General features: G+C 70.3%; 51 protein-coding genes, 1 tRNA gene and 3 pseudogenes (1 of these 55 only partly in view). 24 read left to right on the top strand and 31 right to left on the bottom strand.

Features of this window, described 5'->3' with window-relative positions; all coding sequences use genetic code 11:
* Positions 1 to 343 (top strand): annotated as a pseudogene (locus H613_RS31550) (hypothetical protein); the annotation flags it as partial.
* Between the two features lie 111 nt (positions 344 to 454).
* Here the strand turns inward: H613_RS31550 and folE are convergent.
* The 3 genes and pseudogenes from folE to H613_RS32730 form a co-directional block, all read right to left on the bottom strand.
* Positions 455 to 1093, bottom strand: coding sequence for a GTP cyclohydrolase I FolE (gene folE / locus H613_RS0121850; protein ID WP_026925447.1), 639 nt, complete (start codon positions 1091 to 1093; stop codon positions 455 to 457).
* Between the two features lie 124 nt (positions 1094 to 1217).
* Positions 1218 to 3764 carry an AAA family ATPase gene (locus H613_RS32925; protein WP_439330256.1) on the bottom strand — a complete coding sequence of 849 codons (2547 nt, stop codon included), beginning with the start codon at positions 3762 to 3764 and terminating at the stop codon, positions 1218 to 1220.
* Between the two features lie 6 nt (positions 3765 to 3770).
* Positions 3771 to 4550, bottom strand: a pseudogene (locus H613_RS32730) (ATP-dependent metallopeptidase FtsH/Yme1/Tma family protein); the annotation flags it as partial.
* Between the two features lie 230 nt (positions 4551 to 4780).
* Between H613_RS32730 and hpt the strand changes: the two are divergent.
* Entirely contained in the window at positions 4781 to 5419 is a 639-nt protein-coding gene (gene hpt / locus H613_RS0121860) for a hypoxanthine phosphoribosyltransferase (protein ID WP_084546852.1), read from the top strand.
* Positions 5420 to 5431: 12 nt separating this feature from the next.
* Here the strand turns inward: hpt and tilS are convergent, their stop codons facing one another.
* The 3 genes from tilS to dacB all read right to left on the bottom strand — a co-directional run bounded on the left by tilS (position 5432) and on the right by dacB (position 9265).
* On the bottom strand, positions 5432 to 6403 hold the full coding sequence (gene tilS, locus H613_RS0121865) for a tRNA lysidine(34) synthetase TilS (protein ID WP_026925449.1): 972 nt from the start codon (positions 6401 to 6403) through the stop codon (positions 5432 to 5434).
* The gene (locus H613_RS0121870; RefSeq protein ID WP_084546853.1) at positions 6396 to 7496 is read right to left on the bottom strand and encodes a zinc-dependent metalloprotease; all 1101 of its coding nucleotides are present in this window, start codon (positions 7494 to 7496) and stop codon (positions 6396 to 6398) included. The genes tilS and H613_RS0121870 overlap by 8 nt, the downstream gene beginning before the upstream one ends.
* Before the next feature lie 344 nt (positions 7497 to 7840).
* Complete coding sequence (dacB, locus tag H613_RS28360) at positions 7841 to 9265, bottom strand: D-alanyl-D-alanine carboxypeptidase/D-alanyl-D-alanine endopeptidase (RefSeq protein WP_084546854.1); 1425 nt, start codon at positions 9263 to 9265, stop codon at positions 7841 to 7843.
* A 56-nt stretch (positions 9266 to 9321) separates the two neighbouring features.
* On the opposite strand from dacB, the gene H613_RS0121880 reads away from it, so the two are divergent.
* Entirely contained in the window at positions 9322 to 9816 is a 495-nt protein-coding gene (locus H613_RS0121880) for an inorganic diphosphatase (RefSeq protein ID WP_026925451.1), read from the top strand.
* Between the two features lie 50 nt (positions 9817 to 9866).
* On the opposite strand, the gene H613_RS0121885 is transcribed toward H613_RS0121880, so the two are convergent.
* A complete protein-coding gene (locus tag H613_RS0121885) occupies positions 9867 to 10604 on the bottom strand; it encodes a YaaA family protein (protein ID WP_051393678.1) in 738 nt (245 codons plus the stop codon).
* Between the two features lie 286 nt (positions 10605 to 10890).
* Here H613_RS0121885 and H613_RS0121890 point away from each other — a divergent pair.
* Positions 10891 to 10963 (top strand) — tRNA-Lys (locus tag H613_RS0121890).
* A 189-nt stretch (positions 10964 to 11152) separates the two neighbouring features.
* Here the strand turns inward: H613_RS0121890 and H613_RS0121900 are convergent.
* Both H613_RS0121900 and H613_RS28365 read right to left on the bottom strand, forming a co-directional pair.
* Positions 11153 to 11449, bottom strand: coding sequence for a hypothetical protein (locus H613_RS0121900; RefSeq protein WP_026925453.1), 297 nt, complete (start codon positions 11447 to 11449; stop codon positions 11153 to 11155).
* 182 nt (positions 11450 to 11631) lie between these two features.
* Positions 11632 to 12768 (bottom strand): amidohydrolase, encoded by a 1137-nt coding sequence (locus H613_RS28365; RefSeq protein ID WP_035738911.1) that lies wholly within the window; start codon positions 12766 to 12768, stop codon positions 11632 to 11634.
* Between the two features lie 128 nt (positions 12769 to 12896).
* On the opposite strand from H613_RS28365, the gene H613_RS0121910 reads away from it, so the two are divergent.
* Positions 12897 to 14051 carry an RNA-guided endonuclease InsQ/TnpB family protein gene (locus tag H613_RS0121910; protein ID WP_026925454.1) on the top strand — a complete coding sequence of 385 codons (1155 nt, stop codon included), beginning with the start codon at positions 12897 to 12899 and terminating at the stop codon, positions 14049 to 14051.
* A gap of 226 nt (positions 14052 to 14277) precedes the next feature.
* On the opposite strand, the gene H613_RS0121915 is transcribed toward H613_RS0121910, so the two are convergent.
* Both H613_RS0121915 and acs read right to left on the bottom strand, forming a co-directional pair.
* On the bottom strand, positions 14278 to 15198 hold the full coding sequence (locus H613_RS0121915) for an alpha/beta fold hydrolase (RefSeq protein WP_026925455.1): 921 nt from the start codon (positions 15196 to 15198) through the stop codon (positions 14278 to 14280).
* 85 nt (positions 15199 to 15283) lie between these two features.
* A complete protein-coding gene (acs, locus tag H613_RS0121920; protein ID WP_026925456.1) occupies positions 15284 to 17242 on the bottom strand; it encodes an acetate--CoA ligase in 1959 nt (652 codons plus the stop codon).
* 376 nt (positions 17243 to 17618) lie between these two features.
* Between acs and H613_RS0121925 the strand changes: the two genes are divergently transcribed.
* Complete coding sequence (locus H613_RS0121925; protein WP_026925457.1) at positions 17619 to 18374, top strand: Fic family protein; 756 nt, start codon at positions 17619 to 17621, stop codon at positions 18372 to 18374.
* A 144-nt stretch (positions 18375 to 18518) separates the two neighbouring features.
* Here H613_RS0121925 and H613_RS0121930 read toward each other — a convergent pair whose 3' ends face one another.
* The 3 genes from H613_RS0121930 to mqnE are packed head-to-tail and all read right to left on the bottom strand — an operon-like array spanning position 18519 to position 20349.
* Positions 18519 to 18761, bottom strand: a complete 243-nt coding sequence (locus H613_RS0121930) for a DUF4229 domain-containing protein (RefSeq protein WP_026925458.1) — start codon at positions 18759 to 18761, stop codon at positions 18519 to 18521.
* Entirely contained in the window at positions 18758 to 19174 is a 417-nt protein-coding gene (locus H613_RS29595; protein WP_051393679.1) for a hypothetical protein, read from the bottom strand. The genes H613_RS0121930 and H613_RS29595 overlap by 4 nt, the downstream gene beginning before the upstream one ends.
* The gene (gene mqnE / locus H613_RS0121940; protein ID WP_026925459.1) at positions 19174 to 20349 is read right to left on the bottom strand and encodes an aminofutalosine synthase MqnE; all 1176 of its coding nucleotides are present in this window, start codon (positions 20347 to 20349) and stop codon (positions 19174 to 19176) included. Before mqnE ends, H613_RS29595 begins: the two co-directional genes overlap by 1 nt.
* A gap of 203 nt (positions 20350 to 20552) precedes the next feature.
* Between mqnE and H613_RS29600 the strand changes: the two genes are divergently transcribed.
* Positions 20553 to 22055, top strand: a complete 1503-nt coding sequence (locus H613_RS29600) for a C40 family peptidase (protein ID WP_169732040.1) — start codon at positions 20553 to 20555, stop codon at positions 22053 to 22055.
* Between the two features lie 198 nt (positions 22056 to 22253).
* On the opposite strand, the gene H613_RS31180 is transcribed toward H613_RS29600, so the two are convergent.
* Entirely contained in the window at positions 22254 to 22496 is a 243-nt protein-coding gene (locus H613_RS31180) for a hypothetical protein (protein WP_156926196.1), read from the bottom strand.
* Between the two features lie 136 nt (positions 22497 to 22632).
* Here H613_RS31180 and H613_RS0121955 point away from each other — a divergent pair, with 136 nt between their 5' ends.
* From H613_RS0121955 to mqnC, 5 genes are all read left to right on the top strand, one after another.
* Positions 22633 to 24096 (top strand): hypothetical protein, encoded by a 1464-nt coding sequence (locus tag H613_RS0121955; protein WP_156926197.1) that lies wholly within the window; start codon positions 22633 to 22635, stop codon positions 24094 to 24096.
* 140 nt (positions 24097 to 24236) lie between these two features.
* Positions 24237 to 24536, top strand: coding sequence for an HPr family phosphocarrier protein (locus tag H613_RS28380; RefSeq protein ID WP_084546855.1), 300 nt, complete (start codon positions 24237 to 24239; stop codon positions 24534 to 24536).
* A 73-nt stretch (positions 24537 to 24609) separates the two neighbouring features.
* Complete coding sequence (locus tag H613_RS0121965) at positions 24610 to 25473, top strand: MqnA/MqnD/SBP family protein (RefSeq protein WP_026925463.1); 864 nt, start codon at positions 24610 to 24612, stop codon at positions 25471 to 25473.
* Positions 25470 to 26240 (top strand): FAD-binding oxidoreductase, encoded by a 771-nt coding sequence (locus H613_RS28385; protein ID WP_035739018.1) that lies wholly within the window; start codon positions 25470 to 25472, stop codon positions 26238 to 26240. Before H613_RS0121965 ends, H613_RS28385 begins: the two co-directional genes overlap by 4 nt.
* A 459-nt stretch (positions 26241 to 26699) precedes the next feature.
* Positions 26700 to 27845 carry a cyclic dehypoxanthinyl futalosine synthase gene (gene mqnC, locus H613_RS28390; RefSeq protein ID WP_035738914.1) on the top strand — a complete coding sequence of 382 codons (1146 nt, stop codon included), beginning with the start codon at positions 26700 to 26702 and terminating at the stop codon, positions 27843 to 27845.
* Positions 27846 to 28006: 161 nt separating this feature from the next.
* Here mqnC and H613_RS29605 read toward each other — a convergent pair whose 3' ends face one another.
* The 5 genes from H613_RS29605 to H613_RS29610 form a co-directional block, all read right to left on the bottom strand.
* Entirely contained in the window at positions 28007 to 28558 is a 552-nt protein-coding gene (locus H613_RS29605) for a hypothetical protein (protein WP_051393681.1), read from the bottom strand.
* Between the two features lie 66 nt (positions 28559 to 28624).
* Entirely contained in the window at positions 28625 to 29836 is a 1212-nt protein-coding gene (locus H613_RS28400) for a trypsin-like serine peptidase (protein WP_051393682.1), read from the bottom strand.
* 123 nt (positions 29837 to 29959) lie between these two features.
* Positions 29960 to 31783, bottom strand: coding sequence for a potassium channel family protein (locus H613_RS0121990; protein WP_084546856.1), 1824 nt, complete (start codon positions 31781 to 31783; stop codon positions 29960 to 29962).
* Positions 31784 to 31873: 90 nt separating this feature from the next.
* Positions 31874 to 32893, bottom strand: coding sequence for a GNAT family N-acetyltransferase (locus H613_RS0121995; protein ID WP_035738915.1), 1020 nt, complete (start codon positions 32891 to 32893; stop codon positions 31874 to 31876).
* A 240-nt stretch (positions 32894 to 33133) separates the two neighbouring features.
* On the bottom strand, positions 33134 to 33979 hold the full coding sequence (locus H613_RS29610; protein WP_051393683.1) for a lytic transglycosylase domain-containing protein: 846 nt from the start codon (positions 33977 to 33979) through the stop codon (positions 33134 to 33136).
* 734 nt (positions 33980 to 34713) lie between these two features.
* Between H613_RS29610 and H613_RS29615 the strand changes: the two genes are divergently transcribed.
* The 7 genes from H613_RS29615 to ccsB all read left to right on the top strand — a co-directional run bounded on the left by H613_RS29615 (position 34714) and on the right by ccsB (position 42355).
* Positions 34714 to 36255 (top strand): adenylate/guanylate cyclase domain-containing protein, encoded by a 1542-nt coding sequence (locus H613_RS29615; protein ID WP_026925466.1) that lies wholly within the window; start codon positions 34714 to 34716, stop codon positions 36253 to 36255.
* 159 nt (positions 36256 to 36414) lie between these two features.
* The gene (gene hemL / locus H613_RS0122010) at positions 36415 to 37734 is read left to right on the top strand and encodes a glutamate-1-semialdehyde 2,1-aminomutase (protein ID WP_026925467.1); all 1320 of its coding nucleotides are present in this window, start codon (positions 36415 to 36417) and stop codon (positions 37732 to 37734) included.
* Positions 37731 to 38384 (top strand): histidine phosphatase family protein, encoded by a 654-nt coding sequence (locus H613_RS0122015; RefSeq protein ID WP_026925468.1) that lies wholly within the window; start codon positions 37731 to 37733, stop codon positions 38382 to 38384. The genes hemL and H613_RS0122015 overlap by 4 nt, the downstream gene beginning before the upstream one ends.
* A 2-nt stretch (positions 38385 to 38386) precedes the next feature.
* Entirely contained in the window at positions 38387 to 38974 is a 588-nt protein-coding gene (locus tag H613_RS0122020) for a TlpA family protein disulfide reductase (RefSeq protein WP_035738917.1), read from the top strand.
* Positions 38971 to 39738: a cytochrome c biogenesis CcdA family protein gene (locus H613_RS0122025; protein WP_026925469.1), complete on the top strand. Its 768-nt coding sequence runs from the start codon at positions 38971 to 38973 to the stop codon at positions 39736 to 39738. Before H613_RS0122020 ends, H613_RS0122025 begins: the two co-directional genes overlap by 4 nt.
* Positions 39739 to 39788: 50 nt before the next feature.
* Positions 39789 to 41372, top strand: coding sequence for a cytochrome c biogenesis protein ResB (gene resB, locus H613_RS28415; protein WP_051393684.1), 1584 nt, complete (start codon positions 39789 to 39791; stop codon positions 41370 to 41372).
* Positions 41369 to 42355, top strand: coding sequence for a c-type cytochrome biogenesis protein CcsB (gene ccsB, locus H613_RS0122035; RefSeq protein ID WP_026925470.1), 987 nt, complete (start codon positions 41369 to 41371; stop codon positions 42353 to 42355). The genes resB and ccsB overlap by 4 nt, the downstream gene beginning before the upstream one ends.
* Positions 42356 to 42446: 91 nt before the next feature.
* Here ccsB and H613_RS28420 read toward each other — a convergent pair whose 3' ends face one another.
* Positions 42447 to 43400: an MHYT domain-containing protein gene (locus H613_RS28420; RefSeq protein WP_051393685.1), complete on the bottom strand. Its 954-nt coding sequence runs from the start codon at positions 43398 to 43400 to the stop codon at positions 42447 to 42449.
* 971 nt (positions 43401 to 44371) lie between these two features.
* Between H613_RS28420 and H613_RS32480 the strand changes: the two genes are divergently transcribed.
* The 4 genes from H613_RS32480 (at position 44372) to H613_RS0122060 (ending at position 49093) form a co-directional block, all read left to right on the top strand.
* Positions 44372 to 47425, top strand: a complete 3054-nt coding sequence (locus tag H613_RS32480) for a sensor histidine kinase (RefSeq protein ID WP_169732041.1) — start codon at positions 44372 to 44374, stop codon at positions 47423 to 47425.
* A 42-nt stretch (positions 47426 to 47467) separates the two neighbouring features.
* The gene (locus H613_RS0122050; protein WP_026925472.1) at positions 47468 to 47866 is read left to right on the top strand and encodes a roadblock/LC7 domain-containing protein; all 399 of its coding nucleotides are present in this window, start codon (positions 47468 to 47470) and stop codon (positions 47864 to 47866) included.
* 252 nt (positions 47867 to 48118) lie between these two features.
* On the top strand, positions 48119 to 48499 hold the full coding sequence (locus H613_RS0122055) for a DUF742 domain-containing protein (protein ID WP_026925473.1): 381 nt from the start codon (positions 48119 to 48121) through the stop codon (positions 48497 to 48499).
* Between the two features lie 6 nt (positions 48500 to 48505).
* Positions 48506 to 49093, top strand: a complete 588-nt coding sequence (locus tag H613_RS0122060) for an ATP/GTP-binding protein (RefSeq protein WP_035738919.1) — start codon at positions 48506 to 48508, stop codon at positions 49091 to 49093.
* A 140-nt stretch (positions 49094 to 49233) separates the two neighbouring features.
* On the opposite strand, the gene H613_RS0122065 is transcribed toward H613_RS0122060, so the two are convergent.
* The 10 genes and pseudogenes from H613_RS0122065 to H613_RS28425 all read right to left on the bottom strand — a co-directional run bounded on the left by H613_RS0122065 (position 49234) and on the right by H613_RS28425 (position 55916).
* Positions 49234 to 49659, bottom strand: coding sequence for a roadblock/LC7 domain-containing protein (locus tag H613_RS0122065; protein WP_026925475.1), 426 nt, complete (start codon positions 49657 to 49659; stop codon positions 49234 to 49236).
* On the bottom strand, positions 49656 to 51209 hold the full coding sequence (locus H613_RS31185) for a hypothetical protein (RefSeq protein WP_026925476.1): 1554 nt from the start codon (positions 51207 to 51209) through the stop codon (positions 49656 to 49658). Before H613_RS31185 ends, H613_RS0122065 begins: the two co-directional genes overlap by 4 nt.
* Positions 51210 to 51455: 246 nt before the next feature.
* A complete protein-coding gene (locus H613_RS0122075) occupies positions 51456 to 52274 on the bottom strand; it encodes a SatS C-terminal domain-containing protein (RefSeq protein WP_026925477.1) in 819 nt (272 codons plus the stop codon).
* Between the two features lie 215 nt (positions 52275 to 52489).
* Complete coding sequence (locus H613_RS0122080; RefSeq protein WP_026925478.1) at positions 52490 to 52786, bottom strand: hypothetical protein; 297 nt, start codon at positions 52784 to 52786, stop codon at positions 52490 to 52492.
* Positions 52783 to 53064 carry a hypothetical protein gene (locus H613_RS0122085; protein WP_156926200.1) on the bottom strand — a complete coding sequence of 94 codons (282 nt, stop codon included), beginning with the start codon at positions 53062 to 53064 and terminating at the stop codon, positions 52783 to 52785. Before H613_RS0122085 ends, H613_RS0122080 begins: the two co-directional genes overlap by 4 nt.
* A complete protein-coding gene (locus tag H613_RS0122090) occupies positions 53061 to 53312 on the bottom strand; it encodes a hypothetical protein (protein ID WP_026924399.1) in 252 nt (83 codons plus the stop codon). The genes H613_RS0122085 and H613_RS0122090 overlap by 4 nt, the downstream gene beginning before the upstream one ends.
* A 295-nt stretch (positions 53313 to 53607) precedes the next feature.
* A complete protein-coding gene (locus tag H613_RS0122095; protein ID WP_026925480.1) occupies positions 53608 to 54150 on the bottom strand; it encodes a sugar O-acetyltransferase in 543 nt (180 codons plus the stop codon).
* A gap of 136 nt (positions 54151 to 54286) precedes the next feature.
* Positions 54287 to 54535, bottom strand: a pseudogene (locus H613_RS0122100) (class I SAM-dependent methyltransferase); the annotation flags it as partial.
* Between the two features lie 9 nt (positions 54536 to 54544).
* Positions 54545 to 54682 carry a hypothetical protein gene (locus H613_RS31555; protein WP_169732042.1) on the bottom strand — a complete coding sequence of 46 codons (138 nt, stop codon included), beginning with the start codon at positions 54680 to 54682 and terminating at the stop codon, positions 54545 to 54547.
* A gap of 40 nt (positions 54683 to 54722) precedes the next feature.
* Entirely contained in the window at positions 54723 to 55916 is a 1194-nt protein-coding gene (locus H613_RS28425; RefSeq protein ID WP_084546862.1) for a serine hydrolase domain-containing protein, read from the bottom strand.
* A gap of 325 nt (positions 55917 to 56241) precedes the next feature.
* On the opposite strand from H613_RS28425, the gene H613_RS31190 reads away from it, so the two are divergent.
* On the top strand, positions 56242 to 56630 hold the 5' portion of the coding sequence (locus H613_RS31190) for a hypothetical protein (RefSeq protein WP_156926201.1). The gene runs 19 nt beyond the window's last position; 389 of the gene's 408 nt are visible here — the first part of the coding sequence; its start codon is at positions 56242 to 56244; the stop codon falls past the right edge of the window.

Below are 56630 nucleotides of genomic sequence, written 5' to 3' on the forward strand. Positions count from 1 at the left end.
CGACCAGATCGCCTCGGACACCTCCGGCGACGGCGTCGTCGACCAGGTCAGCTCCGACACCAACGCCGACGGCTACATCGACTCGGTCGCCTCCGACACCGACGGCGACGGCTACACCGACACCTACATCGCCGACACCAACGCCGACGGCTTCGTCGACGAGGTCAGCATCGACTCGGACGGCGACGGCTACGCCAACACCGTCATGACCGACACCAACGGCGACGGCTACCTCGACCAGGTCGAGACCACGCCCGAGACCTACAACCCGAACCCCGGCTCCGAGGACGCCCCCGCGGGCACCGAGGGCAACTTCCAGTCCTCCACCGGCGAGGTCCTCTAGCACCGCGCGCCCGGTGGTCGGGCGCGACGAGCCCTGGGATTCGCGGAAGCACCGAGAAGGCGAAGGCCGGATGCGCCGAGCATCCGGCCTTTCGTCACGCTCAGGGAGCCCTCAGCCGGTGCCGCGCATCAGCGCCATCGCCTCGGCCCTCGTCCTGGCGTCGGACTGGAGGATGCCCCGCACCGCGGAGGTGACCGTCGTCGATCCCTGCTTGCGGATGCCCCGCATCGACATGCACGTGTGCTCGCACTCGACGACGACGATGACGCCGCTGGCCTCCAGCGACTCGTACAGCTGGTCGGCGATCTGGCTCGTCAGCCGCTCCTGCACCTGCGGGCGCCTGGAGTAGACCTCGACCAGCCGCGCCAGCTTCGACAGCCCGGCCACCCGGCCCGCCGAGCCGGGGATGTAACCCACGTGCGCGACCCCGGTGAACGGCAGCAGGTGGTGTTCGCAGAACGACTGCACCTCGATGTCCCGCACCAGGACCAGCTCGTTGTGGTCCTCGTCGAACCCGGTCTTCAGCACTTCGCCGGGGTCCACCCGGAGCCCGGCGAACAGCTCGGCGTACGCGCGCGCCACGCGCCGCGGCGTCTCCTTGAGGCCTTCCCGGTCGGGGTCCTCGCCGACCGCGAGGAGGATCTCGCGGACGGCGGCCTCGATGCGAGGCAGGTCCACCGCGTCCTCGACGGGACTGCCGTTGATGCGGCCGTCGAGCAGACGGGCGGCCAGAGTGTCGAGTTCAGCCATCGCACAAGCCTACGATGCCGACTCGGACTGCTTCGGTTCCATGGGACACGAGCCTACGAGCCGGGACCGACATCCGGGAGCGCCTGTGAGGACCGCCCCACGCCGGCAGTGGCCTTCCTCACGCTCAAGAGGAGGGCTGCTCGATTTCCCCGGTCGGGTCGATGACGGTCTGCGGCCGGGAGCCGTTCGGCGACGACACCGGCGGCTTGCCCGAGGGCCTGCGGCTCGACGTCCCGTTGAACGGCGACATCGGCGGGCGCTTCTCCACGCGCTCGGCGATCCGCGACAGGTCCTCCTGCGTGAGCGTCTCCTTCTCGAGCAGCTCCACGACCATCCGGTCCAACACGTCCCGGTACTCGGTGAGGATCGTGTACGCCTCGTCGTGGGCGATCTCGATCAGGGCCCTGACCTCGGAGTCGATCGTCGCGGCGATCTCGTCGGAGTAGTCCCTCGCGTGGCCGTACTCCTTGCCCAGGAACGGCTCCGAATCGGCCGAGCCGTACTTGACCGCGCCGAGCTTGGCGGACATGCCGTACTCGGTGACCATCGCGCGGGCCACCTTCGTGGCCTTCTCGATGTCGTTCTGCGCGCCCGTGGTCGGGTCGTGGTAGACCAGCTCCTCGGCGGCGCGCCCGCCCAGGGCGTACGCGAGGGTGTCGATCATCTCCGAGCGCGACTGCGAGTACTTGTCCTCGGTCGGCAGCACCAGCGTGTGCCCGAGGCTGCGCCCGCGCGGCAGGATCGTCAGCTTGTGCACCGGGGCCGCGTGCGGCAGCGCCCACGCCACCAGGGCGTGCCCGCCCTCGTGGTAGGCGGTCATCTTCTTCTCCTCCTCGCCCATGACCCGGCCCTTGCGCTCGGGCCCGGCGATGACGCGGTCGATGGCCTCCTCGAGCGCGTTGTTCGAGATGGCCTTCTCGCCCCGGCGGGCGGTCAGGAGCGCGGCCTCGTTGATGACGTTCTCGAGGTCGGCGCCGGAGAAGCCGGGCGTGCGGCGGGCGATCGTCTCGAACTCGACGTCGGGGACGAACGGCTTGCCCTTGGCGTGCACCGACAGGATCGCGGTGCGCCCGTCCTTGTCGGGGGCGTCGACGGGGATCTGGCGGTCGAAGCGGCCCGGGCGCAGCAGCGCCGGGTCGAGGATGTCGGGGCGGTTCGTCGCGGCGATGAGGATGACGCCGCCGCGCGTGTCGAAGCCGTCCATCTCGACCAGGAGCTGGTTGAGCGTCTGCTCGCGCTCGTCGTGGCCGCCGCCCATGCCCGCGCCCCTGTGGCGCCCGACGGCGTCGATCTCGTCGACGAACACGATCGCCGGGGCGTTCTCCTTGGCCTGCGTGAACAGGTCCCGCACGCGGCTGTTGTGCAGCAGCAGCGGCTTCTCACCGCCGAAGAACGCCTCGTTGTCACAGCCGCACAGGTCGTAGACGAAACCGTCGTAGTCTTTGCGGGCGATCTTGGTGATGCGCGGACGCTTCTTCTGCGTCGAGCCGTTTCCGGTGTACGGGTTGGCGGTGGAACCGATCTTGAGGCGCCAGTAGGTCGTCTCTGGGAGCGGCCGCTCCTTGATGACGCGACCGGCCTCGTGCGTGCCCGAGCGGGTGGAGACCGGGATGCCGTGCATCGAGCACAGCCAGGCGAGTTCCCTGATGAGCTGAGCGCTCACCGAGGTGATCTCGATCGTGCCGGTGGGCGACTCCCAGCCATCGCCGGCCCGGTAGCCGTCGAAGTAGGCGAGGAAGTGCTCGCGCGGCAGCGTCCACAGCAGCTCGGGCACGTGCTTGCCGCCGCTGCCGTTGCCGCAGTGCCGTTCGAAGAACCGCCCGACACGGGCGGAGTAGACCTTTACCCGGGTGGAGTTGTCCTTGGTCGGTTCGAGGACGGGCTCGACGCCGAACGCCTCGCGCAGCAGGGCGGCGCAGTCGGCGATCAGGTCGTGTTCGTGCGAGCCGAAGGTGAAGTCCACCGAGCCGTTGGCCCGGCCCTCAGCGGTGTAGTAGCCCCACAGCTTGGCAAGGCCGAGCGTGAGTTCGACCTCGTCGGGGACCTCGGTGGTCGCGAGCCGGTCGGAGACCTCCCGGGGCAGGTGCTTGCCGGACTGCCAGTTGGAGACCGTCATCTGACTGACACCGGTCTCCGCGGCGATCGCCGCTTGGCTGGAGGCCCCGGCCTTGGCCATCGCGAGCGAGTACTTCCATTCGGTCTCGAAGTCGACCTCGTCGAGGGGCAGGACCAGCGCCTCGTCGATCTCGCCGAACTCGTGGGCGCGCACGTGGTGCTCGGTGCCCTCGCCCGGCACGTACTGTCCGCGGGTCTTGTAAGGCAGGTCCACGAGCACGTCGCCGACCTTGAGCTCGCGGGCCTCGACGGCCTTGACACCGCCGCGGCGGCGCACGAACACCGAGTGGTCGCCGGTGGTGCGGATCGTGCCGCCGAGGTACTCGATCTCGTAGATCTCGTCGACCTTGTGGCGGTAGACCGCACCGACGTCGGACCATTTCGAACGGGCGAAACCGGTGGTCTTGCCTCGGAAGGCGCTGGTCTTGGGCTCGTAGCCGAGCGTCTCGACTCCGGCCACATGCTTCACATGGCCCTCGGCGTCACCCTCGTAGTACTGGTCGACGTACTCGCCGATCGGCACCAGGCGCGTACCGGCGTCGTCCCGGATCAGCACGGGAGTGTCCCCGGTGACCGAGGCGCCGACACCGACGAACATCTCCACGAAGTCGGAGCCGGAGATGGAGTAGAACGGCACCCCGGCCTCGCCCGCGACGGCGCGGGCCAGCAGCGTCTTGCCGGTGCCGGGAGGGCCGAACAGCAGGACGCCCTTGGGGATCTTGGCGCCGAGCTCCTGGTACTTCTTGGGGTCTTCGAGGAAGTCCTTGATCTCGCGGAGCTCCTCGACGGCCTCGTCGGAGCCGGCCACGTCGTCGAATGTGGTCTTCGGGGTGTCCTTGGAGACCATCTTGGCCTTGGACTTGCCGAAGTTGAGGACGCGCGAGCCGCCGCCCTGCATCTGTGACATGAAGAACAGCAGCAGCAGGACGATGAGGACGATCGGGAGGAGGCTCAGCAGGACCGACACGAACATCGAGGTCTCGTTGACCTCGGTGTCGAAGTCGACATTGCCCTCTTCGAGGCTCTGCGCCACCGTCTCGGTCATCCCGGCGGGGACGTAGGCCTCCTTCATGCTGCCGTCGTCCAGCTCGACCTGGATCAGCTGCTCCTTGTCGAGGATGTTCGCCTCTTTGACCTCACCGGCGCTGATGTGGTCGAGGACCTCGGAAGTGGTGGCCTCGTCGTAGTCGGAGCCGCCGGAGAAGAACGTGCCGATCAGGACGGCGATCACTGCGATGAGCAGGATCCAGACCAACGGCCTCCGGAAAAACCGCTTCCGCTCAGGTGTGGGCTTCCCGGCGTCGACCACTCGCTTCCTCCTGCGTTCGTCGCGATCTCGCATCTGTGACGCCGCTCGCCAGGGCTCTGGCTCGCAACGCCGCCGGACCCGGCAGATGTGTGGATGAAACCGCCGCCGAGCCGCTGATAATTCGAAAGTACACGGCACGGGCCTGAATCGGTCGTTCAGCTACCCTGGGCCGCCGCTCATTGTGATCGTAATTCCTACCACGCTCGGGTTGACCTCGCCCACCCAAGCCAGCGGCGTCGCGCGTCGGGTGGCACCCTTGAGGCATGACGTCGGAGCTAGCCAGCCCAGCATCAGTGCCGTCCCCAGCAGCGCAGGACGCCGTGTTCGACCCGGACTCGTGGTACGCCGAGGAGATCGAGCGCACCATCATCACCGAAGGCGAGATCCGCGCCAAGGTCGGCGAACTGGCCGATCAGGTCTCGCGCGACTTCGCCGACAGCGCCTCGGAAACCGGCGACGAGCTGCTGCTCGTGGGCGTGTTCAAGGGCGCGGTCATGTTCATGGCCGACTTCGCCAGGGCGCTCACCGTCCCGGTGAAGATGGAGTTCATGGCCCTGTCGTCCTACGGGAACTCGGCGAGCTCCTCGGGCACGGTGCGGATCCTCAAGGACATCGACTCGGACGTGACCGGCAAGCACATCGTCGTCGTCGAGGACATCATCGACTCGGGCCTGACGCTGTCGTGGCTGCTCAAGTACCTCGAAGGGCTGAACCCCGCCTCGGTGCGGGTGGTGGCCATGCTCCGCAAGCCGGGCATGCAGCGCGCCGACATACCGGTCTCCTACCTGGGCTTCGACATCCCCAACGAGTTCGTCGTCGGCTACGGCCTCGACTACGCCGAGCGCTACCGCGAGCTGCCGTTCATCGGCGTGCTCAAGCCGTCGGTCTACCAGAAGCCGTAGCCCCACCCCTGGTCAGCTGGGTCGCTCGGCGGTGATCGCGCCGCGGTGGCGGCGGACGGCGACGCCGCCGGGCAGGAACGTCGGCCCCTGGCCGTGCCATGCCGTGACGAGCGCCTCCAGGGCGTCGAGGTGGCGGTGGTTGAGATCGGCGCCGTTCACTCCCAGCTGAAAAATCCATGCCCGCACGACGCGCTGGCGGATCGGCGCGGGCAGTGCCGCGAGCCGCTCGACGCTGAGCGACCCGTCCTCGACGCAGCCGCCGTACGCCCCCTCGGCCTCGGCGTCGAGCAAGTCCGTGTCGGCGGCCACGAGCGCGGCGGTGCGCGCCAGGTTCGCCACGATGTCGTCCCCGAGCGTCCCGGTCAGGACCCCCATGGCCTGCCGCAGCGCCGAGCGGCGGAACCGCGGGTCGGTGTTGTGCGGGTCGTCCCACGGCTTGAGGCCGCGCGCCTCGCACGCCGCGCGCGTGTCGTCCCTGGCGATGTCGAGCAGCGGCCTCCGGTAGCGCCCGCGCACGGCCCGCATCCCGGCGATGCCCCGCGGCCCGGCCCCGCGCGTGAGCGCGAGCAGGACCGTCTCGGCCTGGTCGTCGCGGGTGTGGCCGAGCAGGACCGCGCGGGCCCCGTGCCGCTCGGCCGCCCAGTCCAGTGCCGCGTATCGCGCCTCCCGGGCCGCCGCCTCCGGCCCGCCCGAGCCCAGGACCCGCACCGTCGCCGCCTCGGACGGGTCGAGGCCGATGCCGAGGCCCCATGCGGCGACGTCGGCGGCGCGTTCGGCCGAGCCGTCCTGGAGGCCGTGGTCGACGCTGATGAGCCCGGCGCGCAGGCCCGCGCGCGGGGCGCAGAAGGCGAGTGTGTCGGCCAAGGCCAGCGAGTCGGGGCCGCCGGAGCAGGCGGCGAGCACGAGCGAGCCGCGGGGGAGGTCGGCCAGGGCGTCGCGGACGGCGACGCGCAGGCGCGCGACCGGGTCCGGCAGCCTAGCCATGCCCGATGGTCGCGGTCGGGGCGTCCAGGACGCGCGCGATCCACGTCTCGGGGTGCTCGATCTCGGCTTCGGTGGGGAGGTGCTGCGGGCTGTCCCAGACGCGGCTGAACCCGGTCACGCCGTGTTCGGCGACGACGTGGTCGACGAAGCGCCGCCCGGCCGCGTACTGCCGCATCTTGGCGTCCAGGCCCAGCAGCTGGCGCAGGAACCGCTGGAGCGTGCCGGGGTGGGCCCGGCGGCGGTCGAAGCGGCGGCGCAGCAGCGCCACGTGCTCGATGTGGCCGCGGCCGACGCCGTCCATGACGGACTCGGCGTGGCCTTCGAGGAGCGTCATGAGCGCCTGGATGCCCGCGATCGCCTCGCGCTGCTCGGGGCTGGTCATGGCCTCCATGACGTCCACTCCGGCCATGTCGTCCTCGCTCGCGGGCTCGTCGCGGGCGGCACTCAGGGCCCGCCGCACGGCCCGCCCGAACTGGGAGGCGGAGGACTCCTCGGGTTCGGCGGCGTCGAAGAAGGTGCGGATGAGGCCGTGGAAGTGGTCCCGCATCCACGGCACGGCGGTGAACTGCATGAGGTGCGCGGATTCGTGGACGGCGATCCACAGCCGGAACTCGCGCGAGGGCAGGCGCAGGCGCCGTTCGACCTCGACGATGTTGGGGGCGACGAACAGGAGGCGGCCGGAGTCGGTGGAGAACGTCTCGAACTGGCCGAGGACGCGGGAGGACAGAAACGCGAGGACGGCTCCGGCCTGGACGCCGGTGACCTTCGCGGCGGCGCCCATCTGACGCGCGGGGTCGGCGTCGGTCTCGGCGGCGCCGAGCTGGTGCAGCAGGCGCCGCAGTCCGGCGATGTTGACGTGGCTCCAGCGGACGCGGTCGACGACGTCGATCGGCGCTTCGACGGCGGGGGTGAGTCCGGTGTAGTCGGCGACGAGCTCGGTGGCGGTGCGCGCGTGGCGGTGGAGGTCGGCGACGACGTCGAGGGCGCCTTCGGGGCTCATGCGGGGGCCGCCGCGGATGAAGGCGCGTGAGCACGAGGCCGCGGTGCGCCAGTCGATGGACGGCAGCATCGGATTGCTCACGGGCGGTGCCATCGGTCCAGCCTAGCCAGAGTGCAGTCGGCTCGCCACTCTCATCGGCGAACCGCCCGATCCGGTCGTTCTGGCCGAACGCGCGGCGGCGGATGACCGCTCCCTGAACTCATGGACCATCGCGACGATCAGACGCGCGGCAGGTTCTGAACGCGGCCAATCCCGGAAGGATTGACCGCGTTCCCTGACCTGCCCCGCAGAACGCTCGACTTGCGCCTCGACACCCGCGCCGAATACGCGAGCACGGTCGCCACCTCCGGCGCCAACCGCACCGTGACCGTCCCGACCGAAGGCTGCGCCACCGTCAACGACACCTGGCGCCAGATGTGCCGCCGCGCCCGGCCCGCTCAGCATCCGCACAGCGAGACCGCGGTGGTCACCTCGTCCATCGCGTCCTTCACGCCCCCGCTCGAACCCCCGTTGCTGATGATCGAGAACACGACCAGCCGCCCGTCGTCGGTCATCACCGTCCCGGTCAGCGACGACACGCCCGTCAGCGTCCCGGTCTTCGCCCGCACCGAGCCCTCGCCCTCCGCGGCCGTCGTGAAGTGGTCCTCCAGCGACCCCGACCAGCCCGCCACCGGCAGCGCCTCGAACAGCGAACTGGCGGGCGTGGACACCGCCGCCGTCAGCATCTGCGTGAACGCGTTCGCCGTGATCCGGTCCGCGGGCGACATCCCCGAGCCGTCGTTGAGGACCAGCCCCGTCGTGTCCACCCCCAGCGACTCCAGCGTCGCCATGTGGGCCTTCCCGATCGCGGCCCACGTCATCTCGCCCTCCACGGCCAGCGCCGTCTGGAACGCCACCGCGTCCGCCAGCTCGTTGTCCGAGGTCAGGATGAAGAAGTCCACCAGCGAGGCGAGCGGCTCCGAGTAGACCGCCGCCAGCTCCTCCGCGCCGTCCGCGGCCACCCCTTCGGTGACCGTGTCGGCCCCGAGCAGGTCCGCGAACACCGTCGCGGCCGCCATCGCCGGGTCCTCGTGGTGCGGCGTGTAGTGCGTCGAGGCGTCGATCCGGCCCCCGTCGATCATCAGCGGCGCGGCCGGAGCGGTGTAGAGGTCCAGGTCCGACATCGGCACGGCTGGGGCGTTGACCGTGTCGGCGAACAGGCTCGTGTCCAGGTAGACCGTGCTCGGCGCGTCGCCGCCGCGGGCCTCCAGGACCGCCTCGGCCAGCTCGGTCAGGCTCGCGCCCTTCCCGTAGTAGCCCTCCCCGTCGACGGTCAGGGCCACGTCGCCGCCGCCCACGAGCACCACCGAGTCCTCGTCGGGGCCCTCGACCACCGTCGTCGGGATGCGGTACTCCGCGCCCAGGTGCGTCAGCGCCGAGACGGCCGTCACCGTCTTCATCGACGAGGCGGGCGTCAACGGCTTCGCGCCGTCCTGCTCGAAGAGGACCTCGCCGGTGAACGCGTCGGCGAACACCGCCGACAGGTCCGAGGCGAACCGCGGATCGGCCAAAAGCTCGGGCAGCACCGAGGTCAGGTCCGGGACCGGGGCGTCCCGGTCAGCGGCGGCCAGGACCTCGGCGGGCTCGTCCGGCGGGTAGGCCTCCGGTGGCGTGAACGTCCCCGTCCGCGGCACCGCCACCGCGCTGATCTGCCACACCAGCCCCGCCGCGGCGGCCACTATGACTATTGCGGCGAAGATCCCGAAGCCCCGCACCAGTGCGGTCCTGCGGCGTTTGCGCCGGGCATCTGCGGGTGAACCCTCAGGTCGTCCCTGTGGTGTAGCACTCGCGACCTCGGGGTCGGCGTTGTCACTGCGGGCCATGCACAGAGACTAGGCCATCAAGAGCACCCGAATAACGCCTGGAGGAGAGTCGGCCGATGGAGTTCGACGTGACGGTGGAGATCCCGAAAGGGAGCGCCAACAAGTACGAAATCGACCACAAGACCGGACGGATCCGCCTGGACCGGACATTGTTCACCGCGACGGTCTACCCGGCCGACTACGGCTTCATCGACGACACGCTCGGGCAGGACGGCGACCCGCTGGACGCCCTGGTGATGGTCGAGCCGACCTTCCCCGGCTGCGTCATCCGCGCCCGGGCGATCGGCATGTTCCGCATGCGGGACGAGAAGGGCGTGGACGACAAGGTCCTGTGCGTCCCGGCTGAGGACCCGCGCAAGGACAAGTTCAAGGACATCACCGACGTGCCCGAGTTCGACCGCCTGGAGATCCAGCACTTCTTCACGGTCTACAAGGACTTGGAGCCTGGCAAGAGCGTCGAGGGCGCCACCTGGACCGGCCGCGCCGAGGCCGAGGAGGAGGTCCGCCGCTCGTTCGAGCGAGCCAAGGACGCCGGGTACTACGACCACTAGACGACACGCCGGACGGCCTGGGCGCATGCTCAGGCCGTTTCGTGTACCTCCTAAACGCCGACGACGTCCAGCAGCCACGGCTTGGACCGCGTCGCGGGCTCGGACAGCTCGACCTTCCAGCCGTGCGAGGCGAGGAAGTCGCCCAGCTCGGCCGGGGTGGTCGGCTGCGCGCTGCTGGCGAGCAGCGCGTGGGCGACCTCGCCTCTGGTCGCCTTGGCCATGTGGGTGACGACGCTGCGCCTGCCCGCCTCGTCCTCTTTGAACACGCGGACCGAGACGCCGCGGCCCTTCGGGCCCCACACCTGCGTGTAGGCGCCCGAGCGCATGTCGACGATGAGCTCGTCGCGCGCGCCGAGGACCTCGGCGACGGCGGGCCGCCAGGCCTTCGCGAGCCGGTCGACGCCGGGCAGCTGCGCCGACATGGGCATCCGGTACGGCGGGACGCGGTCGGAGGGCCGCAGCAGGCCCCACAGCGGCGAGGCGATGAGCACCTGGTTCCCGTCGGGCAGGTCGCCGAGGCCGAGGCGCTCGTAGAGGACGCCGGTGTAGAGCTCCCAGGCGGCGAGGGTGGGGGCGGTGCGCAGCTCGCGGTTCTGCTTGACGCAGTGCCTTTGGCGCGCAGTGAGCTTGAGGGCCTCGGCGGCGGTGTCCTCATCGGCGCAGAGCTCGATGAGGCGGTCGACGAGGAGTTCGCGGGTGGGATTCAGCGCCGGCGAGGAGAGTCGCCCGAGGTCGAGGGCGGGTCCGTCGCCTTGACGGGCCTTCCCTTCCGACGGCGGCAGCAGCATAAGCACAGCAGGCGAGTCTACCGGCTCGGGCTCCCGGGTTCACAGCGACGCGCGAATGGTCTATAGTACATGTGTTCGATCAAGCGGGAGCGGGTTCAAATCCCACCGAGGACCACGTGTGACGCGAATCGAATAGGCGCGGCGGCGGCACCTCCGCAGCACGCCGCCGCGCCGCCCACGTTCCACCCTCAGCATGCCACCGGCTCCCGACAACCGCGTGCCCCACGCCATCCCCGCCCCGCCTCACACGCCGGGCACACCCTGATACGGTATTCTCGCCGCGGAAGGGCCTCTAGCTCAATTGGCAGAGCTACGGACTTTTAATCCGCAGGTTCCGGGTTCGAGTCCCGGGGGGCCCACAGCTCTTACCAAGCAGAACAGGCCACAAGGGAGACCCTTGCGGCCCTTGAGCTTCTTGACTCCGCTGGGACGCGGGTCGGCTTCGAGCTTCACGAGCGCGATGGTGATGCGCCGCTGCATGGGCTTGTCGAGTTTGCTGAACTGCTTCTCGGCGTCGGAGTCGAGGGTGACGCGGTAGTGCTGCTCGCTCACGCGGTGGCCTTGCCGTATTCCTGGGCGTCGATCTCGGCCAGGACCTGCATCAATGGCTTGCCCGGACGGTCGCCGTTCGCCGCATGGGATTCCTCGGCGCGTTCGGCGAAGTATTCGTCCTCATGCCGTTCGAGCATCTCGACCTCATCGACCGGGACGATGCCGGCGACGCGCCTGCCGTCGACGACGACGGCGGTTCGGGCCCCCTCGTCGATGGCCGCTCGGATGGCGGCCTGAAGCTCGGCGGGCAGCGCTTCAAGCTCGATTTCGATCGTGTCCATCTCGTAGGCCATGACACGGGTTGTACGCGCAGCACCACGGCCCCACCATGTCGTTGACCTGGGGCGGACCCGCGCGTGTCCGAACTTTCCCTAAAGGCTCGAGGGCGCGCAAGCGCGCCTGGCGGACCCCGCTCGGGCGTCGAGCCGCCCGAGCTCGATGACAGCCGGGAGCCGTTTCGGCTCCCGGCTGCTTCTCAGACGGGGCGGCCGTCGATGTAGGCCTGTTCGACCTTGGAGTAGAAGTCGAGCGGGTCGCCGGACCAGACGCAGAAGTCGGCGTCCTTGCCCGCTTCGAGGGAGCCGATCCGGTCGTCGACGCCCATGATCTTCGCCGGGTTGATCGTCACGGCCCGCAGCGCCGTGTCCCTGTCCAGGCCCTCCTTGACGCACAGCATCGCCTGGACGATCAGGTGCTCGATCGGCACCACCGGGTGGTCGGTGGCGATCGCCAGCGTCACGCCCGCCTCGGCGAGCGTCACTGCGTTGGCCGGGAAGCGGTTCACCGTCTCGACCTTGCTGCGGCTGCACAGCAGCGGCCCGAAGATCACCGGCACGCCGCGCTCGGCGATCACGTCCGCCAGCAGGTGCGCCTCGGTGCCGTGGTCGAGCACCAGGTCGTAGCCGAACTCCTCGGCCACGCGCAGCGCCGTGGCGATGTCGTCGGCCCGGTGGCAGTGCTGGCGCCACGGGATCTCCCGGTTGAGCACCTTCGTGAGCGTCTCGAGCGTGAGGTTCCGGTCGGGGCTCTCGGCACCCCGGTAGTTCTCGGCCTCGACGAACGCCTGCCGCAGCACCCCCGCGGTGCCCAGGCGCGTCGACGGGGTCTTCTTCTGCTCGCCGTAGACCCGCTTCGGGTTCTCGCCGAGCGCGGACTTCACCCCGGCGGGGGAGCGCAGCACCATCTCGTCGACGTAGCGTCCCACGGTCTTGACCGCGACGGTCTCGCCGCCGATGACGTTGCCCGAGCCGGGGTTGATGCACACGGCGAGCACGCCGCCCTGGAGCGCCTCGGCGAAGCCGGGCTCGGCGGGGTTGATGCCGTCCAGCGCCCGCACGTACGCGGTGTTGGGGTCGGTCATCTCGTTGGTGTCGTTCCCCGCCCAGCCCTCGGCGACCTCGTGGACGCCGAGGTGGGTGTGGGCGTCGACCAGCCCGGGGACGATCCACTTGCCCGCGGCGTCGGTGACGGCGACGCCGTCCGGCACCGGCAGGTCGGGTCCGCCGACGGCGCTGATGCGGCCGTTCTCGACGACGATGGTGCCGTGCTCGATGGGTCCCGCGGTGACGGGCAGGATGGTCGCACCGCGCAGGGCGAATGAGGCCTGAGTCATCGGTCTCTCCACGTGGAGACCTCGTCCTTCGAGGTGGGGATGAGTCGCGCGTGGTTGTCTGCTGGTGGTCCCACGAAGCGGGATTGGGAGCCGGTCGAGTGTCGTACTCGGCCGGTACGGTCGCTGGCGTGCATCTTCGGTATTCCTTTCGGGTCTATCCGACCCGCCCTCAGCGGCAATCGCTGGCGCGGACGTTCGGGTGTGTTCGGACGGTCTACAACGACGCCGTGGCCGCGCGCAAGGCCGCGCACGAGACTGGAGCGAAGTACCCTTCTGCTGTCGCGCTCGCCAAGTCCCTGATCACCGACGCGAAGCGCACCCCGGGGCGGGCCTGGCTCGGCGAGGTGTCGGTGGTGCCGCTGCAGCAGGCCCTGCGGCACTGCGACCGGGCGTACCGGAACTTCTTCGACTCGCTCAAAGGCAAGCGGACCGGGCCGCGTATAGGTCCACCCCGGTTCAAGCGCCGCTCGGGCACGCAGACGGCCGAGTACACCCGGCGTGGGTTCCGCCTCAAGGAGGACGGGCGCCTGTACGTGGCGAAAGTCGGCGACCTCAAGGTGACCTGGTCGAGGGAACTGCCCGCCGAGCCGTCCTCGGTGACGGTCGTCAAGACCGTGACCGGGAAGTACTACGCCTCGTTCGTCATCGCGGTCGAGGACGATGCCGACCTGCTCGAGCCGCTCGACGACCCCGACGCGGAGACCGGGATCGACCTGGGTCTCAAGTCGTTCGCGGTGCTGCGCGGGGGCAAGGTGATCGAGTCGCCGAAGTTCTTCCGCCAGATGGAACGCAAGCTGAAGAAGGCCCAGCGCGCCCTGTCGCGCAAACGGAAAGGATCGAACAACCGGGCCAAGGCCCGCATCCGGGTCGGGAAGATCCACGAAAAGATCAAGCACACCCGATCCGACTGGGTGAACCAGCAGGTCGCGATGATCGTTGCCGAGAACCAAGGCATCTATGTCGAAGACCTCAACGTTCGCGGGCTCAGTCGCGGCCGGGCCGCCAAGAGCGTCCAGGATGCCGCGTTCGGGATATTCCTGTCCCGGCTCGAATCCAAAGCCGCCAGGGCCGGGCGCACCTTCGTCCGGGTGGACCGGTACTTTCCCTCCACCCGGCTGTGCTCGGCGTGCGGGGCGCTCACCGGGCCCAAGGGGCTGGACGGCCTGTCCATCCGTCAATGGGTGTGCGGGTGCGGGACGCGCCATGACCGGGATGCGAACGCCGAGATCAATATCAGGCGCGAAGGCAAGCGCCTGGTGGCCGCGGGACACGCGGACACCTGAAACGCCTGCGGAGAGCCGGTAAGACCGGGGAGACCCGGCACGGCCCGTCGAACCAGGAACCCACCCGTAGACGGCCCGCCCAATGCGGCCCGCAAGCCGGGAATCCCCCGCCTTCAAGCGGGTGAAGGATGTCAAGGAATCGCCTTCCGGTAGTCGGTCCGCCCCATCCTGCCCTGCCAACCGGCCGACCGGCTAGCGGCCCCCGAGTGTTCGTGGACGGGCCCACTCAGTCCGCCCAGCGGATGATCTCCTTCGTGACCGTCTCGGCCGCCTCCTGCTGCGGGAAGTGCCCGATGTCGTCCATCAGCTTCCACTCGTAGCGGCCGTGGATGTACCGGCCCGAGCCCTGCGCGGTGCGCGGCAGCACGCAGGTGTCCATCGCGCCGTGCAGTTGCAGCGTCGGCACCGGCGTCGGCCGCTGGAGCAGCTTCACGAACCGCCGCCCTGCCAGGCCCATCGCCGTGCGGAACGGCCACCGGAACGCCTCCAGCGCGCAGAACGCCGCCTGCGGGATCTGGATGACGTCCCGGCACGCCCGCACGTATGCCTGGAAGTCGTTCGTCCCGCGCCACCGCGGCCCCGACCACCAGTACATGAGGTCGGCGACCTTCCGCGCGTCCCACGCGGTCAGCTTGTGCTCGTAGCGCGGCATCTGGAAGGCGAACAGGTGCTTGGACGCCGACAGCTGCCCCTTGGGGTCGACCGCGAGCGCCGCCCGCTGGCGCAGCGGATGCGCCGCGCCGACGACGACGAGGGAGCGGAACTGCTGCGGGTGGAACGCGGCGGCGGCGAAGCCGAGGATGCCGCCGAGGTCGTGGCCCACGACGGTCGCGTCCCGCTCGCCGAGCGCCCGGACGAGCCCGACGACGTCGGCGGCCATCGTGTAGGCGTCGTAGCCGCGCGGCGGCTTGTCCGAGGCGCCGTAGCCGCGCAGGTCGGCGGCCACGACGCGGAAGCCCGCGTCGGCGAGCGCCGGGATCTGGTGGCGCCAGGCCCACCAGAACTCGGGGAAGCCGTGCAGCAGGAGAATCAGGGGGCCCTCTCCGGCCTCGGCGATGTGGAATCGCGAGCCGTTGGCGTCGATGTGCCGGTGGGTCCACGGTCCCTGTTTGATCGCGGCGCTGTCGGCGAAGTTCCTGCGGTTCACGCCCAAAGCGTACGAGGTCGCGAACCGCGGCGGCGACGCCGGACGGCGGTGCGGCCCGTGCCGCGCCGCCGTCCGATGCGGATCGTCAGTCCTCCGAGCGGGCCTGGAGCCCCTCTTTGATGCGCGCCATGACGGAGCTGTCCTGGAGCGTCGTCACGTCGCCGAGCTTGCGGTCCTCGGCGATGTCGCGCAGGAGCCGCCGCATGATCTTGCCCGAGCGGGTCTTCGGCAGCTCCGAGACCACCATGACCTGCCGCGGCTTCGCGATCGGGCCCAGCGTGCTCGCGACGTGGCCGCGCAGTTCGGCCAGGTGCTCGGGGCTCGACTCGGTGGCCCCGCGCAGGATCACGAACGCGACGATGCCCTGCCCGGTGAGCGGGTCCGTCGCGCCCACGACCGCGGCCTCGGCCACCGTGTCGTGGCTGACCAGCGCCGACTCGACCTCCGTGGTCGAGATGTTGTGGCCCGAGACGAGCATGACGTCGTCGACGCGGCCCAGCAGCCAGATGTCGCCGTCGTCGTCGCGCTTGGCGCCGTCCCCGGCGAAGTACATGTTCGCGAAGCGCGACCAGTACGTGTCGAGGAACCGCTGGTCGTCGCCCCAGATGGTGCGCAGCATCGACGGCCACGGCTCGCGGATCGTGAGGAACCCGCCGCCGCCGTTCGGCACCGACTCGCCCTCGTCGTCGACCACGTCCACGCTGATGCCCGGCAGCGGCCGCTGCGCCGAGCCCGGCTTGGTCGCCGTGACGCCCGGCAGCGGCGAGACCATGATCGCGCCGGTCTCGGTCTGCCACCACGTGTCCACGACGGGGCACTTGTCGTGGCCGATGTGCTCGCGGTACCACATCCACGCCTCGGGGTTGATCGGCTCGCCGACGCTGCCGAGCACGCGCAGGCTCGACAGGTCGAACCGGTCGGGGATGTCGTCGCCCCACTTCATGTACGTGCGGATCGCCGTCGGCGCGGTGTAGAGGATCGAGACCCCGTACTTCTCGACGATCTCCCAGATCCGTCCCTTGTGCGGCGTGTCCGGCGTGCCCTCGTACATCACCTGCGTCGCCCCGTTCGCCATGGGCCCGTAGACGACGTAGGAGTGCCCGGTGACCCAGCCGATGTCGGCGGCGCACCAGTACACGTCGGTCTCCGGCTTGAGGTCGAACACGGCGTGGTGCGTGTACGCCGTCTGCGTCAGGTAGCCGCCGGAGGTGTGCAGGATGCCCTTCGGGCGGCCGGTGGTGCCCGAGGTGTAGAGGATGAACAGCGGGTGCTCGGCGTCGAACGAGCGCGCCTCGTGCTCGTTCGAGGCGGTGTCGACGGTCTCGTGCCACCACAGGTCGCGGTCGTGCCACTCCACGTCCTCGCCGGTGCGGCGCACGACCAGGACCTTCTCGATCGACGGGCACCGCTCGGCGGCGGCGTCCACGGTGGGCTTGAGCGCGCTGGCCTTGCCCTTGCGGAACCCGCCGTCGGCGGTGATGACCACCTTCGCCCCGGCGTCCTCGATGCGGCTCGACAGCGCGTCCACGCTGAAGCCGCCGAAGACCACCGAGTGCGGCGCGCCGATGCGCGCGCACGCCAGCATCGCCACGGCCGCCTGGGGGATCATCGGCATGTAGATCACGACCCGGTCGCCCGCCTCGACGCCGAGGTCGGTCAGCGCGTTCGCGGCGCGCTTGACCTCGTCGAGCATCTCGGCGTAGGTGACGGTGCGGGTGTCCCCGGGCTCGCCTTCGAAGTGGATCGCCACCCGATCGCCCAGGCCCGCCTCGACGTGGCGGTCGAGGCAGTTGACGGCGACGTTGAGCTCGCCGCCGGTGAACCATTTCGCGAACGGGGGATTCGACCAGTCGAGGGTCTGGTCCCACTCCTTCGTCCAGTCCAGGCGCCGGGCCTGGGTCTCCCAGAAAGCGAGCCGATCGGCGGCGGCCTCGTCGTAGGCGGACTCCGTGACGTTCGCCGATCGGGTGAATTCCGGGGAGGGCGGGAACGTGCGGTCCTCCGACAGGAGGTTGGCGAGCGTCTCTTGCGGGGTTTCTGTCACGGGTATTCGCTCCTTACAGCGCGTTACTGTGAGGCAGGTCTATTGCCCGTTACACTACCGCGAAACATGACTTTGACAACCGGTGACGTTCCGGACATCGATGAGCGGGAGGCGAGCGGTCGGCGAGCGGCCGCGTCCCCGCATTCCCATGGCGCTCCTGCTCGGAGCCGCATTCGCGGCCTCGGAACACCCCTGCGCCGCCCTTCGCCCACCGGGGCCCGAGTGACGCGTGGTGCCCGTTCGCTCACCGGATGACGGGATCGGCCACCTGATCGAGGCGAGCGCATCGGCGGCCGAGTCTGTACCATTTGTCACTGCCCTCCCTCCCGCCCGGTGGGGCGTATCCGCTTCACCTCCAACCGGTAAGGTTCCGCCCGTGGATCCTCTAGCGCCTCTCCTCGAACTCTCCGAGGTTGCCGACGCCCTTGAGAACGCCAGAGCCAACGTCGACCGCATGCTCTGGCACGAGGCCCTCCGCAGCGGCGACGCCCACGTCGCCGCCGAGGTGGCCTTGCACGAGGCGTCCGCGACGCTGGCGCTCGAGGGCTACGACTGCGACGTCGAGCGCCTGCGGGCCGGTGACTTCACCGACCCGATCGTGTCCGGCGCCCTGCGCGTCGTCGAGGCGCTCCCCGGGCTGGTGGACGTGTGGGCCATCTCGCCCCGCTACGTCCTGGCGAAGCTCCACCTGCTCGCCTCCCGCGACTTCCCGGACTCCGGGCACGACTTCGAGCCCGGCCGCATCGAGGTCGACAAGGACGGCTCGGCCCGCATCGACGCGATGTGCGCGCTGGTCGCCAGCCCCACCAAGGAGATCCCGGCGGCGCTGACCGCCGCGGTGGTCCACGGCGAACTCGTCGCCGTCCAGCCGTTCCCGGTGGCCAACAACATCGTCGCCCGCGGCGCGGCCCGGCTCGCCCTGGCCAGCAAGGGGCTCGACTCGAAGCTGCTCGTCACGGTGAGCGCCGGGCACCTCGACCGGCACCCCGAGTACGTCGGTGCGCAGCGCGCCTGGTCCACCGGCACCCCCGACGGGGTCCGGGCCTGGCTCAAGCACTACGGCAAGGCGCTTGAGGCGGGCGCGGCCGAGACGCTCCAGATCTGCACCGAGCTGATGCGCAGCATCGAGTGAGCGATAAAGCCTGAGCGTCCGGGGGCTGAACCCCCGGAGGTCCGGCGACGCAGTGAGCGGGCACACCGCTTGCCGTCGCGCAGCGGCGTCTGGTTCTGGCGGTGGCGGGCGAGGGGCGGGCCCCGCCCCTTCACCGGCTGAGCCCTAAGCCTCGCCCTTGAGCTCGGCGCGCAGCCGGTCCTTCTCCTCGCGGCGCTGCTTCGCCCGGTCGTCGATGTGGTCGACCATCCCGTGGCGCAGGTTCTTGAGCATGAACGTCGACAGCGCCAGCGAGCCGAGCAGCCCGATCCCCAGCGCCAGCAGGATCGGCATGAAGAAGCTCAGCGGCGCGGCGATGGCCACGATCAGCCCGAGCCGGGCGAGAAAATACTTGGCCACCGGATTCATCGCGGTCGCTCCTCTCCGTAAGTCCTGATACCTGCGTACCACAGCGCCGAGTACACCAGCGCGGCCACGAGCCCGCCGACGCCCCCCACGGCCAGCGCGGGCCACGTCTGCGGCAGCAGCACCGTCGCGGCGATCCCGGCGCCCAGGCCGAGCACGACGCCGGCGAGCGCCACGGCCCAGCGCGAGGCGCCCTCGTAGCGCTTGAACTGCTCCGAGAACACGAACACGCTCGGCACCGCGGCGATCCACCCCGAGATGCTCCCGAAGTCGCCCCCCGCGACCGCGATGAACAGCAGGTCGATGACGACCAGCGCGACCGCGCCCATGACGACGTACGCCAGCACCGTCCCGACCAGCTGCCCGAGCGTCTCGATCGGCGGCCTGCCGTCCGCGTCGCCGGGCGCGGCCGCCACTAGAACCTCACCGACTGCGGCTCGGCCCGGCGCTCGGCGATCGTCTGCGGGCGGTCGTACTCGCGCACGACCTCGTACTTCGTGTTGCGCTCGACCGGCTGGAACCCGGCGTCGCGGATGAGTTCGAGCAGGCTCTCGCGGCTCATCTTGTCGGGCGTGCCGTAGTTGTCGGCGTCATGTGTGATCTTGTACTCCACGACCGAGCCGTCGAGGTCGTCGGCGCCGTAGGACAGCGAGAGCTGCGCCACGTCGAGGCCGTGCATGACCCAGAAGCACTTGACGTGGTCGAAGTTGTCGAGCAGGAGCCGCGAGACCGCGAAGGTCTTGAGCGACTCGGCCGGGCTCGCCATCGTGGTGCGCGCCTGGAGCTTGTTGCGGATCTTCCCGTCCTGGGAGTCGTGGAAGTCGTGCTGGTAGCGCAGCGGGATGAACACGGCGAAGCCGCCGGTCTCGTCCTGGAGCTCGCGCAGCCGCAGCACGTGGTCGACGCGGTGCCTCGGCTCCTCGATGTGCCCGTAGAGCATCGTCGCGGGGGTCCGCAGGCCCTTCTCATGGGCGAGGCGGTGGATGCGCGACCAGTCCTCCCAGTGGCAGTCGTGGTCGACGATGTGCCGGCGGATCTCCCAGTCGAAGATCTCGGCCCCGCCGCCGGTCAGCGACTCCAGCCCGGCCTCGATCAGCTCGTCGAGGATCTCCGATGCGTCCAGGCCGGAGATCTTCTCGAACCACTGGACCTCGGTGGCGGTGAACGCCTTGAGGTTGACCTGCGGGAGCGTCTCCTTCAACGCGCTCAGTACGCGCGGGTAGTAGCGCCACGGCAGCGTCGGGTGAAGGCCGTTGACGATGTGGAGCTCGGTGGGCGCGTCGTCCTTCATCTGCTCGGCGAGCGCCACGGCCTGCTCGACGCGCATCGTGTAGGCGTCGGCTTCGCCGGGCTTGCGCTGGAACGAGCAGTACGCGCAGGAGGCCGAGCAGACGTTGGTGAGGTTGAGGTGGCGGTTGACGTTGAACATCGTCCGGTCGCCGTTCTTGGCCGTCCGCACCCCGTGCGCGAGGCGGCCCAGCCACGCGAGGTCGTCGACCTCGTAGAGCCCCACGCCGTCGTCGTAGGTCAGCCGCTCGCCCGCGGCGAGCTTCTCCTCGATCCCGGCTTTGAACGTCGCGGTGTCGTCCATGACGCCTCCATCCCTTCCGGTCTCCCTGGCGGCACTTTCGGAGCGATGGCTCCGTGAAGCCAGCGTAACGCCGCCGCGCCGGACCCCGGCCCCCGCACGAGGACCACGTGACGCCGAGGGCCCCCGCTCGGTATGGCGGTCCGGATGCGAGGGTGGCACGTCTTCGATAGAGTGTCCGTGGCAACCCACAGAAGGACGTCTATATGCGCGTTAATCGGTTCGGTGTCGGCGTGCTCGCCGCCGCTGGAGCGGCAACGGTCCTCTTCGGAGGCGCCATGCCCGTGTTCGCGGAACCCGGCGTCACCGTCCCCGACGACGGCACGCGGCCGCTCGGCGAGGACGCCGGCGACACCCAGGCGACCAGTCCCGAGACCGTCGACGGGCCCCTCTCCGAGCAGATCGACCAGGCCACCATCGAGGTCGCGCAGCTGGCCGAGGAGACCACCGCCGCCGAAGCGGAGTGGACCGGGCGCAGCGACCGCCTCCGTGCGGCCACCGAGGACTGGAACGCCTCCCGCGTCGCGCTCGAGGAGGCGCAGACCGCGCTCGACTACGCCGCCGGCCAGGCCTACGCCGACACGGCCGGGGTGCCCGAGACCGAACTGCCCGACCTGACCGGGCTGACCCCGCTCGGCGGGGAGTGGGACCTGCCGGGCCTGACCGAGGCCGTCGACGACGCCGAGACCGCCGAGGCCGTCGCCCACGCCTCCTACGACGCCGCCGCCGAGTCCGCCTCGCGCTCCGAGGAGCGCTACACCGCCCTCAACGACGAGTTCACCCGCGCCGATGACGAGCTCCAGCGGCTCATCGAGAACAACAGCGAAGAGCTGGAGGAGCTCGAAGAGGCCCGCGAGGAGGCCGCCGCCGAGTACTCCGACGACTTCTCCTCCGAAGTCGACGGCTGGGAGGCCGCCCCCGAGGCCACGAAGGCCGTCGAGTACGCGCTCGCGCAGCTCGGCAAGCCCTACGAGTGGAGTGAGGAGGGCCCGGACACCTTCGACTGCTCCGGGCTGACGATGGCGGCCTACGACTACGCGGGCGTCTCGATCCCGCGCACGGCCGCCATGCAGTTCAACGCCACGCGCGACAAGCCCGTCGACACCGAGATGCTCCTGCCCGGCGACCTGCTGTTCTGGTGGAACAGCCCCGGCGACTGGGAATCGGTCTACCACGTCGGCATGTACCTCGGCGACGGCAAGATGGTGCAGGCCCCCCGCACGGGCGACGTGGTGAAGATCAGCAGCATCTGGTTCGACAACTTCGCCGGGGCGCACCGCGTCGTCGACGCGATCCCGACCGGCGACGGCAGCGAGGAGCCCTCGGGCGACGGCACCACCGCCGAGCCGGACCCCTCGCCTTCCGACGGCCACACGCTGGAGCCGGACCCGAGTCCGACGCCCAGCCCCTCGCCGAGCCCGTCGCCTTCGCCGACGCCGGACGAGCCGACGCCGACGCCCGAGGAGCCCTCGCCTTCGGACGACGCCTCCTCGCCCACTGAGGAGGAATCGCCCGACAGCCCGACGCCGAGCACGTCCGACTCGGTGTCGGGAACGCTCAGCCGGGATCCCGAAGCGGGTGAGACTTCCGGCGAGTTATCCGAAGGCGGATACGGAGTACGGCGTGGTGATGGCACGATGGTGCCTAAGCCCGCAGCAATGACGACGCTCCATCCCCGAGGAGGCTCCCGTGGACGACAACAGCTGTAGCTCTTGCGGTCAGCGCCTGACGTCCAGGCTCCGGCGCTGCTCCCAGTGCGGGGCGCCGCTGCCGCCGCCGATCGGGGGGTTCCCGCCCGAGCCGCAGTACCCGCCGCCGTCGTACGCCCCGCCCGCGGCAGCGCAGTACGCGCCGCCGCCGGTCCAGGCCGGGCAGCAGGTCGGGCAGATGGCGCCGCCTCCGCCTCCTCAGCCAGCCCAGGGGTCCGCGTCGGTCCCGCCGCCTCCGCCGCCGCGGGTCGCACCGCCGCAGCAGCCGTACCAGCAGCAGCCGCCGCAGGGGGCCCCGGTGGCCTCGGGCTCGGCGGCCGTCCGGCCGCCGTCGTACCCGGCGGCCCCGCCGATGCCGCCCGCCGCGCCGCAGGCGGCCGGGTCCGCCTCGGTCCCGCCGCCCGTCCAGCCCGCGCAACCGGCGCAGCCGCCGCAACCCATGCATTCGCCGCAGGCATCGCAAGCAGCACCGTCACAAGTGGCACAGTCGCTGCCGCCGATGACGCCGTCCGTGCCCTCGCCGCCGCCCATGCCGCCCGCTCCGCCCGCGCACCCCTCGCCTGTGCAGGCTTCGCCAGTGCGGCCCTCACCGGCGCAACCGGCACCGTTCGCGCCGCCCGCGCCGAGCCAGGAGGCCGCGTTCGCGCCCCCGGCCCCGCCGCAGGAACCGCCCGCGCCGCCGAGCGCGAGCCCGCAGTTCAGCGTGCCGCCGCCGATGCCCGCGCCGCCCACCCCGCCGCCGGTCCCCGAGCTGAACCTCCAGACCGAAGCGGCCCCCGAACCCGCCCCGCAGGCGGCCCCCGCCCCCGCACCGGCCGCGCCCGTCGCGGAACCGGCCGAAGGGGAAGAGGAGTCCCCGCTGTGGGAGGACCTCCCCGACCCCGAGGAGCTCGACGACGCCGTCGACCTCTCGGCCGAGGACGAGGCGGCGATGGCCGACCTCGAAGCCGACGTCCCCGGCGAGTCCCTGCCGCCCGCGCCGCCCTCGACCGACACCGACGACGAGTCCGAAGAGGCGACCGCCGAGGCCGACAAGCCCGACGAGGGTCAGGCCGCCGAAGCGCCCGAGCCGGAACCCGAAGCGGCGCCCGCCGAATCGGAAGCGGCACCCGAGGACGAGGCCGAGTCCGGCATCCTCGACGAAGGCGGCTCCGAGCCCGCCGTCGCGGCCGTCGAAGCCGAGACCGAGACCGAGACCGAGACCGACGAGCACGACACCGTCGACGTGGTGCACCGCCCCGCCGACGACGCCGGTGACGCCGCTGATGAGAGCGCAGACGAGAACACGGACGAGAGCACGACCGGCGGCCCCGCCGACAGCGTCGAGGCCGCCGAGACCGTCCACACCGAGGCCCCCGACGACCGCGAGCCCGGCCCCGATCCCGCACCGGAACCCAACAGGCCCGACCCCGAGCCCGCGCCCGAACCGGAGCGCCCGGACCCGATGCCCAAGCCCGGCCCCGCGCCTAGGCCCGAGCCGCTCCCGCAGCCCGAGCCCGCGCCGCCGCTGCCCGATCCCGAGCCGGGCCCCGTCCCGCCGCCCGAGCCGGTCCCGAACCCCGAGCCCGGCCGCCCGTTCCCGACCGGCGGCTACTCGCCGATGTCGGAGGCCGCCCCGCCGGACTACGACATCGAGCCGGCGCCCGAATCGACCACCGAGCCCGAGCCTGAAGCCGAGGCCGAGTCGGCCGACGAGCCGGTCACCGGACCGCCCGCCGCCGAGCCGCTCCAGGCCGAACCGGCCCCCGCCGAAGGCCCCGCGCCCAAGGCCGCCGAGTCGGTCGCGGCGAAGAAGATCGTCGACGCGCCCGACATCAGCCTCTTCGAGGAGCCCTCGACCAAGGCCAACCGCGCCGGAGCCACGAAGGCCCCGCCCGAGTCGTGGCCGCCGTCCGAGGACGACCACGGGACGTTCAGGGGCGGCCGCGCCAAGGTCAAGAACCTCATCGTCGACCGAGGCGAGCTGCCCGAGCACTTCCCGCTGCCGCGTCCGACCGTGTACGGCGGCCAGAAGGACGGCGACGAGGAGTCCGGCACCTGAAACGGGTGATTCCGCCGCCCCGAACGGGGTGAGTCCGCCCGGAGGACGGAAAACCCGCCCATTGCGTCCCATTCGGGGCCATGCTGGTCGTGAACCAATGCATGACCCGCAGGCTTCGCCGAGAGTATGGGGTGAGGGGCATGGCGGAACGCCGTGTGAAAGTGACCACCGAGGTCGGGATCCAGGCCCGGCCCGCGACCGTCTTCGTCGACACCGCCGCGCAGTCCCGCGCCGAGGTCACCATCGCGAAGCCCGGTCAAGGGCACCACGACGCCAAATCGATCCTCCAGGTCCTGACCATGGACGTCCGCTCCGGCGACGCCATCGTCCTCACCAGCGACGACGAGGCGGTCCTCGACCGGCTCGCCGCGCTCGTGTCCGGGAACGGCCGGATAGGGGAGAACCGCGCCGAGATCGTCGACACCGCCGACGACGACTGATCGAGCGGCCCGTCTCACGTCTCCCGAAGGCCGCCATCCGTGCCGGGCGCCGCCGCGACCGGCTACGGTCGGGATTGTGAACAACGCGCGGCGCCCCCGGGTCGGTCATATCGCATTCCTCAACTGCCTCCCCATCTACTGGGGTCTGGCCAGGTCGGGGGCGCTGCTCGACGTCGACCTGCACCGCGCGCCGCCGGACGAGCTCAGCCGCCGCCTCGTCGAAGGCAGCCTCGACATCGGCCCGATCAGCCTCGTCGAGTACCTCAAGCACGCCGACCGGCTCCTGCTCGTGCCCGACATCGCCGTGGCCGCCGACGGCCCGGTCCTCAGCGTCAACCTCGTCTCCAAGACCCCCGTCGAAGACCTCCCGGCCTCGCCGAAGGTCTCGCTCACCTCCACCTCCCGCACCGGCGTCCTGCTGGCGCGGATGCTCCTGGAGCAGCGGCACGGCCTCACCCCGGACTTCGCCACCACCTCGCCCGACCTCGCCTCGGCCATCGCCGGAGCCGACGCGGCCGTCCTCATCGGCGACGAGGCCCTGCGCGCCCGCCACGACCCGCGGGGCAACCACGTCATCGACCTCGCCGACGCCTGGAAGTCCTGGACCGGCCTGCCGATGGTCTTCGCCGTGTGGGCCGTGCGCCGCGAGTACGCCGAGGCGCACCCCGGCCTGGTCAAGGACGTCCACCTGGCGTTCTGCGAGTCGGTGCGGCGCTGCCGCGAGGAGATCGACGAGGTCGTGGCCTCCGCCGCCCGCTGGGAGCCGTTCGAGCCCGCCGCGCTCGCCGAGTACTTCGACCGACTCCAGTTCACGTTGAGTGACCGACACCTCGCCGGGTTGCGGGAATTCGCCTCGCGCGCCGCCGGTTATACGAATGTGGCCCCCTTGCCGGAGGGCGGACCCGAATTCTTCCCCGCTGGAGAGGGCATCGCATGACCGTCGAGCTCAACAAGCGCCGCAAGCGCCCTTCGTGGCACAAGCTCACCGTCAGCCGGGTCAGACCCCTCACCGACGACTCCCTCGAAGTGACGCTGGCCGTGCCGCCGGAGCTGCGGAAGACGTTCGACTTCAAGCCCGGCCAGCACATCACGTTCCAGCGCGTCGAGGACGACGGCTCCGAGGTGCGCCGCTCCTACTCGCTCGCCTCCACGCCCCGCGAGCTCGCCGAGCACGGCACGCTGCGCCTGGGCATCAAGTTCATCCCCAAAGGCAGCTTCTCCGCCTACGCCAAGCGCGTCCTCGCCCCCGGCGACGTCCTCGAAGTGCTGCCGCCGCTCGGCGTCTTCTGCACCGAGCCCGACCCCGGGCGCCACTACGGCGCGATCGTCGCCGGATCGGGCATCACCCCGATCCTGTCCATCGCGGCCGCGGCGCTCGACACCGGCGCGACCGTGACGCTCCTGTACTCCAACCGCACCGGCGAGTCCACCATGTTCGCCGACGAGCTCGCCGAACTCGAACGCCGCCACGGCGACCGGCTCAGGCTCCACCACATCCGCACGCGGTCCGAAGGCGCGAGCCCGCTGCTGACCGGGCGGCTCACCCCCGACCGGTTCAGGGAGGTCCTCACCGGCCTGGTGGACTCTGAGGAGATCGACGAGTGGTTCCTGTGCGGGCCTTACGAGATGGTCCTCGGCGTCAAAGAGGTCCTCGAAGAGGCCGGCGCCCGGCAGATCCACACCGAGCTGTACTACGTCGACTAGCGAAGCCGATCGATCGCGCCGCTGCCCGCGCCCGGCCGGAACCCCTTCCCTGTCTCGACCTGAATGACGGATGGCGCCGCTGCCCGCGTCCGGCCCGGAACGCCCCGAGCGGGAAGCATCGCGAGCCAGTGCCCCATCCCGGTCCGTCTCCTGTAACGCCCCGCCGCGAGCGGGAGACGGGAAGCCCGCGGCCTGCCGCCCGCACCGCCGGGCGCGGCGGCCACTGGAACCTCACCGACTCCGGCTCGGCCCGGCGCTCGTCTGCGGGCGGTCGTACTCGCGCACGGCCTCGTACTTCGTGTTGCGCTCGACCGCCGGACCGAAGGACGGGACGCACACCCTGACCCCGCGCCCCGACGTTCGCGGAGGCGACAACGCGCCGCCGCCAACGGGGAGACGGAGCGATCACTCCGAGCGGGGAAGCTGTGCCGCCGCGGATTCTCCGGATACGCTTCGTCCATGGCCGAGATTGACGATGTCCTCGCCCGCGCCGCCGACGGCGGCCGCATCAGCGCCGAGGAAGCCGAGCTGCTCTACACCGAAGCGCCCTTCCACGCGATGGCCGAGGCCGCGGACACCGTCCGCAGGTGCCTCATCGGCGACAACATCGTCACCTACATCATCGACCGCAACATCAACTACACCAACGTGTGCGTCACCGCCTGCAAGTTCTGCGCCTTCTACCGCGCCCCGAAGCACGAGGAGGGCTGGGACCACTCGCTCGAGGAGATCCTGCGCCGCTGCGGTGAGGCCGTCGAGCTCGGTGCCACGCAGGTGATGCTCCAAGGCGGCCACCACCCCGAGTTCGGCGTCGAGTACTACGAGACGCTCTTCGGCGCCGTCAAGCGCGAGTACCCGCAGCTGGTCATCCACTCCATCGGCCCCTCGGAGATCGCCCACATGGCGAAGGTCTCCGGCACCTCCATCGAGGAGGCGATCAAGCGCATCAAGACCGCCGGACTCGACTCGATCGCCGGGGCGGGCGCGGAGATGCTCCCCGCTCGGCCCCGCACGGCCCTCGCCCCGCTCAAGGAGTCCGGCGAGCGCTGGCTCGAGATCATGGAGACCGCCCACAACCTGGGCCTCGAATCCACCGCCACGATGATGATGGGCACCGGCGAGACCGCCCACGAGCGGATCGAGCACCTGCGCATGATCCGCGACGTGCAGGACCGCACCGGCGGCTTCCGCTCGTTCATCCCCTGGACCTACCAGCCGGAGAACAACCACCTCAAGGGCCGCACGCAGGCGACGGCCATGGAGTACCTGCGCCTCTTGGCCACGGCCCGCCTGTACTTCCACAACGTGAAGCACCTCCAGTCGTCGTGGCTGACCACCGGCAAGGCGGCCGGGCAGCTGAGCCTCCACCTCGGCGTGGACGACCTCGGCTCGATCATGCTGGAGGAGAACGTGATCTCCTCGGCGGGCGCGCGCCACCGCTCGCGCCTCTCGGAGCTGATCGAGCTCATCCGCACGGCCGACCGCATTCCGGCGCAGCGGAACACGGTCTACGAGCGCATGTCCGTCCACTGGACGCCCGAGGACGACCCGACCGACGACCGGGTCCGGTCGCACTTCTCGACGATAGTCGGAAGCATGAAGTAGAGCTCGACGATAGTCGGAAACATGAAATAGAGCTCGACGATAGTGGGAAGCATGAAGTAGAGCTCGACAATAGTGACCCAGCTGCAAGCAGGCTGACCGATACCACGCAGCGGGGCGCGGGCCGAAAGGCCCGCGCCCCGCCGTCATTCCCCCTGGTCGCCTCAGTCGTCGTCCCAGTCGTCGCCGTCGTCATCGTGGTGGTCGTCGTCGTCACGACCGTCATCGTCGTCCCAGTCGCCGTCCCCGTTGTCGTCGGAGCCGTCGTCATCCCGGTCGTCCTCGACGGTGATGTTCGCCTGCGGCTGCCCGTCGGCGCAGGTCACGTCGTAATCGACGTCCGTCGTGCCGCTGGTGAACTCGACCTCGGCGTCGTTGTCGTCGCCATCGTCGTCGTCCCGGTCGTCGTCCGGCACCGCCTCGACGTCGTCGACGGTGTAGCCGTCCGCGGCCACCCACCAGACGAGCTCGGGCCCGTCGGCGGTGCACTCCGCGAAGACCGTGCCGCCGTCGCTCGGGAAGACCTCCTCCCCGTCGCCGGTCGCGGTGTCGTCCGGCACCGCGTCGAGCTCACCGGTCGGCCCGTCGGCCGTCCCCTCGCTCTGCCCGCCGCTCGGCGGCGTCGAATCGTCTTCCTGCGCGAGCGCGATCGATCCGAATCCCGCCGCGGCGATGACCGCGGCTCCTGTGCTTGCCAGTAGCAGTTTCCTGTTCATGCGCACCAGCGTCGCCCCCCGGGCGCTAAGAGGACGCTAAGCGCCCTCTAACTCGGCCCCAAACGCTCATATGAGATCCCCGATCTCCCGCTTGATGAGCGAGGCGTTCACGCCCGAGTTCGGGCATCCGCCGAAGTGGTGCAGCGCGATCACCTCGTGCGTGTCGCGCGAGAGCACCGGCGAGCCCGAGGAGCCGAACTCGGTGTCGCAGTAGTAAGCGACGTCGCTGTTCGCGATGTAGCCGTCGTAGACGGGCCGGTTGACCACGCAGTTGCCACCGTCGACGGTGGACTCGATGGCGATCTCGGTCGCCCGCCCGGCCGGGTGCTGAGGGATGTAGATCGCCTCGCCGCGCCGGATCTCGTCGGTCGACAGCGTCAGGTACCCGAACTGCTCGATCGCGTCGAAGTCCTCGACGCTGAACAGCGTGTAGTCCAGATCCTCCGATGTGGCCAGGACCCGCCTGCCGTCGACCTTGATCGGATTGGTCTCCTCGCCGCCCTCGCAGGTGGTGCACTCGTAGCCGAACCACACCTCGGTGCGCCGGGCCTCCCACGTCTCGGAGAAGCAGTGGTGGTTGGTCAGCATCCGGTTGTCCTCGCCGACGCGGAACGCCGTGCACAGGATCGTGCCGTCGATGAGCAGCCGCGCCACCGGGTCGGCGTGGTCGACGATCTCGGGATAGGAGCTCTCGTAGCACACCGAGGGCTTCTTGTCGTCGGCCGAGCACAGGCTCTCCTCGGGCCTGGCCCGCTCGTTCTTCTCGTCGACGAGGTCGGCGACGACGTCCTGCGGGAAGCCGTAGGCGACCTTGTCGAAGACGGCCCCGAGCGCGCTGGAGGCGACGTCTTCGGCGCTCTTGTGCAGTTCGACGATCGCGGTGTCGCCGCTGATGGACGTGGCCCACTCGCCCACCGCCGCGTCGTCGTAGCGGTACGACTCGGCGCCGTCGGGGCTGGAGACGGTCACGTAGTCGTCGCCGGTGAGCAGCAGCCGCTCGAAGTGGAGCTTGACATAGCTCGCGTCCGGCCGGGAGAACTCGATGACGTCGGTGTCGTCGGCGTAGGTCAGCGACGTTGCCGCCTCCACGACGTCGCCGACTGTGATGAGTCCCAGCGCCGCCTCGTCGACGGGGAGGTGCTCGACCGTCCCGCCTAGACCGAGTAGATCGTCTCCGGCGAACGCGCTGGGGACCACGATGGCCGCCGCGCCGACGGCGAGGGCTCCCGCCGCGGCCGCCAGCGCGATGTTGCGGTGCCTGCGGCGGCTGGCCGGCACCCGGCCCCCTCGCCGCCTCGGACCGTGATTCCGCAATGATGCCGCCACCGCGTGCCCCTTCCACGAGAGATGTGTCGGAGGTTCAACGAGCGAGCCGCGGAGAAGTTGCGCGCCCGACCGTCCTCAGCGGGGCAGCTCGGCGGTCGGCTGGCAGCGGTGCAGGACCTCCTCCAGCCCCGGCCTGGTGGCCAGGACCAGCAGTTTGTCGCCCGCCTGGATGCTGAAGGCCGCGTCGGGGTTCCACCGCACGCCGCCGCTGGCGCGCTTGACGGCCAGCAGCCGGTGCGAGCCGAGCGCCGTGGCCTCCTGGGCGCGCGCGTCGTCGAGCCGCCCGCCCGCGCCGACGACGACCTCGCCTATGTAGACGAGCTCGCCGCGCACCGGGATCGTCTCGAGGATCTCGTCCTCGGTCAGCGCCGCCGCGAACGAGGCCGCGGCGACCTCGGGCGCGCTGTACGAGGAGTGCCGGGAGGCGTCCCGCGGCGAGGTGCGCGTGTTGAGGTTCCTGCGCACCAGCGCCGCGAACTCGGGGCTGTAGATGCGCATGACGGTGCGCAGGTCGGACTTGCACTCCAGTCCGGACAGCGCGGTCTCGAGGTTCTGCGAGTCCTGTTTGGCCATCGCCACCAGCGACCGGCAGTACCTGATCTCGGCCTCCCGCAGCGTCTCCGGCCGGGAGGCGTCGCCGAGGAGCACCTGCGCCCCGGCGGCGCGCGCGGCCTGGATGCCGATCGCGTCGCGGTCCTTCTCGATGGCCACCACCGGGATCTTGAGCGCCCGCAGCCGCTCGACCACGCGAGTGCCGAGGTTGCCGAGGCCCACGACGATGACGTGGTCGCGCACCGAGTCGACGATCCGCCCTTCGGCGAGCGCGTAGCGGCGTCCCACGAGCGCCTGGACGATCGCGCCGGTGACGACCGGGATGATGAGCGCCCCGGCCACGACGACCACGGCATGGGTGACCTTGACCCACGGCTGGGCGGCCATCTCGGGGTCGATGCCGCCCCCGGCCATGAGCGTGATGATGTACAGCGCGTCCCAGGCGTTGCCGACCGGGTTCGCGATGCTGGCGAAGTGCGTCAGCGTCCAGAAGCCGCCGGACATGACGATGATGAGCACGACCGCGGCGATCCGCAGCTTCGTGTCCACGGTGCGCCGCAGGCCGTACATGGTCCGGCGCAGGAACCGGACCGCCGCCCCTGGTTCGGGCCTGAACCAGCGGTGCGACCGCTCGGGTTCGAGGCACAGCACCCGCACTGACTTCTTGCGGTTCTCGGTGATCACCTCCAGGCCGCCGTTGTCGCCGTTGTCGTTGTCGCTGGCGACGACCCACTGCGCCTGGGCGCGCTCGTCGGGTTCGCGCGTGAGGTACAGGCGCCGGTCCCAGATGTCGATGTCGCCGGGCGGGATCTGCTGGAGCGCGGCGGCGGCGTAGGTGCGGGCGACCATGTCGGCGTCGGACTCGACGTAGATGCCCTGGTCGCCGAGCAGCAGCCGGATGCGGTCGCGCAGCTGCCGGTTGTACATCCGGATGACGAGCCTGGGGAGGGTGTCGTCGCCGAGCTGGTGCGACATCTCGCGGATCTCGAGGGCGAGGTGGAGGTTGGCGACGTCGTCCTGGGCCATGAGGGCGACCGCGTAGGCCTCCAGGAGGCCGGCCTTGCGGATGGTCTGCGAGGAGAGCTGCTGCTCCTCGACGACGGTCAGGCGGGGGTTGACCTCGGACTCCTTGCGGATCTCGTCGCGCTGGGCGCCCGGCCCGGGCTTGATCAGCGCGGTGACGCGGTACGAGAAGCGCTCGGTCAGGTTCTTGATGAACCTGAGCGTCAACCCGTTGTCGCCGAGGACGATGACGAGCCGTTCGTGACCGGCTTCGCCTTCCGCGGGCACGTGAGGTGGCGGCCCGCCCGGTCCACCGGCGATCGGGGGCACGGTATCGGGGTACATGAAAGCAGTCTATTGAGTTTCGGCAAACGCAGCGCCCCCCGGCGAGCCGGGCGATGGCCTTGGGAGAGGGCGGGACCGGTCCGCGCCGCCCTACTCGCCGATGCGCTTCAGCAGTTCGTCCACATCGGTCTCGTAGTCGTACCAGTCGACGTCGTGGACGAAGCCGAGCTCGGAGTTGATCCAGCGGACGTCGTCGGCGGTGTCCATCGTCCACGTCTGGACGTCGACCAGCTGCGGTTCGGCCCGGCGCAGCTCGGTCAGCAGCCGGGCCTTCATGGACATCGCCAGCCCGTACGAGCGGTGCCCGGGGGCCACGACCGTGTCGTACTGGTCGGCGCGCGTCGGCCGCTGCGCCGAGACGACGAGCTCGGTCAGGCCGACGACGTTGTCGAACGGCTCGGCGATCGCCACGACGATGTGGGAGCGCATGCCCCGCCGGTCCAGCGTCGCCAGCGAGTCCCGCAGCCGGTCGGCCTGGGCCGAGCCGCGCCACTCGGGCACCACCACGACCGGGTCGCTGGTGGTGCGCAGGTTGGCCTTGACGTCCGCGTACGAGTCGATCAGCCGCTCCGGGACGCTTCCGGCGTGGTATTCGAGCCGGTACCCGGCGGCGAGGCGTCCCGCGGCGTGCTCGATCTTCTCCCAGTCGATCTCGGTCCACCGCAGCAGGTGGCGCTGCTCGACGACGGCCCGCTCGAAGCCGAGCCTGTCGTAGAAGCCGACGGCCGGAGTGGTGGCGATGACCTCGACCGACAGGGTCCGGCAGCCGCCCGCCCCGGCGCACCGGGCGACCTCCCGCAGCAGGTCCTTCCCGACGCCCCTGCCGCGGGCCTCGGGCCTGGTCGAGATCTCGACCACGGCCGTGCCGGCCTGGTCGCCGCCGAACATGATGAGGCTGGCGTGGCCGAGCAGGTCGCCGTCCTCGTCCCGGTAGAGGAAGAGGGACCGCTGGTCGTCCGGCAGCGTCCCGACCAGGTAGTCGTGGAGCCGCTCGGTTCGCCACCGCGGTTCGGCGGGCATGTCGGCCGCGGTCATGTCGTTGAGCACCGAGCACCAGTCGCGGATGTCATCGGCTGTCATCTCGCTGGGCGCGAGCTGCATCAGGGGCATCTCTCAATCCTTACCCGATATCGTCGCCGTCGGCACCCCCGGCGCCGCTTTCGGCGCCGCGGAGGCCGGGCGGCATTGTCACCGCGCGAACCTCTCAGGTTACTCTGTGGAGCATTGATACGTTCGATCGGTGGTCGTCTGGGCCCGAATCCGGACGCGGGGGACGCTCGGAGGCGAACCCGGGCGGAGCAGCCGGTCACTCCGTCGGATCGTGGGCGGGCCGCGCTCGGCCCGCGGGGCTCACGCCATGGTGCTCTTCCTGCCGTAGTCGTCGGCCCGGTCGTAGACCTTCTGCACGTAGGCGTCGACGTGGTTGTAGCTGTAGACGGCGTCGTACCAGTCCGTCGGGTCGGTCAGGTCGTGGCCGTCGGCGCACAGGTAGTTCGCCGCGGCGGTGGTCGCGTCGTCGATGTTGTTCGGGTCCTTGACGCCGTCGCCGTTGCCGTCGGCGCCCCACTGCTCCCACGTCTCCGTCATGAACTGCATCGGCCCCTGCTCGCCGTGCTCGGGCCCGACGATGTCGGTCATGGTGGTGCCGTCGGCGAGGATGCGGTTGCCGCCGATGGTGCCGTGGGCGGTCTCGGTGGAGCCGATCCCGGCGAGGGTGGTCCACGACAGGTGGCAGTCGGGGTTCTGGACGCTCGAGATGAGCTCGGCCCTCCCGTAGGAGACCAGGGCCCGCTCGGGGATGCCGAGGTGGGCGAGGCTCTGCGCCCAGTCGTTGATGTCGTCCACGGCGGCCTGGGTGGAGGAGTCGGACGGGGCCGCGGTCTCGCCGGCGACCTCGTCGGTCTCGACCGGCAGCCCCGGCGCGGGCGCGTCCTCGGGACTGAGCACCAGCGGGCGCTCCTCGGGGGTCGGCTCGGGCTCGGTGCCGAACGACCAGGCCGGTCCGGCCGAGGGCACCACGTGGAAGCCGGCGACGATCGCCCCGGCGAGCGCCGCGGCCGTCACGACGCACTGGACGGCAAGACGCCCCGCGGGGGCGCGCAGCGCCCGGAAGCAGGCGCGGACGGCGCGTCCGACGGCCTTGAGGGCCTTCCAGGGCAGCAGGGCGAGCTTTCGGAGCAGGAGTGCGAACCACACGAAAGCGAGTATCCCTTCCCATTGCTCGGCGGCCTACGCCGCCCGGCCCGCGCTCGACGCGCCTTGGAGGTTCCGGCGGTGTGCGCCGCCCGGGCTTGTGACCGTGCGCCTCGGGGCCGCGGCGGTATCCGCCGCCCGAAGGCGTCCTAGAGGTTCCGACAGCGCGCGCCGCCCGAGAGCGCGAACCGGGGCACCGGGGGAGTCCGGCACGAAGGTGAGTATTCCCCATCCGGGCGGGCGGGGGCAAGCGCTAGCGGGCGAGTATTCCTCGCACTCGACCCCGGAAGCCGGGCCCGGGTGCGAACAATTCTGCACGTTCCGCCACCTGGCCAACGCTTCCCGGCGAACAATTCTGTTTCAGGCGATACAGGCCGCTACCCGCGGCGTCCATGATCGTTCTCCTATGGGATCCATGGTTGCCACGAGCAGATCCGCGGGCGGAACCGCCTCACAGCCGCCGCCGAACGCGACCCAGCCAGTCGTACGGGGTCTGAATGCCCATCACATCCGGTAACCGACTGAGATGGGGGAGACACTGTGAGGCCGCAGGGCTGCGTGTACGCGCACCAGCGCGCCACAGCCCGGCATACGGGGGCTGAACGAAAGTTGATCGACACGTGGATACGACTACGGCACTGCACGCGACAAACCCAGCCTATTCTCTGCCCAGCAATTGCGATTCGACAGCTCGCCGACCGGCAGCGGCGGCCGCCGACGTGCTTCCCTCAGGTGAGGTGACGTTCATGTTCACCGACATCGAAGGATCCACCCGCCTCGCCTCCGGGCTCGGCGCCGAGCCCTACCGGATCGTCCTGCACCGGCACCGGGCGCTCATCCGGGAGGTCCTGCGGCGGTACCGGGGCGCCGAGATAGAGACCGAGGGCGACTCGTTCTTCGTCGTCTTCGACGACGCCGCCGGAGCGGCCGCGGCCGCCTTCGAGATCCAGACCGCGCTCAGGGGCGCCCGCTGGCCCGACCTGGGACGCGGCAACGGCCCGATCCGGCCCAGAGTGCGCATGGGACTCCACACCGGCGAGGCCTGGCCGTCGGCGGGCGGCTACGCCACCCCGGAGGTCCACCGCACCGCGCGCATCTGCGCCGCCGCGCACGGCGACCAGATCCTCGCCTCCGCGCAGCACGCGGCCGCGGCCGGGCTCAGAGCGCCGTCATTGGAACGCCTCGGCTACTTCGAGCTGCGCGGCCTGCCCGGCACCACCGAACTGGTCCAGTTGCAGGCCCCCGGGCTCCCCAGCGAGTTCCCGCCGCCGCCGATCCGGCCGCACCGCCACAACCTGCCGGCCGACCTCAAGGCTCCGGTCGAGCGGCCCGAGGAGTACCGCGAACTCGACCGCGCCTTCGCCTCCCACCGCCTGGTCACCGTCACCGGCCTCGCCGGATGCGGCAAGACCACCCTGGTCCGGGCCTGGGCCAGGGGCCGGCTCCAGCACCACGGCGACGGCGTCTGGTACTGCCGTCCCGGCCACGACTTCGGCGCCTCGCTGCTCCAGGCCCTCGGCAGGCCCGCCGACACGCTCGGACGCCCGATCGAGACCGCCGTCGACCACCTGCGGCACCGCGACGCGCTCCTCGTCCTCGACGACGTCGAGCGCGCCCACGCCTGGGCCGTCGAGAAGCTCCTGCGCGAATGCCCCGGCCTGACGATCCTCGCCGCCGGGGTCCGCCCGTTCGAGCTGCCCGGCGAGGCCAAGCGGTCGCTCCAGCTGCCGCCGGTCGACGTGGCCGCCGCGATGCTCGCCGGGTTCTGCGAGGACCGCGGCGCCTCCTGGAGCGCCGCCGAATGCCGCGGCCTGGCCGCCGCCGTGGAGGGCTTCGTGCCCGCGCTGCGGGCACTGGCCGACGTCACCGCGTTCGGCTCCCCGAAGACGGCCCTGCGGCGCCTGCGGGACGACCCGGTCGCCGTCCTCGACGCGGGCGGCCGGTTCCGGGCCGCCGTCGACGAGGCGGTCGCCGCGATCTCCGGCCCGGCCCGCGCCGTGCTGCTGGAGCTCGCCGCGCGCAGCGACGGCGCCACCGTCGACGAGGTCCTCGACCTGTGCCGCCAGCGCGACGGCAGCCTGGAGGCCCTCGTGGAGCTCGTCGACGTCGCCCTGGTCGTCATCGAGCGGCCCGCGATGGAGCAGGCGCTCTACCGGGTGCCGACGCCGCTGCGGTGGCTGCTGCACGGCCGGGCCGAGCCGGTGCAGGTGCTCCCGAGCCTCGCCCGCAAGTTCGTCAACGCCGTCCGGATCGACACCGCGCTGGTGCGCGCCCGCTGAACCGCGTCCGGCTCCGGCGACCACTGCGACGAACGCGAGTCCGAATCCGATCGGATCCAGACTGCCGCCGCGTCCGCCGCCCCTGCGGGGGAACGTGTCCCGCGCATCGCCGGAGCCGGACCGCTCCGCGGCCGACTGCGGATGTGAGAGGCTGAGCCGGTGACTGACAGGCAACCGCAGCCGCTCCGCACCCGCACCTCGGCCGCCTACGCCGAGCGCGCCGCCCGGGTCATCCCCGGCGGCGTGAACTCCCCGGTCCGCGCCTTCCGAGGCGTCGGCGGCGACCCGGTGTACATAGCCGACGCCAGCGGCGCCCGCATGCGGGACGTCGACGGCAACACCTACGTCGACCTCGTGGGCTCCTGGGGCCCGCTCATCCTCGGGCACGCCCACCCCGCCGTCGTGGACGCGCTCGCGAAGGCCGCCGCGGGCGGCACCTCCTACGGCGCGCCGACCCTCGGCGAGATCGAGCTCGCCGAGGAGATCGTCTCGCGCACCCCGTGCGAGAAGGTCCGCCTCGTCTCCTCGGGCACCGAGGCCACCATGAGCGCCGTCCGGCTCGCGCGCGCCGCCACCGGCCGCGACAAGATCGTCAAGTTCGCCGGCTGCTACCACGGCCACGCCGACTACTTCCTCGCCGCCGCGGGCTCGGGCGTCGCCACGCTCGGCCACCCCGACTCGCCCGGCGTCCCCGCCTCCGCGGCCGCCGACACGATCGTCGTCCCCTACAACGACGCGGACGCGGTCGAGGCCGCCTTCGCCGCCCACCCCGACGCCATCGCGGCGGTCATCACCGAGGCCCTCCCCGGCAACATGGGCGCCGTCGCCCCGGTCGAGGGCTTCAACGAGCGGCTCTACGAGCTCGCCCGCGCCCACGGCGCGCTCCTGATCTCCGACGAGGTCATGACCGGCTTCCGCGTCGGCCCCGGCGGCCTGGCCGCCCCCGCCGACCTCTACACCTACGGCAAGGTCATGGGCGGCGGCCTGCCCGCCGCCGCGTTCGGCGGCCGGGCCGACCTGATGGACCTGATCAGCCCCGCCGGGCCCGTCTACCAGGCCGGGACCCTCTCGGGCAACCCGCTCGCCGTCGCCGCCGGGCTCGCCACGCTCCGCGCCTGCGACGAAGCGGTCTACCGCACACTCGACGCCACCGCCGAGGCGCTCGCGGGCATGGCGGACGAGGCGCTCACCAAGGCGGGCGTGCCGCACTGCGTCTCGGCGCCCTCGAACCTCTTCAGCATCTTCTTTTTTGAGCAGGGCTTCACCGAAGGTCCCGTCCGGAACTTCGACGACGCCTCCGCCCAGGACACCGACGCGTACGGCGCGTTCTTCCACGCCATGCTCGAAGGCGGCGTCTACCTCCCGCCGAGTGCCTTCGAATGCTGGTTCGTCTCCGCCGCGATCGATGAGGAAGCCCTGTCACACATCGAACAGGCACTGCCACGGGCCGCCGAAGCGGCGGCTAAGGTGCGGTCATGAGCGGCTCGAAGACCATCGTTCACCTGCTCCGGCACGGTGAGGTCCACAATCCGGACGGCATCCTGTACGGCAGGATCCCCGGATTCGGACTGTCCGACCTCGGACGCGAGATGGCCCTGGCCGCCGCCGAGGAGCTCGCCGGCCGCGACATCGTCCACGTCGGCGCCTCCCCGCTCCAGCGGGCACAGGAGACCGCCGAGCCGATCGCGGCCTCCCACCAGCTCGACACCGCCACCTACGACGGCCTCATCGAGGCCGCCAACTCCTTTGAAGGCAAGCGGGTCGGCGTCGGCGACGGCGCCCTCGGCCACCCCAGGTACTGGTGGCGCCTGCGCGACCCCTTCAAGCCCTCGTGGGGCGAGCCCTACATCGAGATCGCGCGCCGCGTGCTGGCCGCCGTCGAGACCGCCCGCGTCGCCGCCGAAGGCTGCGAGGCCGTCCTGGTCAGCCACCAGCTGCCGATCTGGACCGCCCGCCGCTTCGCCGAACGCAAGCGGCTGTGGCACGACCCGCGCAACCGCGAGTGCTCGCTGGCGTCGCTGACCAGCTTCGTCTACGAAGGCGCCGACATCGTGCGCATCGACTACGCCGAGCCCGCCGCCCACCTGCTGCTCAAGTCGGAGTCGGCACGACGGGCCAAGGGAGCCTGAGCATGGCGGTCCGGCGACGCGCGCTGCTCGCGGCCCTCCCGCTCCTGGGCCTCGCCGCCTGCACCGAAGGCGGCGACAACGCCAACCGCGTCAACGAGATCAACCGGGACCGCTTCGTCTCCGGCGACGGCTCCAACTACCGCTGGGACGACCCGGACAGCCGTCCCGAGGCCCCCGCCGTCACCGGCGAGAGCCTCACCGGCGACCCGCTCGACACCGGCGACTGGGCGGGCAGCGTCGTCGTCATGAACTTCTGGGGCTCGTGGTGCGCGCCGTGCCGCGCCGAAGCCGAGTACCTCGCCGAGGCCGCCGAGCACTTCGCCGATGAGGACGTCGAGTTCGTCGGCGTCAACATCCGCGACAGCGTCGACGCCGCCCTCGCCTTCGAGCAGCGCTACGGCATCGCCTACCCCTCGTTCAACGACGCGAGCGGCGCGATCGCCCTCCAGTTCATCGAATACGACATCTCCCCGACGACCATCCCCGCCACGTTCGTCATCGACCGCGAGATGCGCGTCTTCAGCGTCTGGCGCGAGGAGTTCAAGGACGCCGAGACCCTCATCGCCGACATCAACCAGGTGCTCAGGTGAACGCAGCCGAAACCGCCGCCTCAGGCCCCCTCCTCCTCGCCCTCGGCGTCGCCGCCCTCGCGGGCCTGGTCTCCTTCGCGTCGCCGTGCACGCTCCCCCTCATGCCCGGCTACGTCTCCTACGTGACCGGCCTCTCCGGCGAGGAACTCGCCGCGCGCGGCAGGGGAGAGGCCGACACCGCGGGCAGCCGACGGGGCCGCATCCTCACCGGCTCGCTCCTGTTCGTCGCCGGATTCACCGCCGTCTACACCACCGTCGTCTTCGCCCTCCAGAGCGCCGGGCGGGCCCTGCTCACCAACAGCTCCACCCTTGAGACCGTCGTCGGCGTCTTCATGATCGCCATGGGCCTCATGTTCATCGGCCTCATCCCCGCCAATCGCGGCTTCGCCCCGCGCTGGCGGCCCGCCGTCGGCCTCGCCGGGGCGCCCCTGTTCGGCGCGGTCTTCGCGCTCTCGTGGATCCCGTGCACCTCGCCGGTGCTCGCCGCGATCACCAGTCTCGCCGTCATCCAGGACGGCACCGCCCGCGGCGTCGGCCTCATGATCGCCTACTGCTTCGGGCTCGGCCTGCCGTTCGTGCTCTTCGCCGTCGGCATGCACCGCCTCGCGAGGGCCCTGGACTTCATGAAGCGGCACGGGCGTGGGATCTCCATCGCGGGCGGCGCCATGCTCGTCGCCGTCGGCCTCATGCTCGCCACCGGCGCCTGGACCGAGTTCACCAATTGGCTGAGAGCGACCGTCGGAGCGGGGGAGATCTGGTTGTGACGACATCCGAACCGGCCACGCGCGAGAGCCCGAGCGGGGGAGAGACGGCCGTGAGACGATCCCCCCGGAAATCACCCCTGAAGGCCACCCGCTCCTTCGGCCGCCGCTGGTGGCACCAGCTCACCTCGATGCGGACCGCGCTGCTGCTCCTGCTCGCCCTCGCGCTCGCCGCGATCCCCGGCTCGACGTTCCCGCAGCGCTCCATCAGCCCGCCCGACGTCGACGCCTACTACGCCGACCACCCCTCCCTCGCGCCGTTCCTCGACCGGCTGTGGGCCTTCGACGTCTACACCTCGCCGTGGTTCTCCGCGATCTACCTGCTGCTCATGATCAGCCTCATCGGCTGCATCATCCCCAGGCTCGGCGTCCACCTCAAGGCCCTGCGCGCCGCCCCGCCGGACGCGCCCAGGCGCATGGAGATCCTGCCCTACCACCGCCGCCTCGACGGCGCCAACGAGACCAGGGCCAGGGCCGCGCTCAAGCAGCACCGCTTCAGAACCGTCAGACGCGAGTCCGACGACGGCACCGTCACCCTCGCCGCCGAGAAGGGGTACCTGCGCGAGAGCGGCAACCTGCTGTTCCACACCAGCATCATCTTCATCCTCATCGGCGTCGCCGCCGGGAGCCTGTTCAGCTGGTACGGCAACCGGATCCTCTCCGAAGGCGAGGACCAGGCCTTCTGCAACAACCTCCAGCAGTACGACGAGTACGGCCTCGGCGCCTACGTCTCCGAGACCAGCCTGCCGCGGTTCTGCGTCCAGCTCGACGACTTCGACGCCGAGTTCTCAGGCGGCGGCCCCACCGACTTCGACGCCGACGTCACCTACACCGTCGACGGCACCGAGGACACCTACGACCTGCGCGTCAACCACCCGCTCAACATCGACGGCACCAACGTCTTCCTCATCGGGCACGGCTACACCGCCGTGGCCACCTACACCGACCGCTACGGCAACGCCCAGACCGTCCACCAGCCGTTCCTGTCCATGGACGCCGCCCTCAACTCCGAGGGCGCGTTCAAGTTCCCCGACGCCAACTTCAACCCCGAGACCGGCGAGGTGGACGCGGACGCCGAAGTCGGCTTCGACGCGGTCCTCGTGCCGACCTACGACGACTCGACGGCGATGCTCCTCGGCTCCGACCCCGAGCTGAACAACCCCGTCCTCGCCCTCACCGCCTACCGCGGCGACCTCGGCATGGGCGACGGCCTGCCCGAGTCGGTCTACAGCGTCAACGCCGACCAGATCGCCTCGGGCGACCTCGAGGTGCTCAACGACGAGGCCGAGGTCATCGGCGTCGGCGACTCGATGGAGCTCGACGACGGCTCCACCCTCACCTTCGACGGCGTCGAGCAGTACGCCGTCCTCCAGGTCCGCTACGACCCGGGAGGACCCATCGTGCTGGCCGGCGCGGTGATCCTCATCGGGGCGCTGCTGCCGACGCTGACGGTGCGGCGCAGGCGGTACTGGATCCGGTGGAACCCCGACGGCACCGTCGAGACCGCCGGCCTCAACCGCAACGACTACGACGGCCTGGAGGAGGAGTGCGACGGCATCACCGCCGACATCGCGCCCGACTACCGGCCGCCCGAACCCAGAACCGATTCCGAAGAACCCATCGGGAGCACGTCATGACCGGAGCCCAAGCGGCGAACGCGCTGTTCGTCGCGACCATCGTCACTTACGCGGCGGCGATGTTCGCCTACGCGCTCGAATACGCCTTCGACAAGCGCGCCTCGCCCAAGCGGGCCGGGGTGCTCGTGGCCTCCGGCGGCGAGGCCGTCGACGGCGACGAACGCCTTGACGAGCGCGCCGACGACGCCGCGAGCACCGCCCCCATCACCCCCGCCGCGGCGCGCGGCGCCGGGCGGCTCGGCCTCATCCTCACCTACCTCGGCACCGCCGCGCTCGCCGCGTCGATCGTCACCCGCGTCGTCTACACCGGACGGTGGCCGTGGGGCAACATGTTCGAGTACACCGTCGGCGTGGCGCTCGCCGGGATGGTCACCTGGCTGGTCCTGGTGCAGAACCGGCACGTGCCCCGCCGCCTGGGCCTGTTCGCCACGTTCGCCGTGACGATGGTGCTCGGCACGTCGGTGCGGGTCTACACCGACGCCGGTCCGCTGGTCCCGGCCCTGGACTCGTACTGGATCATCATCCACGTCACCGCAGCGATCACCGCCTCCGGCACGCTCCTCATCGGCTGCGTGTTCGCGATCCTGCACCTGCTCAAGCGCCGCCACGACCGGCAGGTCTCCGACGGCAAGTGGGTCGGCTTCCCGCTCAGCGTGGCCGAGCGCCTGCCGGACGCGACGATCCTGGAGCGCGTGACGTTCAAGATCCACGTGTTCGCGTTCCCGCTTTTGACGTTCGGGATCTTCGCGGGCTCGGTGTGGGCCCACTTCGCGTGGGGCCGCTACTGGGCGTGGGACCCGAAGGAGGTCTGGGCCTTCATCGCATGGGTCGTGTACGCGGCCTACCTGCACGCCAGGGTCTCGGGCCGCTCGGCGAAGGCGAACGCGCCGTGGATCGCGATCCTCGGCTACGCGGTCATGCTGTTCAACCTGACCGCCGTGAACCTCGTCTTCTCGGGCCTGCACTCCTACGCGGGCGTCTGACAATCGTCAACGCTCCGTAGCCGCGCCTTATATATAGCGATACGGAACGGCCCCCGCCGATCGGCGGGGGCCGTTCCGTATCACTGTGCCGTTACCGCAGCGGGGGCCTCCGGTCGCCGGGGTTCATGGTCGGCTGCGGTTCGCGGTTGCCGTCCACCGCCGCGAACGGCTGCCGGCGCTGCTGCGCGTCGCGCTGGTCGGGGACGATGTTCCGGCTGCGCGCCTGCGCCCGCGTGGCGGGCGCGGCCGAGCGGCGCGCCCGGGCCAGCTGCGGCGGCACCGGCTCGACGCCGACCTTCCCGTCGTTCTCGTCGATCTCGATGCCCAGCTGCTCCCGGCGCGAGACGGTCTTCGGCGTCGCGCCCATGAGCGCGAACAGCAGCACGATGATGCACACCGTGGCCACGCCGAGGATCGGCAGGATCAGCATGATCGGGTCGATCCCGTCCACCGGGTTGCGGCCCTGGTCGGCCAGCTCCACCCGCACGCCCGCCATGCCCGTGTAGTGCATGCCGCAGATCGCGAACGCCATCACGACCGCCGCGGCCGTCTGCCACTTCCAGCCGTCCAGGTACATCCCGCACGCCAGCGCCGCCGTTGCCGCGACCACCGCGATCACCACCGCCGCCCAGAAGTAGGCGCGGTCGTACGTGATCTCGCCGGAGATGTTGATCGCGGCCATGCCCGAGTAGTGCATGGAGACCACGCCGAGGCCGGTCAGCGGCCCCGCCATGAGGATCTTCGCGGCCGTGTTGCGGCGGCCCATGCCCGCGACGGACAGGCCGAAGAAGACCGATCCGATCGAGACGGCCAGGCTCAGGAACGTGATCGCCGGGTCGTAGGCGATGTCGGACTCGATCACCCGGAAGCCGATCATCGCGGTGAAGTGCATCATCCAGATCGCCGTGCCGCCGAGGGCGAGGGCCGCCAGGGCGATCCACCGGAGCCGCTTGGCGGTGGCGCGCACCGTCCCGAACTGCTTGCGCGCCTGCGTCATGCACATCAGCGCCAGCAGTGAACCGGCGAATGCGAACCCGAAACTCATGAATGGATTGATCCACCCATAGGTGAAGTGACTTAGGTGTTCCATCCGCGGTCTTCCTCCTCAGGTCGACACCCGTTACTGGAATGTTTCACTTTTGCGATCTGCGCGATTCGAAACGGTATACGACTACCGTCTGGAGACGTTTGCCGGACGCAACGTGGGCGTCCGCGCGCCGTGCGAGTACAGGGCCGCCCGGGACCGAGCGCGGCCAGCCAGCGCGCTCGGCCTCGAAGGCGGACACACCGTCGCCGGCGGCGAGCACCGCCGGTGCGAAGGCGGGGGCCGCCACGGGATCGGGCCGGCCGGGCACGAAGCGCCGAAGTTCGCGCGCGGCGGCCGGGCAGTGCGTCTCCATGTGGCGGACCTCCTGAACGGTATGGCTCAACGGTGCCCCACGGCGGCCGGTCCCCGTCGCACAGCCTGTGCGAGTCGCATGCGGACGGTGTTCTCCTCGCGACGGTCCACTCCACGCCGGACGCCGCACGCCCGTTCCCGCTGCACGGAGGCTCGCGACCGCGCCGCTCCGAATCCCCCGCGGCGAGGGGTCCCCCTAACGCACCGGACGCCGTCGAACGGGGCAGGCGCCGTCGGCTATGCGGCTCAATTTGTAGTCTGAACAGCTGAATACGCCATATGCATGTGTCCGAAATTATGTGATTTAATCGGAATCGTGCCCCCGCGTCGTCGGTAACGCGGTCGACTTGAGAACTCCAGTACGCCCCTGGATTTCGGAGCCCTCTTTCGTCATGATGGAATCTGCTGGGCTTCACATGCCGACCGCGCCGCGCCCCAGCGGCCCGCGGAGGGCAGCCGGCGCGACGCCGGCCCTAGACAGAACCGGTGCCCATGCCCGGAGCCGGTCTGACACAGAGGACCACCCCAGGAGGCTAGACAAGGTGAGCAAGCGCAGCTCGAACCGAGCGGGTTCAGCGGCTCGACGAGGTCCGTTGGGTCTGCCCCGCATCGCCGACATGCGAATCAGGTCCAAACTCGGACTGATTCTCCTGGTGCCGCTCCTCGTCCTCGTGGCCGTGGCCGGCCTCCGCCTCTACGACCTCGCCGACAGCGTGTTCGAGTCGGACGACATGGTGGTCCTGGTGGAGTTCAACACCGTCGGCGCCGAGTTCCGCTACGAGCTCCAGCGCGAGCGCAGCCTTCTCATCACCTACCTGCGCATCGACGACGACCACGTCGAGGGCATCGACCCCGCCGACTACGACCTCGAGGCCGTCGAAGCGCAGGCGGCGCTCACCGACAGCGCCTTCGACGACTTCAAGGAGAAGGCCGAGCAGCTGCCGGACCTGTCCGACGACATCAGCAACCGGATCGCCGCCGTCGACACCAACTACGAGTCCCTCCTCGAGATCCGCGCCGCGGCCGAGGAAGACCCCGGAACCACCTCGATCGACCAGACCTCCCGCATCTACCAGCGCCTGGTCTCCGAGCTGGTCACCATCACCGACATCTCGGCCCGTATCGTGAACGACCCCGAGATCGCCCGCCAGCTCCAGGCGATCGCCTCGGCCACGATCATCCTCGAGCAGCTCGAAGAGGAACGCGCCATCGCCATCAACGTCGGCAACGGCAACGAGTTCTTCAACAGCACCCGCTGGAAGAGCTTCATCGCCTTCGCCGAGTACCGCTCCGTGGCCGAGGCCGAGTTCAAGACCGTCGCCAACCGCGACGAGCAGCTCGCGTTCTTCTACAGCCCCGGCGGCCTGAGCACCCCCGCGGCGCAGGCCGCCCTCGACTTCGAGAACGCCACGGCCTCGGCCGGCACCAACGGCGAGCTCACGGTCAACGTCGACATCATCAACGCCTACGACGCGATCCTCAACAACGGCCTGAAGTACATCGACGACGAGTCGGCCGCCGTGCTCGACCAGGCCCGCGCCGACCGCGACGCGCAGATCTTCCAGCTGCTGCTCGAAGCCGTGCTCATCCTCGCCGCGTTCATCATCGCGACCGTGATCGCCCTGGTCATCGCCCGCAACATGAACCACGGCCTGCGGCGCCTGCGCGAAGGCGCGCTCGACGTCGCGCACGTCAGCCTCCCGCAGGCGGTGGCCCAGATGCGCGACGCCGAGTCGATCGGCGGCCGGACCCCCGACGAGGTGGCGGCCGAGACCGGCGCGGTCATCGACATCGACCAGCGCGACGAGATCGGCAACGTCGCCCACTCGTTCAACATCGTCCACACCGAGGCCATCCGCATCGCCGCCGAGCAGGCGGCCCTGCGCGCCAACGTCTCGCAGATGTTCATCAACCTCGCCCGCCGCTCCCAGAACCTGGTCGACCGGCTCATCGGCCACCTCGACCACCTCGAGCGCGGCGAGGAGAACCCCGACCGCCTGGCCGAGCTCTTCCAGCTCGACCACCTGGCCACCCGCATGCGCCGCAACGACGAGAACCTCCTGGTCCTCGCCGGTGCGGACTCCACCCGCCAGGAGCGGCACCCGGCGCCGATCGGCGACATCCTCCAGGCCGCCCAGTCCGAGGTCGAGCAGTACACCCGCATCGAGTTCGGTCGCCTCGACTCCGACCGGGAGATCAAGCCGGCCGCCGTCAACGACCTGGTCCACCTCATCGCCGAGCTCATGGACAACGCCACCGCGTTCTCCCCGCCCGAGTCCCCGGTCCAGGTCGAGGCCGAGCAGATGCGCACCGCCGACAGCCCCATGGGCGCCATCCGCGTCCGCATCGCCGACGGCGGCATCGGGATGCCCGAGGCCCAGCTCGAGGACATCAACCGGCAGCTGTCCGAGTCGGCCGACGTCATCGACCTCGCCTCCTCGCGCATGATGGGCCTCGTCGTGGTCGCCCGCCTGGCCAAGCGCCACAACGTCCGCGTCGAGCTGCGCCCCGGCGAGCGCCGCGGCACCGTCGCCGAGGCCATCCTCGGCGAGTCGGTCCTGTCCGAGCCGAGGCTCCCCGAGCGCTCCCGCCCCGACGAGGGGACCGCCGCCCTCGGCGGGTCGGCCCCGCGCGGCGAACTGCTCTCGGGCATGAACCCCGACACCGGCGCCCTGCCGCGCGTCCCCGAGAGCCCCGCCGGGCTCTTCGACACCGCCGCGCCGCCGCACCCCCAGTCCCCGCCGCCGCAGCCCGCGCCGAGCTACCGGCCCAGCGAGCCCACGGCCCCGCCCGCGCCCCCGCGCCAGCCGACGCACGCCGAGCCGTTCACCGGCGAGCACACCGTCCAGGACGAGCCGGGCTTCATGTTCAGGCCCGGCGGGCTCGACGAGCGCCGCTCCAACGGCAAGGTGATGGAAGTCACCGGGGAGATCGTCTCCTCCGAGCACGTCGCGCTCCCGAAGATCCAACTCGAGGCCGCCCCCGTCGCCGAAGAGCCCGCGCCGCCCTCGTGGCCGGACACCGCGGCCGGATCGGGCACCGAGGCGCCGCGCAAGTCGATGCGGTCCGACCGCGTCTCGGCGATCGACGCGACCACGGAGCTGCCGATCTTCCGCGAGGTCGAATCGGCCTGGTTCAAGGCGGTCACGCCCGCGCCCAAGGCCGTCGACGACGACGCGAAGGTGACGGCTGAGACAGAACCGAGCTACGGTGAGAACGCAGCAGACGAGCCCGTCGCCCCCGCATGGGAAGCGGCCTCGCAGTCCTCTCCGCAGCCCACGGAAGGCGCGACGAACATGTACCACTCGCCCCCGCCCCCCCAGCAGCCCGAACCTGTACGGCAGCCGATGGCCGAGCCCCACAGCCCGGCCGATTCGGGGCTGGAGCGACGTCGCCTCCAGACCGATCCCGACCCCGATCCCTCCTACGCCTGGCGGACCGCCGCCGACGACGGCTGGAGCAGGGTCGACAACGCCTTCGCCGAGACGGCCGATGAGACCACCTCGGCGGGACTTCCCAAGCGCCGACCGATGGAACGCCTCGTTCCCGGCGGCGTGGAGGAATCACAGGAGACTGTCAGCGCGCAGAAGCGCAACCCCGAAGGCATTCGGGGCCTGCTGTCGGCCTATCACCGTGGGGTGCAGCGAGGACGTGGCAATGACGGTAACTGAGTCGCTGAGCTACAACACGGTAGACGCTAAGGAGCGCATACGATGAGCACTGGTGGAACTTCGGTCCAGGACTTGGGCTGGCTGCTGGCGGGATTCGCCGAGCGCGTGCCCGGAGTGGCGCACGCCGTCGCGGTCAGCGCCGACGGTCTGCTGCTGGCGTCCTCACGGGACCTGCCGCGGGACCGGGCCGACCAGCTGTCGGCGGTCACCTCCGGCCTGGTGAGCCTCACCCAGGGGGCGTCACGCTGCTTCGAAGGCGGCGCGGTGCTCCAGACGGTCGTGGAGATGGACCATGGATTCCTGTTCTTGATGTCCATCAGCGACGGATCCTCGTTCGCCGTACTGGCTTCGAAGAACTGCGACGTCGGCCAGGTCGGCTACGAGATGGCGCTGCTGGTGGACAGGGTCGGCCAGGCTCTGACGCCGTCGGCGCGCAGCTGAACCGGGCCGCCCCGTGCGGTGCGCGACCGGCGAGCGGACCCCATGGCTCGCCATGGAGCGGTTTGTCGGCCGGGGCTCCGGCACGGTAGGCTCCACTTGCGGTTAGCAGCGCGAGCGGGACGAACTGAACAACCCCTCCGTCGCCTCCCCAGGCGGCGGAACCGCCGTCGCCCCAGACGGCGGTTTACGGAAAACTGACATGGCTGTCGACCGCCGGATTGTGGGATCCGACGGCGGCGGTTGGAGGTGGAAATGGTCCTCGGTGGTGATGAGCCCACGGGCTCACTCGTCAGGCCGTATGCGGTCACGCGCGGCCGCACGCGACCCCAATTGGAGATCGCCCTCGAAGCGCTGGTGGAGACCACCGCGCGCGGCCGTGCGGGGCAGTTCCTCGGCGGACGCGAGCAGAAGGTGATCGTCGATCTGTGCGGCGGCAGACTCCAGTCGCTCGCGGAGATCGCCGCCCGCATGGAAGTGCCCTTGGGCGTGGCGCGCGTGCTGGTCGCCGACATGGCGGCCGATGGCTTGTTGGCAGTGCACGAACCGACTGGATTCAGCGACGACCCCGGTGCCGACGAATCGGTCGGAACCGAACTCCTCGAGCGCGTTCTCAGTGGACTCAGGAGGCTTTAGACCCTAATGAACTCACCCGCAGACACCTCTCGCGTGACCTCTGCCAAGATCGTCATCGCCGGCGGCTTCGGCGTCGGCAAGACGACCTTGGTCGGCTCGGTCTCCGAGATCACACCGTTGACCACCGAGGCGATCATGACCTCGGCCTCCGAAGGCGTCGACGACAACAACCTCGTGCCCGACAAGGCCACGACGACCGTGGCGATGGACTTCGGCCGCATCACGATCGACCAGGACCTGATCCTCTACCTGTTCGGCACGCCCGGCCAGACCAGGTTCTGGTTCATGTGGGACGAGCTGGTGCGCGGCGCGATCGGCGCCATCGTCCTGGTCGACACCCGCCGCCTGGCGGACTGCTTCTCGGTCATCGACTTCTTCGAGCACCGCAAGCTCCCGTACCTGGTGGCCGTCAACTGCTTCGACGGCAAGCAGATGCACGACCTCCAGGACATCCGCGACGCGCTCCAGGTCTCCCAGGACGTGCCGCTGATGTACACCGACGCGCGCAACCGCGAGTCCACCAAGCAAGTCCTGATCAAGCTCGTCGAGTACGTCCTGTCGATGCGGCGCACTCGCACCGTCGGTGTTGGATGAACCCAGCCGGGTAGGAAGCCCACAGCTCTCGGCCCTCAGGGCCGAGCACTGACCCGGACCGACCGTCTAGGCTGACCCAAACCACCTGGACCAGCGCGAAGGCCCCGAGGCAGAGCCTCGGGGCCTTCCGCATGGATGCTTCAGACGACCTTCGGGATCGAGCCGGTGTTCGTCAGGGCCTCGTTCAGCAGCGGCCCCACCTGCATCGTGAACTGGCCCAGCTCGTAGCCCAGCTGCTCGCGGTCGCACCGGGAGACCGCAAGGAGCGTCAGGCAGATCTGCGGGCCCACCGGGGCGGCCAGCAGCACGCCCTCGGCCATCTCGACGATGACCTGCTGGGCGGGGCCGTGGTTCATCGCCCGGCCGGCGCCCTCGCCCATCGACAGGAGCCCCGATCCGATGCCGGCCAACTGGTCCGCCCGCTCCTTGGGGAGCCCGGACGAGACCGCCAGCGGCAGCCCGTCCACGCTCACCAGCACGGCGTGCGAGAGCCCCGGGGTGCGGGCCACGAGCGAGCCCAGCAGCATGCTGAGCGACCGCTCGTAGACGCCGAGGTTCGCGCTCATCGGCTCGCCATCCTCTCAGTCTGGCGGGCCGCCATCGTGGCGCGAGGGCCGCCGCGGGCCCGTCCCCAGCCCTTGAAGTACCCCAGCGTGTTCTGGGCCAGCAGCTCGGCGTCGCGCTCGATCGGCTCGTCGGGACGGCCGACGTCGTCGGTGACCGAGCCGGGCACCAGGTTCGCCTGCGGCTTGCGCTTCGGCAGGCCCGAGGCCGTCATGGTCTCCTCGGCCTCGGGGGCCTCGGTGACGTGGCGGGCCGTGCGCCAGCCGTCGTCGCCCGGCAGCGACCAGCTCTCCGGCTCGGGCTCCTCGCCCTCGGGGCGCTTGAACCAGGCGCTCTTGGCCTGCCCGAAGATGAGCAGGCCGTCGTCGTCGCCGGCCAGACTCGAGAGGTCCGACAGGTCCTCGAACGTCTCCTCCTTGGGCTGCCACGGGTGGCGGCGGCCCTGCGGAGGCGCGGCCTCGGCGTGCTGCTGCGGGAGCTCGGCGGGCTCGGCGCGGCGGCGCCGGATGCTGCGGGTCGTCGTGCCCTCGCTGTCGACCATCTGGTCGGGGTCGGGCAGGACCTGCGTGGCCTCCAGGTCGGGCTGGACGATCGAGTGGAGCTGCGAGGCCGGGTCGAGGGCGCGCAGGCTCTCGCGATCCGGCAGATCGCCCGGGAGCCGTACGGTCCGGTGAAGGTCGGGCTGGGAGGTCCCCTCCGAACGCCTCCCGCGCCTGCTCTCGGGCTGCTCGGGCTCGGGCATGGCCTGAGGCAGGGAGATCTCGGGACGCGGCCGCTTGGCCTGGAGGAGCCCGACCAGGCCCTCCAGCGAGCGGTCCCACGCCGAGACGGCCTCGGCGGTGGCCGACACGGACGGCGCGACCGACGGGTCGTCGCCGCCGCCGATCTCGCGGATCGCCTCGGTCAGGGCCCCGGCCATCGCCGCGACCTGGCCGGGGTCGGCCACGGTCGCCAGGTCGGCGGCCAGCTCCTCGGTCGAGATCGACTGGAGCGCGCCCGGCTGCGGGAGCCGGGTGAGGATCGCGACGGCGCTGGCCTCGCTGGGGTCGTCCCAGGCGGCCAGGGCCGCGGGGAAGACCGCGCGCAGCAGGCACGTGAGGGCCTCGGCGGCGTCGTGGCGGGCGCGGGAGGCCGCGGAGACGGTGTCGAGGATCGGGCGCAGGGAGGCGATCTCGCCTCGCGGGGCGAACGGCCGACCGCATTGGATCTCGCCGGTGGCCAGGCCGCGGGCGAGGGCGATGGCGTCGTCGAGGGCGTCCTTGGAGCGGGCGGCGGGGCTGGAGGCCTGGACGACGAGGTGTCCGGCGGCGGCGGCGAACTCGGCGAGCTGGCCGACCTCGCCGTCGACGGCGATGGAGATGGGGGAGCCGAGGGTCTGGCGGGCGAGCAGACCGGCGAATCGGACCCAGCCGCGCGGATCGTCGCCGAACGTGTCGGTGGCGAGCAGCCCGCCCCCGGCGACGACGAGGGCGACCGCGCACGTGGCGTCGCTGTGTCCCGACGGGGTCCCGTCGGACTGCTGGTCCGTGGTGATGCCGCAGAAAACTTGCACCCGCAGAGCTCCTCTCGTAGGGCGCGTCCCCGCGGACACCAACCCTGTCGGCGTGGACTTTCGCCCGGCCCGTTTATAAGTCCGTTATCAGTTTTCCGCAGAATACTCTGATCCGCAAGCCGGAGGCGAGTGCGGGTCATCATACGAATTGCGGGTATAGCACGCAAATCCGTCAGGCGGCAGGGTTATGGAATTGTGCTGTTCCCTTATGGAATTACCGAGTGATGTCGAGCCGTGACAGGGAAGCTATTCCTCGCCGCGCCAGTCCACGGCGGCGTTGATCTTGGCGATGACGCCCCGCCAGGCGATGGCGGCCTGCTCGGCGCCGGTCTTGCGGAGGCGCCGTTTGGCGAGCATGCCGCGCATCCCGCCGTCCACAATGACGCGGAGGGCCTCGTCCATGTCGTCCAGGGGGGAGCCGGGCGCGAGCGCGTCGACGATCGACTGGATCCGCAGTGCGTAACCGAGATCGCGTCCGATCTCGGCGGCCTTGATGAGCAGCTCGGGCTCCCACGAATCGTGACCGCCGCGCAGATTGGCGGTGACCAGGTCCAATTCATAGGTGTCGGCTTCGTCACACACAATGGCGTCGGCGGTAATGCGTTTTTGCAGATCGGCGTATTCGTCGATCGCCGCCAAGTCGTTGTCGTCCGACTCCTTGACGTAGCGGGCCAGGGACTCGGTGTCGCGGAACAGCAGCAGCCTGCCCTTGCGGGTGAGGAAGACGGGCACCTCCTCGGGGGCGGCGTCGAGCACGTCGACCTCTTCCTCGTCGAGGAAGTCGGCCTCCGAGGGCGCCTCGTTGTCCTCGTCCTCGGGGCTCTCGGCGACGTCGGGCTGCTCCTCGGCGTGCTTCCCGGCTTCGGAGACCTCCTCGGCGGACTCCTCGGTGGTCGCCTCGTCCTCGGCGGGGGCGGCGCCGGGAAGCGTGTCCGACATGCGGTAGGCGCGCAGTGTGTAACCGGAGTCCTTGCCCAAGTGGAGCTCCACCGGGTCGACACTGGTCTCATTCCAGAGCTTCTCGGCCGCGGCGCTCCGCGCCGAGCCGTCGGATTCGACTGCCATGTCGCGTTCCTCCTGTGGTCGTCAGCTGTGGAACAGCCTACGACCATGGGTCACGCCTGTGGACACCCCCTGGGCTGTTGTTCATCGAAGGCCATCGAAGTGAGCGGGGTGAAGGCGCTGAGCCGACCCCCGCGACTCTCGACATTCGATCGAGCCGCAGGCGAAGCGATGACAACCGACCCCTTACTCCCTGGCCGAACCGAAACCACCTCGGCTCATCCGTCGCAGGTGCGGATGATGGAGTCCTTGCGTCTCCAGAGGTCGGTGGCGAAGTCGAGGACGGCGAGGGTGCGGGCGGGGTCGTCCTGGTGGAGCCAGGCGAGGTTGTCGGGTGCGGCGACCAGGCGCGGAATGCCGTCAAGGTGGGTGACGCGGCCGATGAGGGCCGGTTCGACATCGACGAAGGTCACGCGCAGCGAAGGCTGCCGCCAGATCCAGGCGAAGGCCAGATCAAGGCCGTCGATCTCGCGGTAGCCGAACACCGGGAGCTTGTCGACGAAGTGCAGGCTCATCCGTCGACCTCCGCCTCATGTTGCGCGGCGTGCAACCAGATCCCGGCGGTCTGCTCTTTGGCGACCCGCCGCAGGGCGGGAGACCATTCGGCCCGGTACAGGTGCAGCCGTGAGAATGGCGATCCGATGCGGTTGATGTACCCCAGATCGACCACCGGCTCAGGCGTGATGCGCCGCAGCCGCACCGAAGTAGTAGACCTCCCGGCGACCTGGTAGACCTCGATCCGCCGGTGCTCAAGCGTGAACCGGCCGAGAACGATGCGTTCAGGGTTGGTCATGCGGCACCACCCCAGGTGAAGCCGATGAGGTTGGCGAGGACGCCGCGTAGTGAAGGAGAGCCGACGCAGGAGGCGAGCAGCTTGACGGCGGAGCGGCGCTGGGGGCAGCCGTGGGCGCCCCACTTGTGGTGGCACCACTCGCAGCGCAGGCGCCCGAGACCGAACCAGGTCCGGTAGGGCTGGTGGAGTTCGAGGTCGATTTTGACCGAGGCGGGGACCGGGTCTTGGGGTAGGCTGAAGCCAACCATGGGAGGTTTCCTCTCTGGTGAGAGGCGGGCCGCCGAACTTTCTGGCAAGTCGGGACGGCGGCCCGCCGTCGAAGCGATATTCAGTTGAGGCACGTGCGACACGTGCGTGTCAAAAACTCTTGCACATCATTTGGCACCGCGCAACTTACGACACGCTAATGGTCCAAAAGCGTCTAGAGACCGCAGTCACAACGACCGCAGCCGCGCTGCCGCAGAACAAAACAAGGACGACCACCGCCCCGCCGAGGCACAGTCGACCTCAGTCCAAGTAGATAAGACACAAGGGACGAGGGCGTCACCACTGCCGGTGCACGGTCGCCTTGCCGCCGGTCACCAGGCTTGCCGGTGGCACGTCATCGGCCACGACCGCCCCGGCGGCGACCACGGCGTCGCGGCCGATGCTCACACCGGGCAGGATCGTGGCACCGGCGCCGATCCACACGTTCTCCGCCACGGTTATGGGCGCCCCGCTCAGCCATCCTCGCCGTTCCTGGGGGTCGACCGGGTGGCCGACGGTGATGAACGTGGCCTTCGGTCCGATCATCGTGCGCTCGCCGATCCGGATGCCCGCGTAGTCCAGGAACGTGCAGTTCTGGTTGATGAACACCCGCTCATCCAGCTCCAGGTTCAGGCCGTGATCGGTGAAGAAGGGCGGATAGATCGTGACTCGTTCGGGCAGTGGCCGACCGAGGATCTGCTCGAACAGCGCCGCCTTGCCCGCTGCGTCATCGAAGGGCAGCACGTTCAACCGCGAGGTGAGCTCGGTGGCCCGCAGGACCCGCTCGGACATGGCCTGAAACTCGGGGCTGTGGATCTGCATGAGACGGTCGCGGGACATGCCACCGACCTTTCTGGTGTACCGGCAACTGGACGAGACCGACTAGACGCCGCCAGAGCCCTTCAAGTCAAGTGAGAAACGATCCGTGTCACGCTGCCGCACAAAGAGTCAACAACCTCACGACATGACCGCTTAACCGGACGGTCGGCAGTGAACGGCGCAGCTCGGCCAGCATCGCCGGATCGGGCTCGGCCGCAACGACATCCATACCCAGCGTGGCGGTCAGCTTGCCGGTTCCCGCGCCGAGGTCGAGCACGCGCGGCCCGGGTGCGGGCTCCAGCGCCCAGCGCACCGCGGCCTGCGCGTAGTCCGGACGGTGCTCGGCGTACGCGCCCGCCGCCATGCCGAACGACGAGTCGTGAACAAACCGTTCATTGTGGCCCATGCGGTTACGCTAAGCGTTGCCCCGCAAGTCGATCAATGGCGGTTCCTGGGACGGCAGCCGGCGGGCGAGCTTGGTGGACTGACGTGAAGACCGCCCGCCGCACAACCCGCTCATCGCCGCATCCGCCGCATTGATCACCGCTGCCATGCCGACACGATCCCGCGCGCCCTAAGGGCTTCCCCGGCCGCTAGGCGTCGGTGCCGCCGCACAATCCCGCGGTCAGGAGGCCGGACAGCGCCTGGCCGAAGGCCGCGGGGTCGGTGTAGCCGTGCTTGTCGTCGATGTTCCACGACAGCGTGATCTGGCGTTCGCCGTCGAAGGAGTGGAAGGTCTGGGTCTGGTGGCCCATGCCGTCGCCGACGTGGCCCAGGAAGAGCTCGTCGGGATCATCAGGGCACCCGGGCCGGATCGCGCCCAGGCCGAGCCCGTACGCAAAACCCGTACCGGTCTCGACGAACTCGGTGGCCTCGGACAGCTGCTCCTCGCTCAGCAGTGTGCCGTCGGTGAGCGCGTCGTAGAAGTCGTTGACATCGCCCACGGTGGAGACGACACCGCCCGAGGCCCCCAGTTGCATGTTGGACATGTCGGTGGCGTCGAAGTACGGTTCGCCCGGATCACCGGTGGTGATGTACGGGACCGAGTGCGGGCCGGGGATACCGGAGGTGTCCTCGCGGGGGAAATACGTGTGGTCGAGGTCGGCGGGCGCGAAGACGCGCGCTTGGAGTTCGTGGCGGAGGCTGTGGCCGGTGCGCTCCTCGATGAGCAGGCCCAGGACCACGTATCCGGTGTTGGAGTAGGACCAGTCGGTGCCCGGATCGAACAGCAGCGGTTCCTGGACGGCGATGGCGACCAGTTCCTCGGGCTCGTAATGGGTCCGGTAGTCCTCGCGGAGCCGGGTCAGGTCGCCCTCGGCCAGGCCGGGGTAGGCGATGTTGACCCATTCGGGCAGGCCGGCGGTGTGCCCGAGCAGTTGGCGGACCGTCGGCTGCTGGTCGTAGGGCAGCAGCCCAGGGAGGTACCGATCGATCGGGTCGTCGAGGTCCAGGGCGCCTTCCCCGTCGAGTTGGAGGACGATCGCGGCCACCATCGACTTGGTGATGCTGCCGATGCGGACCCGGTCGCCCGGGCGCGCCGGGTGCGCGTCCTGGTCGAGGCTGCGGGGCCCGACCGCTTCGCTCCAGGTGTCGTCGCCGTCGCGGATCTCGACGAGGACGGAGCCGTCCGTGAGGTCGGCGAAGTCGCCGAGCCGGTCCTCGAGGGCCGCGGTGTCGAGCTCACCGCCCTGGGGCCGAGCGGGGTCCGCTGCGGCGATATACGTGGCCGTGAGCGCGCCGACAAGGCCGAGTGCCGTGACGGCGGCGAGCATCATGCGTTTCCTCATGGTCAAACCGTATGAGCCGGAACAACAACAAGCGATCCTGCGAACCCCCCGATCACCGGTAAGGCCTGCCCTACCCACACTCCAAACGCACACCCGAAATCCAATATGGAACCTGGATTCATGCGAACAAGGACCCGCAACATCCTGCAACACGACCGATACCCAGAACCGAAGCGGCCACCGAACGATGACGAAGAACCGACCACTTTAGCATCGCGTCCGACCTCGCCATATCATTCGAGTGCGAGGCGGATTCCAGGAGGAGCGCTTGCGACTACCGAAGCACGCCGTCGGGTTCTGGCATGCCCGTTCGGAGCCGTTCCCCGTGATCGACGTCGATGCACTGGCCCAGATTGTTCGCCGCGCGGCACGCCCGTCGGGGGTATGGACCGAACACGTCGATCGAACCGAATACCCCCGCAGTTTTCATGCGCTGCGGCTCAGGAGCCGGACCGACCAGTACGATCTGCTCTGCGGCCAGCACCTACCCTGGATTGGCTTCTGTCACGCGACGCCCGACTACATGGGCTTTGACGTCGACACTGTCTTCCGAGACCCGCCTCCTTGGGCGAACCTGCTTGTCGGCCCGGGGTACCGCGTGCTTTCGCACGCCGAACTCAGAACACCATCAGCTGAGGTCGACACTTCCGAGCTGACTTCCGCAGCGCGCGGAGAAGTCAAGTACTGGCGCCCGAGCTGCCTGGCGGAATTCCT

It is taken from the genome of Glycomyces arizonensis DSM 44726 (genome assembly GCF_000482705.1).
In the GTDB taxonomy this organism is placed as follows: domain Bacteria; phylum Actinomycetota; class Actinomycetes; order Mycobacteriales; family Micromonosporaceae; genus Glycomyces; species Glycomyces arizonensis.

What these genes read in the sequence shown, in the direction of transcription:
- H613_RS0122075 (WP_026925477.1), bottom strand. Translation starts at nt 52,274, where the DNA reads ATGGCAGTCGAATCCGACGGCTCGGCGCGGAGCGCCGCGGCCGAGAAG.
- H613_RS0121870 (WP_084546853.1), bottom strand. Translation starts at nt 7,496, where the DNA reads ATGGCACCGCCCGTGAGCAATCCGATGCTGCCGTCCATCGACTGGCGC.
- H613_RS28365 (WP_035738911.1), bottom strand. Translation starts at nt 12,768, where the DNA reads ATGACTCAGGCCTCATTCGCCCTGCGCGGTGCGACCATCCTGCCCGTC.
- H613_RS0121995 (WP_035738915.1), bottom strand. Translation starts at nt 32,893, where the DNA reads ATGCCCCTGATGCAGCTCGCGCCCAGCGAGATGACAGCCGATGACATC.
- tilS (WP_026925449.1), bottom strand. Translation starts at nt 6,403, where the DNA reads ATGGCTAGGCTGCCGGACCCGGTCGCGCGCCTGCGCGTCGCCGTCCGC.
- mqnE (WP_026925459.1), bottom strand. Translation starts at nt 20,349, where the DNA reads ATGGACGACACCGCGACGTTCAAAGCCGGGATCGAGGAGAAGCTCGCC.
- H613_RS0122015 (WP_026925468.1), top strand. Translation starts at nt 37,731, where the DNA reads ATGAGCGGCTCGAAGACCATCGTTCACCTGCTCCGGCACGGTGAGGTC.
- H613_RS0121930 (WP_026925458.1), bottom strand. Translation starts at nt 18,761, where the DNA reads ATGAATCCGGTGGCCAAGTATTTTCTCGCCCGGCTCGGGCTGATCGTG.
- H613_RS31180 (WP_156926196.1), bottom strand. Translation starts at nt 22,496, where the DNA reads ATGGGTTGCGGCGGCTGCGCCGGTTGCGCGGGCTGGACGGGCGGCGGG.
- ccsB (WP_026925470.1), top strand. Translation starts at nt 41,369, where the DNA reads ATGACCGGAGCCCAAGCGGCGAACGCGCTGTTCGTCGCGACCATCGTC.
- H613_RS0121990 (WP_084546856.1), bottom strand. Translation starts at nt 31,783, where the DNA reads ATGTACCCCGATACCGTGCCCCCGATCGCCGGTGGACCGGGCGGGCCG.
- H613_RS29600 (WP_169732040.1), top strand. Translation starts at nt 20,553, where the DNA reads ATGCGCGTTAATCGGTTCGGTGTCGGCGTGCTCGCCGCCGCTGGAGCG.
- H613_RS32480 (WP_169732041.1), top strand. Translation starts at nt 44,372, where the DNA reads ATGCGAATCAGGTCCAAACTCGGACTGATTCTCCTGGTGCCGCTCCTC.
- H613_RS0122095 (WP_026925480.1), bottom strand. Translation starts at nt 54,150, where the DNA reads ATGTCCCGCGACCGTCTCATGCAGATCCACAGCCCCGAGTTTCAGGCC.
- H613_RS0122050 (WP_026925472.1), top strand. Translation starts at nt 47,468, where the DNA reads ATGAGCACTGGTGGAACTTCGGTCCAGGACTTGGGCTGGCTGCTGGCG.
- H613_RS28425 (WP_084546862.1), bottom strand. Translation starts at nt 55,916, where the DNA reads ATGAGGAAACGCATGATGCTCGCCGCCGTCACGGCACTCGGCCTTGTC.
- H613_RS28420 (WP_051393685.1), bottom strand. Translation starts at nt 43,400, where the DNA reads ATGAGTTTCGGGTTCGCATTCGCCGGTTCACTGCTGGCGCTGATGTGC.
- H613_RS0122060 (WP_035738919.1), top strand. Translation starts at nt 48,506, where the DNA reads ATGAACTCACCCGCAGACACCTCTCGCGTGACCTCTGCCAAGATCGTC.
- H613_RS31555 (WP_169732042.1), bottom strand. Translation starts at nt 54,682, where the DNA reads ATGGCAGCGGTGATCAATGCGGCGGATGCGGCGATGAGCGGGTTGTGC.
- H613_RS28380 (WP_084546855.1), top strand. Translation starts at nt 24,237, where the DNA reads ATGGCGGAACGCCGTGTGAAAGTGACCACCGAGGTCGGGATCCAGGCC.
- H613_RS0122055 (WP_026925473.1), top strand. Translation starts at nt 48,119, where the DNA reads ATGGTCCTCGGTGGTGATGAGCCCACGGGCTCACTCGTCAGGCCGTAT.
- H613_RS0122065 (WP_026925475.1), bottom strand. Translation starts at nt 49,659, where the DNA reads ATGAGCGCGAACCTCGGCGTCTACGAGCGGTCGCTCAGCATGCTGCTG.
- H613_RS0121900 (WP_026925453.1), bottom strand. Translation starts at nt 11,449, where the DNA reads ATGGCCTACGAGATGGACACGATCGAAATCGAGCTTGAAGCGCTGCCC.
- H613_RS29605 (WP_051393681.1), bottom strand. Translation starts at nt 28,558, where the DNA reads ATGAACAGGAAACTGCTACTGGCAAGCACAGGAGCCGCGGTCATCGCC.
- mqnC (WP_035738914.1), top strand. Translation starts at nt 26,700, where the DNA reads ATGGCCGAGATTGACGATGTCCTCGCCCGCGCCGCCGACGGCGGCCGC.
- dacB (WP_084546854.1), bottom strand. Translation starts at nt 9,265, where the DNA reads ATGGCCCGCAGTGACAACGCCGACCCCGAGGTCGCGAGTGCTACACCA.
- H613_RS0121885 (WP_051393678.1), bottom strand. Translation starts at nt 10,604, where the DNA reads ATGCTGCTGCCGCCGTCGGAAGGGAAGGCCCGTCAAGGCGACGGACCC.
- hpt (WP_084546852.1), top strand. Translation starts at nt 4,781, where the DNA reads ATGACGTCGGAGCTAGCCAGCCCAGCATCAGTGCCGTCCCCAGCAGCG.
- folE (WP_026925447.1), bottom strand. Translation starts at nt 1,093, where the DNA reads ATGGCTGAACTCGACACTCTGGCCGCCCGTCTGCTCGACGGCCGCATC.
- H613_RS0122085 (WP_156926200.1), bottom strand. Translation starts at nt 53,064, where the DNA reads ATGACCAACCCTGAACGCATCGTTCTCGGCCGGTTCACGCTTGAGCAC.
- H613_RS28385 (WP_035739018.1), top strand. Translation starts at nt 25,470, where the DNA reads ATGACCGTCGAGCTCAACAAGCGCCGCAAGCGCCCTTCGTGGCACAAG.
- H613_RS0122090 (WP_026924399.1), bottom strand. Translation starts at nt 53,312, where the DNA reads ATGGTTGGCTTCAGCCTACCCCAAGACCCGGTCCCCGCCTCGGTCAAA.
- H613_RS0122020 (WP_035738917.1), top strand. Translation starts at nt 38,387, where the DNA reads ATGGCGGTCCGGCGACGCGCGCTGCTCGCGGCCCTCCCGCTCCTGGGC.
- H613_RS0121880 (WP_026925451.1), top strand. Translation starts at nt 9,322, where the DNA reads ATGGAGTTCGACGTGACGGTGGAGATCCCGAAAGGGAGCGCCAACAAG.
- H613_RS0122080 (WP_026925478.1), bottom strand. Translation starts at nt 52,786, where the DNA reads ATGAGCCTGCACTTCGTCGACAAGCTCCCGGTGTTCGGCTACCGCGAG.